Raw genomic sequence first — 55,755 nt, forward strand, 5'->3', positions numbered from 1 at the left:
TTTCCCTTTCCGGCGGTTCTGACTCTATCAGATCCTTTCGGCCCTGATTCCCCGTCAGCGGGGCTTGTCTTCCCGGCCGCTGGGCCGTTCCGACGAGTGAGACTTTAGCGGATTCCCAGCTCCCGACGCTAATCGGGGGCCGCGTCCTTTCGAACGTGGATTCCTCATTCCGTACACACACATGCCAATGAAACGACGCCAGACAAACAGACTGATCGTCGAACAGTGGTGGGTACGTACGGGATGACTGTCCGGGGACCGACCGGAGTCGGTGCTCACGTCGGACAACCCGGAGAACATTACGGATGCGGCGGGGGTATGTCAACTCTTGCCCGGACGGCATCCCCGAGGCGTACTCTAGGGCCATGACTACGCGTACGTGCACCCAACTCTGGTGGGCCGCCTGAAGGCGGCCGACCTCACGTATGCATTGCAACGGCCGCCGCCTCGGCGGCCGTTCTCGTATCTCCCTCCAGAGGGTCGGCCGGCCGGGGACGGCGGCCTCGACCAGGAGGTAGAGATGAAGCGGGTCTTCAGCGGGATCAAGCCGACCGGGCATCTGACGCTGGGCAACTACCTGGGGGCCGTCCAGCAGTGGGTCGAGGTGGACCAGCACCAGGCCGACGCGCTGTTCTGCGTCGTGGACCTGCACGCGTTGACGGTGGACCACGATCCGGCGCGGGTGCGCAGGCTCAGCCGACAGGCGGCCACCCTGCTGCTGGCGGCGGGGCTCGACCCCAAGCTGTGCACCGTGTTCGTACAGAGTCATGTGGACGAGCACGCGCGGCTGTCGTACGTGATGGAGTGCGTGGCCACCGACGGCGAGATGCGCCGCATGATCCAGTACAAGGAGAAGGCCGCGCGGGAACGCGAGCGCGGTGGCAGCGTACGGCTGTCCCTGCTGACGTATCCGGCGCTGATGGCGGCGGACATCCTGGCGTACGGAACCGATGAGGTGCCGGTCGGCGAGGACCAGACGCAGCACGTGGAGCTGGCCCGGGATCTGGCGGTGCGGTTCAACCAGCGCTACGGGCACACGTTCACCGTGCCGAAGGCGACGCCGCCCAAGGTGGCCGCGCGGGTCATGAACCTCCAGGACCCGACCTCGAAGATGGGGAAGTCCGACGACTCCGGGCCGGGCATCGTCTACCTGCTCGACGAGCCCGAGGTGATGCGGAAGAAGGTCCTGCGGGCGGTCACCGACAGCCACACGGACGTCGTGTACGACCGGGAGGCCCGGCCGGGCGTCGCCAATCTGCTGGACATCCTCGCCGCGTGCGGGGGCGGGGACCCCGAGGCGCTCAGTGGCACGTACACGTCGTACGGCGCCCTGAAGAAGGACGCCGCCGAGGCCGTGGTCGAGTTGCTGCGGCCCTTGCAGGAGCGGCACAAGGCGCTGTGCGCGGATCCCGGGTACGTCGACGAGGTGCTGCGGGCCGGTGCGGAGCAGGCCCGGGGCATGGCCCGGCCGTACGTGGACGCCGCGTACCGGGCGATCGGGCTGCTGCCCGCCGTCTGAGGCCATGGCGCCCACCGCCGGTCCCCCGGCGGTGGGCGTGACCGGTCAGCCGTGGTTGCCGGAGGCCAGCTCGCGGCTGCGGTCGCGGGCGGCCTCCAGCGCGGCGATGAGCGCGGCGCGCACCCCGTGGTTCTCCAGCTCGCGGATCGCGTTGATCGTGGTGCCCGCGGGCGAGGTGACGTTCTCGCGGAGCTTCACCGGGTGCTCGCCGCTGTCGCGGAGCATCACGGCGGCGCCGATCGCGGACTGGACGATCAGCTCGTGGGCCTTGTCGCGGGGCAGGCCGAGCAGGATGCCCGCGTCGGTCATGGCCTCGACCAGGTAGAAGAAGTACGCCGGGCCCGAGCCGGAGAGGGCGGTGCAGGCGTCCTGCTGGTACTCCGGCACGCGCAGGGTCTTGCCGACGGCACCGAAGATCTCCTCGGTGTGGGCGAGATGGGCCTCGGTGGCATGGCTGCCGGCGGAGATGACGGACATGGCCTCGTCGACGAGCGCGGGGGTGTTCGTCATGACGCGGACGACCGGGGTCCCGGCGGTGAGGCGTTCCTCGAAGAAGGAGAGGGGGACGCCCGCGGCTCCCGTGACGACCAGGCGGTCGGCGGGGATGTGCGGGGCGAGTTCGTCGAGGAGCGTGCCCATGTCCTGGGGCTTGACCGTCAGGATCAGGGTGTCGGCGGTCTTCGCGGCCTCGGTGTTGCTGACCGGGGTGACGCCGTAGCGGCTGCGGAGTTCCTCGGCGCGTTCGGGGCGGCGGGCGGTGACCAGGAGGTCACCGGGGGCCCAGCCCGCCCGGATCATTCCGCTGAGCAGGGCTTCGCCGATCTTGCCGGTGCCGAGGACTGCGACTTTCTGCGTCATGGTGCGGGTGCCCTCCACGGGTTGCTTCGTCCGCGTTCATCCTCGCACCGGGGGCGGTGGGGCCGCGCCGTTGTCCGGGGAGCGGGACGCCGCGGGCGCTCCCGGGGGCGGCGCGGCCCGGTGGGTCACGCCGCCCCGTGTCGCGGGGGCGCCCTCGTGCGTCAAGGGCGTGTCGCCACGATCAGCAGCACGTCGTACACCTCCTCGACCTGGCCGTCCGGGAAGGCGTCGAGGAGGTGGTCCCGCTCCTCGGCCAGGAAGGCGTTCGCCTTCTCCTCGCCGAGGACGAGGAGGACGGAGTGGCTGCCGATGTTGGCGAGGTGGGTGTCGACCGGGACCGTGCGGCTCCAGCGGATCAGGCGGTGGGTGGGGGCCAGGGTCTCGGCCGCTCCGGCGAAGGCGTGTTCCGGACGGATGCCCTCGGCGTCCTTTTGCCTTGACTGCTTGTCGCCGACGTATCGCCTGACGCGTTCATCCTGCTCGGCAAGCCACGGGACGTCGTGGGCGGTCATGTTCCACCACAGCGCGAGCGCGCCACCGGGGCGCAGCACCCGCAGGGCCTCCGGGACCGAGCGGGCGGGGTCGGTCCAGTGCCAGGACTGGGCGTAGGTGAGGACGTCCATGGAGGCGGTGGCGAGGGGCAGGGTGTTGCCGTCGCCGCGCAGCAGAGGGACGTCGGGCAGGGCGGTGCGGAACTGGGCCGCCATGCCGGGGCCCGGCTCCACGGCGACGACCTCGGCGCCACGGGCCCTGAGGAGTGCGGTGGCGATACCGGTACCGGCGCCGATGTCCGCGACGCGGGCGCCGCTGAGGGGCCGGGCGGCGAGGTCTTCCAGGGCGTCGAAGAGGGCGGGCGGGTAGGAGGGACGGTTCGCGGCGTACTGGGCCGCGGCCGCGTTGAAGGAGTGGGCGCGGGCGGAGTGGGTCATGGCCGTCATACGTCCATGTTGGCGGGCCGCGCTCGCCGGTGCGGGAAGTTCGGCCCAGTTCAGGAACGGCGGCGCTTGCGGGACGGGTTGCCGGTGCGGCGGGAGGTCCGCTTCTCGTACGCGGCGCGAGCCGTCTCGTACTCCTCGCGGTGGAGCTTCTCCCCGGGCGCCTCGCTGAGCGAGCGCGCGAAGTACGCGAGGAGGGAGCCGATGAACCCGATCGCCAGCAGGCCGCGGAGGGAGGCCTGGCGCTCCGGGTCGGGGCGCTTGCCGAAGGCTCCCCAGGTGTGGCCGAACGCCAGCGCACTGCACACCGCGAACATGACCACGATCAGCATGGACACCAGCGTGCCCGCGGCGGCGATCTGGAGGCCCTCGTAGGCGAGCCGCAGGACGAGGCAGGCGGCTGCGGCGGCGAGCAGGGAACCGACCGCGACGGTGGCACGACGGGCCCCGTAGCCGCCGTCGTGGTCCACCCAGGTGGTACCGAAGAAGCGGATCGGTTCGGGACGGGGGCCCCTGGGGGTGGCCGGAGTGCCGTTCTCTTCGCTCACGCGTCGATTATCGCTCCGCCCACGATCGGCCCCCATCGCCTCTGCCCGGTGCTCACGTACGCGCCGTTCCCCCGCCTCGGCGGACGGACCGCACGCTCGGCGACGCGGCGGCCTGTCGGCGGGAGGATCAGCCACACTGCGGGGCGACATAGCTGTCGGCACTGCTGTACGCGCAGGCATCGGGCGCGTGCTCGCCGTCGGCCGACGTAGCTGCCGTACGGGCCGATGGCCCAGGCGCCCGCGGCCTGGCCGCGGGTCGAAGCCTGGCACCCGCAGCCACAGTCGGCCCCCATCGCCCCACCCGGCGTGCGCGTACGCGCCGTTCCTCCGCCTCAGACTGACGGGCCGCGCCTGCTCGTGGTGCGGCCCGGCCGCAGGGTCACGCGCAGCGTGCCGCGATGTAGCCGTCGCTGCCCGTGTGCACGTACGCGTCCGAGACGTACTCCGAGCTCCCGATGCAGTCCCAGATGTTCGTCGTGCCGTAGGTGCCCGTCACCGTCGTGCCCGCCTTCTGGCAGAAGATCGGCACGCTCGCGCCCGCCGGCAGGACCCGGACGATGTCGTGGGTGGTGCCGGGGCCGCTGCGGACGTTGACCCGGACGCCCGGTGCGACCGGGTAGGTGCGGGTCGCCTGCGCGGTGCTCTCGCTCGTGATGTCCTCTGTCGCCATGTCGGCCTCCCCCGTTGATGGTTCCGATCGGTTCACGCCAGATCGTGTGGAGCGCAGAGGCTAGCAAGCCGCCGTCGTCTCGTGTGAAGCATCAACTAGGCTCGGCGCGTCGCACACGCGGACGAACTCACGGGGGGTGAGTGATGCTGCCACCGCGCAGCACCGGTACTGACCCGGAAGCGGAACTTCCGCCGCAGGTGGGGCAGTACCTGCTGGAGACGCGGCTCGGCTCCGGCGGCATGGGGGTCGTGCATCTGGCGCGGTCCGCCTCGGGGCTGCGGCTCGCGGTCAAGGTGGTGCACGCCGAGTTCGCCCAGGACCCCGAGTTCCGGGGGCGTTTCAGGCAGGAGGTCGCGGCCGCACGACGGGTCAGCGGCGCCTTCACTGCACCTGTCGTGGACGCCGATCCCGAGGCCGACCACCCCTGGATGGCGACGCTCTTCATCCCCGGCCCCACCCTCTCCGAGCATGTGAAGCGGAACGGCGGGCTGCCCCCTGAGCGACTGCGCCATCTCATGGCGGGCCTGTCCGAGGCCCTGCGGGACATCCACCGGGCCGGGGTCGTGCACCGCGACCTCAAGCCCAGCAACGTGCTGCTGGCCGAGGACGGTCCGAAAGTCATCGACTTCGGGATCTCCCGGCCGTCCGACAGCGAACTGCGCACCGAGACAGGCAAGTTGATCGGCACCCCGCCGTTCATGGCTCCGGAGCAGTTCCGCAGCCCACGGGAGGTCGGGCCGGCCGCGGACGTCTTCGCGCTCGGGTCCCTCATCGTCCACGCCGCGACCGGCAGCGGACCCTTCGCCTCCGACAGCCCGTACCTGGTCGCGTACCAAGTCGTCCATGAAGAACCGGACTTGACGGGCGTACCGCAGGACCTGGCCCCGCTCGTGGCCCGTTGCCTGGCCAAGGAGCCGGAAGACCGGCCCACCGCTGAGGAGTTGATGAACGCGCTGCGGTCGGTGTCCGCCTCGTACGACACCCAGGCGTTCATACCGCAGCAGCGCGACCGGAGCGGTTTCCGGCCAGACCAGCGTGACGACACGACCCACCTCAAGATCAAGCCACCCGAGTCCGGCCCCAAGGCGCCTGGCTCCCGGCGGACTTCGCGTCGGAAGAGCCTCGTACGGCGCCTGTGGCTCCCGGCCGTCGCGGTCCTCTCCGCCCTCGCGGGCGCCCTCGTCTACGTCGGCTCCGACGAACCCGCGGTCGGCACGCCCACCGCGGCGACCCCCACAAGTGCCTTCCACGGCTGGCGCACCGAGCTGAGCGCGGCAGGCGTCACGGCCGACGGCATGGCGCGGTGCGTCCACACCCCCCGCACGCTCTACTGCACCCGGCCGGGTGTCCTGGCCGCCGCCGTCGACGCGGCCACCGGAAGAGTCCGGTGGGTACGCGGCGGGACGGCGCAGCGGGACAGCCCGCGCCCACCCGTGCTCTCGGGCGAACTGCTGCACGTCATGGGCCGACACGGCACACGTCTGACCGCGCTCGACCCGGCGACCGGCACACCCCGCTGGACCCATGACATCTCGCCGTACGACGGCCGTGTCGCTCATGCCGCGGGGGCCGTCCTGCTCACCGGCGCCGACGGGACGGTGACGGCACTCGACGCCGCCACGGGCGAGGAGAAGTGGCACCGCGCGATCCCGGGGCAGCCGCGGCCGGTCTTCCAGTCGTACGGGGACGGGGTGGCGTACGCCGTGAGCGCGGCCGGGCCGGACACCCGGGTGACCGCCGTGGACCCGGAGACCGGCGCCACGCGCTGGCAGCGACGGCTGGACGGTCCGCAGCGCCTGGTGGGCGCGCACGACGGAGCGGTCTGGCTCACCTCGTACGACGCGCAGTCGTACACGAACGCCGTCGTGCGCTACGACGTCGCCGACCGGAAGGTCCGCCGTACCCCGCTGCGCGTCCCGTTGCAGAGCCCCCAGACGGTCGTGCACGGGGACACGGTCTATCTGCTCGGATACGGCGGTGCGCTCGTCGCCGTGGACACGCGGACCTCGGCGCAGCGGTGGCGGCTGGAGACCGCCGTCACCTTCGCCTCGGCGCCTGTGGTGACCGGCGGGCGGCTCTACTTCAGCGCGGCGGACGGGCGGCTGTTCGCCGTCGACACCGCGCGGGGCAGGCTGCTGGGGCAGACGAGGGCGCGGCCCGGCGGCAAGGGGGACTCCGTGGCGAGCTCGCTGCCGGCTCCGATCGCGGCCGACGGGAAGGTGTTCGCCACCGCGCCCGACGGTTCGCTGTTCGCCGTGGACGCGCGTCGGCCGGCGGACTGGTGACCTGCCGAAGGGGCCGCCGAAGCGGCCCCTTCGGGCGGTACGGCTCAGCCGAGCTTCGTCACGTCCCGCACCGCGCCCTTGTCCGCGCTGGTCGCCATCGCGGCGTAGGCACGCAGCGCGGCGGAGACCTTGCGGTCGCGGTCCGCCGGGGCGTAGACGCCGTTCAGGGCGGCCCGGCGGGTGGCCAACTCCTCGTCGGACACGAGGAGTTCGATGGCGCGGCCCGGGATGTCGATGCGGATGCGGTCGCCGTCCTGGACGAGCGCGATCGTGCCCCCGGACGCCGCCTCCGGGGAGGCGTGGCCGATGGACAGGCCCGAGGTGCCGCCGGAGAAGCGGCCGTCCGTGATCAGCGCGCAGGCCTTGCCGAGGCCCCGGCCCTTCAGGTACGAGGTCGGGTAGAGCATCTCCTGCATGCCCGGACCGCCCTTGGGGCCCTCGTAGCGGATGACGACGACGTCGCCCTCCTTGATCCGCTGGGTGAGGATCTTCTCGACGGCCTCGTCCTGCGACTCGCAGACGACCGCCGGGCCCTCGAACGTCCAGATCGACTCGTCGACACCCGCGGTCTTCACCACGCAGCCGTCGACCGCGAGATTGCCGCGCAGGACTGCCAGGCCGCCGTCCTTGGAGTACGCGTGCTCCGCCGAGCGGATGCAGCCGCTCTCGGCGTCCGTGTCCAGCGCCTCCCAGCGCTCGGACTGGGAGAAGGCCTCGGCCGAGCGCACACAGCCGGGCGCGGCGTGCCACAGCTCGACCGCCGCCGCGGAGGGGGAGCCGCCGCGGACGTCCCAGGTCTTGAGCCAGTCCGCGAGGGACGGGCTGTGGACCGCGTGCACGTCCTCGTTCAGCAGGCCCGCGCGGTGCAGTTCGCCGAGGAGGGCGGGGATGCCGCCCGCGCGGTGCACGTCCTCCATGTAGTACGTGCGGTTCTTGGCGACGTTCGGTGCCACCTTCGCCAGGCACGGGACCCGGCGCGAGACCTGGTCGATCTCCGCGAGCCCGAAGGGGACGCCCGCTTCCTGCGCCGCCGCCAGCAGGTGCAGGATCGTGTTGGTGGAGCCGCCCATCGCGATGTCGAGGGCCATCGCGTTCTCGAAGGCCGCGGTGGTGGCGACGCTGCGCGGCAGGACCGTCTCGTCGTCCTGCTCGTAGTAGCGGCGGGTCAGGTCCATGACCGTGCGGGCCGCGTCCTCGTACAGCGCCCGGCGGGCCGTGTGCGTGGCCAGGACCGAGCCGTTGCCGGGCAGGGAGAGGCCGATCGCCTCGGTCAGGCAGTTCATCGAGTTGGCGGTGAACATGCCGGAACAGGAGCCGCACGTCGGACAGGCGTTCTCCTCGATACGGAGGATGTCCTCGTCGGAGATCTTGTCGTTGGCGGCGTCCGCGATGGCGTCGATCAGGTCGAGCGTGCGCACCGTGCCGTCGACCAGCGTGGCGCGCCCGGCCTCCATGGGACCGCCGGAGACGAAGACGGCCGGGATGTTCAGCCGCAGGGCCGCCATCAGCATGCCCGGGGTGATCTTGTCGCAGTTGGAGATGCAGACCAGGGCGTCGGCGCGGTGGGCCTCGACCATGTACTCCACGCTGTCCGCGATCAGGTCGCGGGAGGGCAGGCTGTAGAGCATGCCGCCGTGGCCCATGGCGATGCCGTCGTCCACCGCGATGGTGTTGAACTCGCGCGGGATGCCGCCGGCCTCCTTGATCGCCTCGCTGACGATCCGGCCGACCGGCTGGAGGTGGGTGTGGCCCGGCACGAACTCCGTGAAGGAGTTGGCGACCGCGATGACCGGCTTCCGCCCGATGTCCGCACCGGGTACACCGGAGGCGCGCATCAGGGCGCGGGCGCCCGCCATGTTGCGGCCGTGGGTGACCGTGCGGGACCTCAGCTCGGGCATCGTCACTCGCTCCTTCGGAGGGTTCTGAACTCAGGTCGAGCCTACGCCGCCGCTCCAAGGGCTGGACACGAGTGTCCGGAATGCGGGACGCGTGTCTCGGCCGACAGGCACCCCGAACGCCTCGAGGAAGCGCGCCCCGGCCGCCGTCACGGCGTACGGCCCCCGCTCAGCCGCGCGGCAGTCTGACCGACGACCCCAGATGGAGCCGGGTGAAGGCGAGGGCCTCCGCGAGGTCGGCCTCGCGCTCCGCGCTGGACATGGCGCGGCGGGTGTTGACCTCGATGACGACGTACCCGTCGAACCCGGTGCGCGCCAGCCGCTCCAGGAGCTCGGCGCAGGGCTGGCTGCCGCGGCCGGGGACGAGATGCTCGTCCTTGCTGGAGCCGTTGCCGTCGGCGAGGTGGATGTGGCCGAGCCGGTCGCCCATGCGGTCGATCATGTCCAGCGCGTCCGTGCGGGCCGTCGCGGTGTGGCTGAGGTCGATCGTGAAGTGCCGGTAGTCGTCCTGGGTGACGTCCCAGTCGGGGGCGTACGCGAGCATCTCGCGGTCCCGGTAGCGCCAGGGGTACATGTTCTCGACGGCGAAGCGCACATCGGTCTCGTCGGCCATGCGCCAGATGCCGTCCACGAAGCCGCGCGCGTACTGGCGCTGCCAGCGGAAGGGCGGGTGGACGACGACGGTGCCCGCGCCCAGCTTCTCGGCGGCGGCGCGGGCGCGCTGGAGCTTGACCCAGGGGTCGGTGGACCAGACGCGCTGGGTGATCAGCAGACAGGGGGCGTGGACGGCCAGTACGGGGATCCGGTGGTAGTCGCTGAGCCTGCGCAGCGCGTCGATGTCCTGGCTGACCGGGTCGGTCCACACCATGAGCTCGACGCCGTCGTACCCGAGCCGCGCCGCCATCTCGAAGGCCGTCGCCGTCGACTCCGGATAGACGGAGGCCGTCGACAGGGCGACCTTCATCTCCGGGACGCGCACTGCTGGTTCTGCCACGAGGGACAGCGTACGGGTTGCCCTTGACGCGTGTGCCGGGAACGACGGACGGGGCGGACCGCCCCAGAGGGCCGGGAGCGGGCGGACGGGGCGGGCCGCCACAGGGGCCGGGAATGCCCGGACAGGGCGGGCCGCCACAGGGGCTGAGAACGCCCGGACAGGCGGGCCCCCACCGCCGCCACCGCCGCCACCGCCGCCACCGGCCCATCGCCGCCACCGCCCTACTGCGGGCCCATGCGCTACTGCGGACCCATGTGGTCGAGGCGCCGCAGGATCACGCCCTCCCGCAGCGCCCAGGGGCAGATCTCCAGCACCTCCACGTCGAACAGGTCCATGACGCCCTCGGCGACCAGCGCCCCGGCGAGGAGCTGACCCGCGCGGCCCGTGGAGACACCGGGCAGGTCCGAGCGCTCGACGGCCGTCATCCCGGCCAGCCGCGGCACCCACGCCTCCAGCGACTCCCGCTTCAGCTCGCGCTGCACATACAGGCCCTCGGCGGAACGCGCCGCCCCCGCGAGCCGGGCGAGCTGCCGGAACGTCTTGGAGGTGGCGACGACATGGTCGGGCGCCCCGAGGCGGCTGAACTCGCCGACCGTACGGGCGATCCGGGCCCGCACATGGCGGCGCAGCTCCTTCACGTCGGCGGGCTCCGGGGGGTCGCCGGGCAGCCAGGCCGCGGTCAGCCGCCCCGCGCCGAGGGGCAGCGACACCGCCGCGTCGGGTTCCTCGTCCATGCCGTACGCGATCTCCAGCGAGCCGCCGCCGATGTCGAGGACGAGCAGCTTGCCCGCCGACCAGCCGAACCAGCGGCGGGCCGCGAGGAAGGTCAGCCGGGCCTCCTCCTCGCCGGCCAGCACCTGGAGCCGGACCCCGGTGGCCTCCTCGACACGGGCCAGCACCTGGTCCGCGTTGCTCGCCTCGCGCACCGCGGAGGTGGCGAAGGGCAGCAGATCCTCGACGCCCTTGTCCTCGGCCGCCTGGCGGGCGTCCAGGACGACCGTGATCAGCCGGTCGACCCCCTCGGAGCCGATCGCCCCGTCGCCGTCGAGGAGTTGAGCGAGCCGCAGATCCGCCTTGTGCGAGTGCGCGGGCAGCGGACGCGCGCCGGGGTGCGCGTCCACCACCAGCAGATGCACCGTGTTCGAACCCACATCGAGGACACCGAGTCTCATGGGCGGAACGCTACTGGCTGTACGACGCTTACCCTGGACTCGTGCCAAAGACGAAGAAGGCGAAGCCTGACAAACCTTCCAAGAAGAACAAGAAGAAGGCGAAGGGTTCTTCGCAGGCGAAGGCGTCCCTGTCCGCGATGGACGCGAGGGCGAGCGACGAGAAGGGGCTCGACTTCGCGCGCGCGTGGGTGGAGTTCCCCGATCCGGCCGACGACGAGCAGGTCTTCCGGTGCGATCTGACCTGGCTGACATCGCGCTGGACCTGTGTGTTCGGCAGCGGCTGCCAGGGCATCCAGGCGGGCCGCGCCGATGACGGCTGCTGCTCGCTGGGCGCGCACTTCTCGGACGAGGACGACGAGAAGCGTGTGGCCGAGCATGTGGCACGGCTGACGCCGGAACTCTGGCAGCACCATGACGTGGGCATGGAGACGGGCTGGATCACGGAGGACGACGAGGGTTCGCGGCAGACCCGCCCGTACCAGGGCTCGTGCATCTTCCAGAACCGGCCGGGCTTCCCGGGCGGCGCCGGCTGCTCGCTGCACATCCTCGCGCTGCGCGAGGGCCGTGAACCGCTGGAGACCAAGCCGGACGTCTGCTGGCAGCTCCCGATCCGGCGCACGTACGAGTGGATCGACCGGCCCGATGACACCCGGGTCCTGCAGATCTCGATCGGCGAGTACGACCGCCGGGGCTGGGGACCGGGCGGCCACGATCTGCACTGGTGGTGCACCTCGGCGACCTCGGCGCACGGCGCGGGCGAGCCGGTCTACGTCTCCTACCGGGCCGAGCTGATTGAGCTGATGGGCAAGGCGGGGTACGCGCGCCTGGTCGAGCTGTGCGAGCAGCGGCTGGCCTCGCGGTTGCCGCTGGTGGCCCCGCATCCCGCCGACCCGGAGGTCTGAGCCGCGCCTCGGGCGTCTGCCTCGGTCCTACGCCGCCGGGCTCGGCGGGCCGCTGCCCGGCGGCGGTGACGTCGGGGGCGGCGGGTCGGAGGTGGGCGGGCTCGTGGGCGGCGGCTCCGTCGGCGTCGGGTCCACGGGCGTGGGGCGCGGGCCGGACGTCGGACCGCTCGGCGTGGGCCGGGACGGAACGGGACGCGTGGGCGTGGGACGCGGGGTGGACGGGCCCGCGGAGCCGTATCCGTCGAGCGAGACCACGGCGTCCGCAGGGGCCACGGTCAGGCGCGCGTGCCAGGCGCCGACGGGCTCGCGACGGTGATCGACACGCACCTCGACGGTGACCGACGCGCCCGGGGCGAGCGTCCCCGAGGACCGGCTCAGACGGAGCCAGGGGGCGCTCGTGGACAGGGACCAGTGGACGGGTGAGTCCCCGGAGGCCGTCAGTGTGATGAGCGTGGCCGTGCCGTCGTTGCCCGCCGTCACCGTGAGAGGCGCCTCCCCCTGGGCGCCGGTCGGTGCGCCGACGACCTCGACGGAGACGTTCGGCGCGGGGTGGTTCCGGTCGGCGCGGGGGCCCCGTTTCGTCCGGGCGTTGCCCGCGTTCTCGTAGCCCGCCGTGCCCTCGCCGCCGAGGGTGCCGGGGCCGTGCGCCTCGGGTGCGGTGGCGGTACGGCCGTCGGCGGCGTCGTCGGTGAGGGGCGCGCCGCGGTAGGCGGCCCAGACGGCGAGGACGGGGGCCGCGACCACGGCGGCGACCACGGTCGTGGTGATGGCGTACGTACGCAGGCGGTCGCGGCGGGCCGCGTGGTCCTTCGGGTCCAGGGGGAAGCCGCGCCGGTCGAAGCGGGGCGCGGCGCCGCGCGCGCGGGGCGCGTGCGCCATCGCGGTGCGCAGGGCCTCCTTCGGGGCCGGGAGGATGGGCAGCGCGGCGGGGGTGACGCTGGTGCCGGGCCAGTTGCCGGGGGTGGCGCGCTCGGCGGTGCGGCGGCAGCGCGGGCAGTCGTCGACATGGCGGACCAGCTCGCGGCGCAGCGCGGCGCCGAGGACGACCCGGGGGTCGTCGGTGAGGCCCGCGACGCTCGGGCAGCTTCCGAGTTCGAGGACGGCGAGGGCGGTGCGGGTGCGCTCGACCTCGCAGGCGGCGGAGGCGAGCAGCTCGCGCGCGGGGGCGAGTTCCATGCCGAGCACGGCGGCGACCTCATGGGCGGCGAGCTGGTGGCGTACGGCGAGTTCGAGCGCCTCGCGCTGCTCGGGGGTGGTCCCGGCGGCCTCCGGCCAGGCGAGCCGGGAGAGTTCCCGCCGTCGCAGCTCCTTGACCTCCTCGGGGAGCGCGGCGGCGCGGATCGCGTCGGCCGCGCGCCGGTCGGCCGCCTCCTTGTGCGCGCGAGCGCCGCGATCGCGCCCGGCGGCATGACCGGCCTGGCGGCGCCACCGGGCCTCGGCGAGCCTGCGCAGACAGGCCCAGCGGGCGAGGGCGTACAGCCAGGCGCGCCGGTCGTCGGGGGCCGCCGGGCCGCGCGCGCCACGGCGCTCGGCGAGCACCAGGGCCTCGCCGAGGGCGGCGGTCGCCGTGTCGTGATCACACAGCACGGACAGGCAGTAGGTGAACAGGGCGTCCACATACGGCTCGTAGGACGTGGGCGGGCTCTCGGCCGTGGTGCGGGTGTTCGCACCACGAGGCGCGCTCCCCGGCTTGCGTGCGTCCCCGCGCGCCGGGTGAGCGCCGGTGGCGTGCGTGGAGGTATCCGGCCTGCTGCTCATCACCCGTGCGACCGTAGGCGCCGCAGGGTCGCGCCTTCTGCTCCCTTGCGCACATTTACTCCGTACGGGTGAAACGATCTTCCATAAGGTGATACGAACGGCCACTTCCGTGGTCTTCCGTGCGTCCGTGGCCCGCTGCCGAGCCCGCCGCCGGGCCTCTCCCAGGCCGCTGCCGGGCCGCTGGCTGGCCGGAGAAGAACGCACAGGCCGCCGGGGTGTCAGTGGCCTCGGCTACGGTTTCGTCCATGGCTGCCCGTACGAAGACCACCAAGGACCGGCCGTCCTACCGCTGCACCGAATGCGGCTGGCAGACCGCGAAGTGGCTCGGCCGCTGCCCCGAGTGCCAGGCCTGGGGGACGGTCGAGGAGTACGGCGCGCCCGCGGTGCGGACCACGGCGCCGGGCCGGGTGACCTCGTCCGCGCTGCCCATCGGCCAGGTCGACGGCCGCCAGGCCACGGCCCGCTCCACCGGCGTGCCCGAGCTGGACCGCGTCCTCGGGGGCGGCCTCGTGCCCGGCGCGGTCGTGCTGCTCGCGGGTGAGCCCGGCGTCGGCAAGTCCACGCTCCTGCTGGACGTCGCGGCCAAGGCCGCGAGCGACGAGCACCGCACGCTGTATGTGACCGGCGAGGAGTCGGCGAGCCAGGTGCGGCTGCGCGCCGATCGCATCGGGGCCATCGACGACCATCTCTTCCTGGCGGCGGAGACCGACCTCTCCGCCGTCCTCGGCCACTTGGACGCGGTGAAGCCCTCGCTGCTCATCCTCGACTCCGTGCAGACCATCGCCTCCCCGGAGATCGACGGCGCCCCCGGCGGCATGGCCCAGGTGCGCGAGGTCGCGGGCGCGCTGATCCGCGCCTCCAAGGAGCGCGGCATGGCCACGCTGCTGGTGGGCCATGTCACCAAGGACGGCGCGATCGCGGGCCCCCGCCTGCTCGAACACCTCGTGGACGTCGTGCTGCACTTCGAGGGCGACCGGCACGCGCGCCTGCGCCTGGTGCGCGGCGTCAAGAACCGGTACGGCGCGACGGACGAGGTCGGCTGCTTCGAGCTGCACGACGAGGGCATCACGGGCCTCACGGACCCCAGCGGCCTGTTCCTGACCCGCCGCGACGAGCCGGTCCCGGGCACCTGCCTGACCGTCACCCTGGAGGGCCGCCGCCCCCTGGTGGCCGAGGTGCAGGCCCTCACGGTCGACACCCAGATCCCCTCCCCGCGGCGTACGACGTCGGGCCTGGAAACCTCCCGGGTCTCGATGATGCTCGCCGTGCTGGAGCAGCGGGGCCGGATCAAGGCGCTCGGCAAACAGGACATCTACTCGGCGACGGTGGGCGGCGTACGGCTCTCGGAGCCGGCCGCGGACCTCGCGATCGCCCTCGCGCTCGCCTCCGCCGCGAGTGACACCCCGCTGCCGAAGAACCTCGTCGCGATCGGCGAGGTGGGCCTCGCGGGCGAGGTCAGACGGGTCACGGGGGTCCAGCGGCGGCTCTCCGAGGCCCATCGCCTGGGCTTCACGCACGCGCTCGTACCGACCGACCCGGGCAAGATCCCGCCCGGGATGAAGGTGCTGGAAGTGGCGGATGTGGGGGACGCGCTGCGTGTCCTGCCGCGCTCTCGTCGTCGGGAGGCCCCACGGGAGGCGGAGGACCGCCGGTAGACTTTGCCCTGGTCTCACCCGTCCGTACGAACCGAGTGTGCGACACGGGAGCGCCCCAGAACCTGCGACCGGAGGAGTGCAGTGGCAGCCAACGACCGGGCGGCAGCTCCCGGGAAGTCCGGTGGGAGTTCCGGTGCCGATGGGCTGATGCGCGCCTCGCTGAGCGCCGTGGCGCCGGGTACGGCCCTGCGTGACGGCCTGGAGCGGGTGCTCCGCGGCAACACCGGCGGTCTGATCGTGCTCGGCTCCGACAAGACCGTCGAGGCGATGTGCACGGGCGGTTTCGTGCTGGACGTCGAGTTCACCGCGACCCGGCTGCGGGAGCTGTGCAAGCTGGACGGCGGCATCGTGCTCTCCTCGGATCTGTCGAAGATCCTGCGCGCCGGTGTGCAGCTCGTCCCGGACCCCCGGATCCCCACGGAGGAGACGGGCACGCGCCATCGCACGGCGGACCGCGTCAGCAAGCAGGTCAACTTCCCGGTGGTCTCCGTCTCCCAGTCGATGCGCCTGATCGCGCTGTACGTCGACGGCCAGCGCCGCGTCCTGGAGGACTCGGCGGCCATCCTGTCCCGCGCCAACCAGGCCCTGGCCACGCTGGAGCGCTACAAGCTCCGCCTGGACGAGGTGGCGGGCACGCTGTCCGCGCTGGAGATCGAGGACCTGGTCACCGTCCGGGACGTCTCGGCGGTGGCCCAGCGGCTGGAGATGGTCCGCCGGATCGCCACGGAGATCGCGGAGTACGTGGTCGAGCTGGGCACGGACGGCCGACTGCTCGCCCTCCAGTTGGACGAGCTGATCGCGGGCGTGGAGCCCGAGCGCGAGCTGGTGGTGCGCGACTACGTGCCCGAGCCGACCGCGAAGCGCTCCCGTACGGTCGAGGAGGCGCTGTCCGAGCTGGACGCGCTGCGCCAGGGCGAGCTTCTCGAACTGTCCACGGTGGCCCGCGCGTTGGGCTACACCGGCTCCCCCGAGGCCCTCGACATGGCGGTCTCGCCGCGCGGCTTCCGGCTGCTGGCGAAGGTCCCCCGGCTGCCCGGCGCGATCATCGACCGTCTGGTGGAGCACTTCGGCGGCCTCCAGAAGCTGCTCGCGGCGAGCGTCGACGACCTCCAGACGGTGGACGGCGTCGGCGAGGCACGGGCCCGCAGCGTCCGCGAGGGCCTGTCACGCCTGGCGGAGTCGTCGATCCTGGAGCGGTACGTCTAAGGGCTGTCCCGTAATCCCTGGTGGATCAGCGCGCGGCGTCAGATGCGGTGCATCGCAAGGCGGAGGGACGTCCGCATACTGGATGTATGCGGGCGTTCCGACAACGCGGCGAGGTGCCGTAGCTGACGCCGCGCGCCCGCCAGGGATTACGGGACAGCCCTTAGGGCCTCTCGTTCGGATCAGGCCGGACTCGGCCCCGTGTTCGGATCAGGCCGGGCTCGACGGAAACCCGGTGGAGGCGCACCGGTCCCCGCGTCTACGTTCGCAGGATGAGTATCCGTACCTTCCGCATCACCGTCCGCGGTGTCTTCGACGGCCTCGACGACGGGCAACGGGCCGAACTCCAGGAGCGGGCCGCGGAGCACGACGTGCTGCGCGCGGCCTTCACCCCGGAGGGCAACCTCACTTACGACATCGCCGCCCGCCCCGCCTTCACCTTCCGCTTCCAGGACTCGGGCGAGGCCGAGGAGGACATCCTGACCGCGACGGAACGCGCCGAAGAGGCGGCGAAGGCCTGGCTCTCCGCCCGCGGATACGGCTACAAGAACCTCCGCTCCAAGGCCGAGGATCTCTCCCAGGCCCCCCTCGGCAAGCGGCAGCGCCGAACCCTCAGGAACGCGTCCTCGTAGTCCCCTTGCGGCGTCTCAGTCCTTCGACAGCACGAACGACGTGGGCACGCTCGGGAAGCCGGGCGCCTTCGCCTCCACCAGATACGTGCCCGCCTTCGCCGAACCCGCGGGCGGTGTGGCGCAGTTCGGGGCGCTCGGCTTGCGGTCCCACTTCACCGTGAGCGCGGCACGGCCGCCCGCGGGCACGCGGTACAGCACGCTTCCCGCGCCGCTCGGGCAGTCGGCCGAGGACCAGATGGTGTTGTCACTGGACGACTGAGTGATCGTCAACACGGCCTTCTTCGGCCCGAGATCGACCTTGCAGTCCTTGTCGGACGAGTTCACGGCGCTCAGTCGGAACGCGGGGCTCTCCCCGGGCGCGTAGCTGTTGTGCACACTGCGTACGCCCAACTTCGTCATGTCCGCGGTGCAGTTGGGCAGCGAGGTGCCCGAACCCGCCTTGATCGGCTTGCCGGAGGAACCGCTGCCGTCACCGCCGTCCGACCCGGCGCCCTCGTCGTCGGAGGAGCCGTCCGACCCCGAGGACCCGGCCGTCCCCGCCCCGCCCTCGTCGTCCGACTCGTCGCGCCCGCCCGGGTGTTGGCTGATCGCGGGCCCGGTGCCGGAGGGTCCCGGCGTGATCGACGATGTGGGGTGCTTCCCGTTCTCGCCGCTCGCCTCGGGCTTGCCACCGCCGCCCGAGGAAGAGGTGACCGCCCACACGAGGAACAGCACCAACAGGGCGAGTACGGACAACATTACGGCCCTCCGTCGCCAGTAGATGGAGGAGGGAAGCGGCCCGACCGGATTGCGCAGAGATCCCACGGCCCAAACTGTACGAGAGATCGGAGCCGCGCCCTGCCCCACCCGCCGCCACAGCCCCAACTTTTCCGGATCATCATCCCGCGCCGCACGCCCCGTCCACGCCCTCCGCAAGCGCCCTCCGGCCCCGGCACCGACCCCCGCGCGGACACGCGCACCCGCTCACCGGCCGCATGACGCCATGCCCCCGCACGGCGGCTCCGGACCGACACACGCACCCTCATCCCGAGCCGCTCCCCCACCGCACCACCCTTCCCGTGGCAGGATCGAAGACGTCATGACTGCACCCACGAGCCCCCCTCCTGCCCCCGCCCCCGCTCCGGCCCCCGCCGACGACACCACCGGCCAAGCGTCCGACCGGGGCCTGCACGCCCCTGTCATCGCCTGGTTCGACGAGCACGCCCGCGACCTGCCCTGGCGGCGCCCCGAGGCCGGGCCCTGGGGCGTGATGGTCAGCGAGTTCATGCTGCAGCAGACGCCGGTCAACCGCGTTCTGCCCGTCTACGAACAGTGGCTCGCCCGCTGGCCACGCCCCGCGGACCTCGCCAAGGAACCGCCCGGCGAGGCCGTCCGCGCCTGGGGCCGCCTCGGCTATCCACGCCGCGCACTGCGCCTGCACGGCGCCGCCGTCGCCATAGCGGAGCGGCACGGCGGCGACGTCCCCACCGACCACGCCCAACTTCTCGCCCTGCCCGGCATCGGCGAGTACACGGCCGCGGCGGTCGCCTCCTTCGCCTACGGCCAGCGGCACGCGGTCCTCGACACCAATGTGCGCCGCGTCCTGGCACGCGCGGTCACCGGTGTGCAGTACCCGCCCAACGCCACGACCGCCGCCGAGCGCAAGCTCGCCCGCGCGCTGCTGCCCGAGGACGAGCGCACCGCCTCCCGCTGGGCCGCCGCGTCCATGGAGCTCGGCGCGCTGGTGTGCACCGCGAAGAACGAGACCTGCCACCAGTGCCCGATCGCCGGCCGGTGCGCCTGGCGGCTGGCCGGGAAGCCGGAGCACGAGGGCCCACCGCGCCGCGGCCAGACGTACGCGGGCACGGACCGCCAGGTGCGCGGCCGGCTCCTGGCCGTCCTGCGGGAGGCCTCGCACCCGGTTCCGCAGTCGGTCCTCGACCGCGTCTGGGACGAGCCGGTGCAGCGCGCCCGCGCGCTGGACGGCCTTGTCTCCGACGGCCTGGTGGAGCCCCTCCCCGGGGGCCTCTACCGTCTCCCGCTCACCTGACAGCGCCCTGCCCGGACACCCGCCCTCCCGCGGGCGTCCGGGCGGACCGCGCACACCGATCTCTCAGCGCGGCCACAGCCCACCCCCGGCCCTGTCACAGCTCGCCGCATCCCTCAGCAGGGCAAATCCCCTCATACCATCCCCAACTGCCGCTCTGCCTTACCCCGTTCCTACTTCCGTTACACAACCGACGGACAGCCGAGCGCTTCTCGCAGGCTGCCTCGGACAACCCCGTGACAAGCCCTCCGTAGCTTCATATGCGTACCGCGCACGGCGAGGTACGCAGGTCGGAGAACGGGGAACGGAGGCGGTTGGAATGGCCCACGGCGAGGTGCTCGAATTCGAGGAGTACGTCCGCACCCGGCAGGACGCGCTGTTGCGCAGTGCCCGCCGACTGGTCCCGGACCCCACGGACGCCCAGGACCTGCTGCAGACCGCGCTGGTGCGCACGTACGGCCGCTGGGACGGCATCGCCGACAAGCGCCTCGCGGACGCCTATCTGCGCCGCGTCATGATCAACACCCGGACGGAGTGGTGGCGGGCCCGCAAGCTGGAGGAGGTCCCCACCGAGCAGCTCCCCGACGCGAGCGTCGAGGACGCCACCGAACAGCATGCCGACCGCGCCCTGCTGATGGACATCCTGAAGGTGCTGGCTCCGAAGCAGCGCAGTGTCGTCGTCCTGCGACACTGGGAGCAGATGTCCACTGAGGAGACGGCCGCCGCCCTCGGCATGTCGGCCGGAACGGTCAAGAGCACGCTGCACCGGGCGCTCGCCCGGCTCCGTCAGGAGCTGGAGGCGCGCGACCTGGACGCACGCGCGCTGGAGCGTGAGGAGCGGGAGCGTTGCGCGGCCTAGGCACAGGAGCCATACGGTCCAACAGAGCCCGCAAGGCGGCGATCGTGGCGTTGGCCATGATCGCCGCCCTCGGTCTGTTCGCCTCCGCCTGTGCCACCGGTGGCACAGGCGCCCGCGACGAGGGCCCGGCGGGCGGCAACACGGTGGTGTCCCATCCGACCCCCTCCTCCTCGCCGACCACCAGGGAACCCACGCGCATGGACGTGGTGCGGATGGTCAAGGCGGACCCGTTGGTCTCCAGCGCGGTCAAGAACGACCTGAAGCCGTGCGTGGGCGACGAGTACCCGGTCGACGTGTCCTACGGGAACCTGACCCACGGCTCCGCGAACGACATCGTGGTCAACGTGATGACCTGCGGTGACGCCGTCGGCGTGGGCTCGTACGTGTACCGGAGGGCTCAGGACACGTACCACAATGTGTTCAAGGCCGAGGAGCCTCCGGTCTACGCGGAGATAGACCGCGGCGAGCTGGTGGTGACCCAACAGGTGTTCGACAAGAGTGACTCGGTGGACTATCCCTCCAGCGAGGAAGTGATCACCTACCGCTGGAAGGCGAAGCACTTCACCGAGCAGTCCCGCACGCACAACGAGTACAGCAACGCGGTGGGCAACGGCGACGCGGTCGCGCCCACCGGGAACTGAGGGCATTCGGATGGCAGAGCAGACCCACGTCCTGTTCGTCGAGGACGACGACGTCATCCGCGAGGCCACCCAGCTCGCGCTGGAGCGCGACGGCTTCGCGGTCACCGCGATGCCCGACGGGCTCTCGGGCCTGGAGGCGTTCCGCGCCGACCGCCCGGACATCGCCCTGCTGGACGTCATGGTCCCCGGCCTCGACGGCGTCAGCCTGTGCCGCCGTATCCGCGACGAGTCGACCGTCCCGGTGATCATGCTCTCCGCGCGCGCCGACTCCATCGACGTCGTGCTCGGCCTGGAGGCCGGCGCCGACGACTACGTCACGAAGCCGTTCGACGGCGCCGTACTGGTCGCGCGCATCCGTGCCGTGCTGCGCCGCTTCGGGCACGCGAGCGGCCCCCACCGGGCGGCCGAGGACACCACGTCCGGCGACACCGCCGTGCTCACCTTCGGTGAGCTGGAGGTCGACACCGAGGGCATGGAGGTACGCCGGTCGGGACAGCCGGTGGGGCTCACCCCCACCGAGATGCGGCTGCTGCTGGAGTTCTCCTCGGCGCCGGGCACGGTGCTCTCGCGCGACAAGCTGCTGGAGCGTGTGTGGGACTACGGCTGGGGCGGTGACACCCGTGTCGTCGACGTCCATGTCCAGCGGCTGCGCACGAAGATCGGCCAGGACCGGATCGAGACGGTCCGCGGCTTCGGCTACAAGTTGAAGGCCTGACCAGGAGCATGCGAAGGGTTCTCAAGCGCGTGCGGCGGCTTCTCAAGCGCCTGGTCCCCGAGGACGCGGGCATACGAACCGGGCTGAGCTGGAAGCTCAGCGCGGCCATCGCCCTGGTCGGCGCGCTGGTCGCGCTCGCGCTGAGCCTCGTCGTGCACAGCGCGGCGCGGGTCTCGATGCTCAACAACTCACGCGACCTCGCCGACTCGCGCGTCCAGGTGGCCCAGCGGATGTACGAGTCCGGGCGCACCCTGTCGTTCGGCGTCAAGGTCGACGACCCGGCCATCCCGCGGGATCTGCTGGAGAAGGTCAGGGAGGGCCGACGCGCCACCTATGTCTCCGAGGGCGCGCACGGGGTGCCGGACATCTGGGCCGCCGTCCCGCTCAAGGACGGCAGGGTGCTGTCCCTGCACACCCCCTTCACGGACCGCAGCACCGAGGTGATGAAGGACCTCGACCAGGCGCTGATCATCGGCTCGATCTCGGTGGTTCTCGGCGGCTCGGCCCTCGGTGTGCTGATCGGCGGGCAGCTCTCGCGGCGGCTGCGCAAGGCGGCGGCCGCGGCGAACCGGGTCGCCCAGGGCGAGACCGATGTACGGGTACGGGACGCGATCGGCGGTGTGGTGCGCGACGAGACGGACGATCTGGCGCGCGCGGTCGACGCGATGGCGGACGCGCTCCAGGAGCGGCTGGAGGCGGAACGCCGGGTGACGGCGGACATCGCGCACGAGCTGCGCACCCCGGTCACCGGTCTGCTGACGGCGGCGGAACTGCTGCCGCCGGGCCGCCCCACCGAGCTGGTGCTGGACCGCGCGAAGGCCATGCGCACGCTGGTGGAGGACGTCCTGGAGGTCGCACGGCTGGACGGCGCCTCCGAGCGGGCCGAACTCCAGGACATCCTGCTCGGCGAGTTCGTGAGCCGACGGGTGGCCGCGAAGAACTCGGACATCGAGATCCGGGTGATCCATGAGTCCGAGGTCACCACGGACCCGCGGCGGCTGGAGCGGGTGCTGTTCAATCTGCTGGCGAACGCGGCCCGGCACGGCAAGCCGCCGGTCCAGGTCTCGGTCGAGGGCCGGGTGATCCGCGTACGGGACCACGGGCCCGGCTTCCCCGAGGAGCTCCTCGCGGAGGGGCCGAGCCGCTTCCGCACGGGCAGCTCGGACCGCTCCGGTCGCGGACACGGCCTGGGCCTGACGATCGCGGCGGGCCAGGCACGGGTCCTGGGCGCCCGCCTGACCTTCCGCAACGTACGCCCGGCCGGAGCCCCGGAAGACATCCCGGCCGAGGGCGCGGTCGCAGTGCTGTGGCTACCGGAACACGCCCCGACCAACACAGGCAGCTTCCCGGCACTACCCACGTCGGGGAAGTAACCGAGGTCCCCGGGCCGCCCGCCGGAAACGCCGCGAGCACCCCTGAGCGGGACGCACACAAGCGAAGGCCCCCGGAGCGGATGGCTCCGGGGGCCTTCGGGGCTCAGACGGCCTTGGCTACCGGCGGTTGTGCCTGTGCGGTGTCCTGGGGGGCGTCCCCGTCCGCCTCCGCCTTCTTGTCCGGGCCCGCTCCCCGCAGCGGGACCTCCTTCACGAACACCGCGGCGATCAGCGCGCCCACGGCCACCACCGCGCCGAGCAGGAACGCGGAGTGCGTGCCCGCCGACACCGCGTGCTGATAGGCCTCGCGGACCAGCGTCGGCAGCTTGTCCAGGCTCTTCGCGTCCAACTGCGCGGACTGCGCGGTGACCTTGGACTGCGGGCCCACCCGCTGCTGCATCACGTCCTGCACCCGGTTGTTGAACAGGGCGCCCATGATCGCGACACCGAAGGAGGAACCGAGCGTACGGAAGAGGGTCGCGGACGACGAGGCGACGCCCATGTCCTTCATCTCCACGCTGTTCTGCGCGACCAGCATGGTGATCTGCATCAGGAAGCCCATACCGGCGCCCAGGACGGCCATGTACAGACCGGAGGTGAACCGGGTCGTGTCGGTGTCCATCCGGGAGAGCAGGAACAGACCGGCGATCATCAGCACGCTGCCGATCACCGGAAAGGCCTTGTACCGCCCGCTGTTCGTGGTGATCCGGCCCGCGATCATCGAGATGACGAGCATCGCGCCGAGCATCGGCAGGAGCAGCAGCCCGGAGTTGGTCGCGGACGCACCCTGCACCGACTGCTGGTAGAGCGGCAGGAACAGCACCGCGCCGAACATCACGAACCCGGTGATGAAGCCGATCAGCGCCATCAGCGAGAAGTTGCGGCTGCGGAAGATGTGCAGCGGCACGACCGGTTCGGTGGCCTTGGTCTCCCAGAGCACGAACCCGACGAGCGCGACGACGCCGATCCCGATCAGTTCCATGATCCGCGGGGAGGTCCACTCGTACTCGGTGCCGCCCCACGTGGTGACCAGCACGATCGAGGTGATGCCGATGGTCAGCAGCCCGGCGCCGAGGTAGTCGATACGGGCCTTGGCGCGCTTCTTCGGCAGGTGCAGCACCGCGCTGATGGCGACCAGGGAGACGATACCGAGGGGCAGGTTGATGTAGAACGCCCAGCGCCAGCCCCAGTGGTCGGTGATGGTGCCGCCGACCAGCGGTCCGCCGATCATCGCCAGCGCCATGACGCCGGCCATCATGCCCTGGTACTTACCGCGCTCCCGCGGCGGTATCAGATCGCCGATGATGGCCATGACGCCGACCATGAGGCCACCGGCACCGAGGCCCTGCAAGGCACGGAACCCGATGAGCTGACCCATGTCCTGGGCCATGCCGCTGAGCGCCGAACCGATCAGGAAGATCACGATCGAGCTCATGAAGGCGCCCTTGCGCCCGTACATGTCACCGATCTTGCCCCACAGGGGGGTGGAGGCGGCGGTCGCGAGGGTGTAGGCCGTCACCACCCAGGACAGATGCTGCAAGCCGCCCAGCTCGCCCACGATCGTGGGCATCGCCGTGCCCACGATCATGTTGTCGAGCATCGCGAGCATCATCGTGATCATGAGAGCGAGCAGGACGACCCGCACGCTCCGTGGTTGTTGGTCGCTTCCGACTGGTGCCGCGCTGTCCGCCATGGCCCCCCACTTCCCTGGTCTTGCGAGCCTGTCGGACCCTTACCTGCCGACCGGCTAGTTGACTACACTGGGACGGTAACCCCGTAACTAGCCGGGCGTCAAGTAAGTTTCCGCGGGCCTGGTACGCCGGCCGGCCGGCAGATGGTCCGCGACTGCGAGGAGTGCGACGATGAACACCATGGGCGGCACCAAGCGGCAGCGGCGTGGCGACACGCGCCAGCGCATCCAGGACGTGGCGCTCGAACTCTTCGCCGAGCAGGGCTACGAGAAGACCTCGCTGCGGGAGATCGCCGAGCATCTGGACGTCACCAAGGCCGCGCTGTACTACCACTTCAAGACCAAGGAAGAGATCCTGGTCAGCCTCTTCGAGGACCTCACCCGCCCCATGGACGAGCTGATCGAGTGGGGCAAGGCGCAGCCGCACACCCTGGAGACGAAGCAGGAGGTACTGCGCCGCTACAGCGAGGCACTGGCCGGCGCGGCCCCGCTCTTCCGCTTCATGCAGGAGAACCAGGCCACGGTGCGGGAGCTGAGCATCGGCAACCAGTTCAAGGGCCGCATGCTCGAGATGCGCGACATCCTCAGAGATCCGGACGCGTCCTTGACCGACCAGGTCCGCTGCATCACCGCGCTGTTCACGATGCACGCGGGGATGTTCATCCTCCAGGACATAGAGAGCGACCCCGAGGACAAGCGCAAGGCCAGCCTGGAGGTCGCGATCGACATGGTGACGCAGGCGCACTCGGGTGCGCCTGCGTCACAGGAGACGTCTCGGACGTCTTAGAGGGCCACGCCCTTGGCCCGGAGGAACTCGATGGGGTTGACGGCAGACCCGTAGTTGGGGGTCGTCCGGATCTCGAAGTGCAGGTGCGGACCGCTGGAGTTACCGGTGTTACCGGACTTCGCTATGTGCTGTCCGGCACCGACGCTCTGGCCGATCTGCACGTCGACCCGCGAGAGGTGGGCGTACTGGGAGTACGTGCCACCGGCGTGCTTGATCACGACGGCGTTGCCGTACGCGGGACCGTCACCGGCGCCGTTGCCGCCGGCCTTGACGACGGTACCGCTGCTCGCGGCGACGACATCCGTCCCGCTCGGAACGGCGAAGTCCTGGCCGCTGTGGGTGGACTTCCACATGCCACCGGCCTGGGCGTAGCCCGCGGAGAGCGCGTACTGCTTGACCGGGGCGACCCAGCCCGACGAATTGACCACCTGCGCACTGGCGCCGGCCGGCTTCGCATTGCCGGAGACTGCCTTCGTGTCGGTGCCCGCCGCCTTCGCGCCGGTGCTCGCGGCCTGGGGGGCCTGCGCGTGCGAACCGGTGGCGTGCGCGACCCCGACCCCGAGTGCTGCCGTGGCTCCAAGGCCGGCGGCCAGCACGGCGGCGCGGGTACGAAGACGGGGCTTGCGGGAGAAGTGGGACGTGACGCGGTTGAACATGAAGACCTCAGGGGATCGGGGACTTGATGCATCCCTTGGTAACCCGACCCGAACGGATCCCCCAAATGTGTGATCTACGATGACTTCTAGTACATCGCAGTAAAACCAAGAGATGCTTGACAGACTCCCGCAATTCAGACATTTCCCCCTAAACCGCAGGCTCTGCGCATCGAGCGCCCTGCGGAAGTCCGGGAAAGCGCCCGCGATACGTGATCCATCGGGGCACTAAAGCGTCTAGTAGTTGCTCATTCACCTGTGCCCCTTGTCACGCGCGGCCCCCTTCGGAACAACCATCCGTGACAGATCCATTACGGCTGAATCGGCGATTGAGCGGCGAGGAATCAGGGCTCCGCGGGCATGCGAAAGGGGCCGCCCCAGGACCGAAAGTCCCGGGGCAGCCCCTTTTCGTTCTTCAGGCCGAGCGTCGCGCGCTCACGCCTCCTTGCTCAGGTTCGGGCCCGCGCCACCGGCTGCCTGCTCGATCGGCGGAACGTCCGGCAGAGCCGACTTCTCCTCGCCGCGGAAGGTGAAGACCTTGGTGTCGCCCTCGCCGTCCTCCGTGTCCACGACCACGATGTGGCCCGGACGCAGCTCGCCGAAGAGGATCTTCTCGGACAGCGTGTCCTCGATCTCGCGCTGGATCGTGCGGCGCAGCGGCCGGGCGCCCAGCACGGGGTCGTAGCCCTTCTTCGCCAGCAGCTCCTTCGCGGACTGGGCCAGCTCGATGCCCATGTCCCGGTCCTTGAGCCGCTCGTCGACCTTGCCGATCATCAGGTCGACGATCGCCAGGATGTCGTCCTGCGTGAGCTGCGGGAACACGACCACGTCGTCGACGCGGTTGAGGAACTCGGGGCGGAAGTGCTGCTTCAGCTCGTCCGACACCTTGTTCTTCATGCGCTCGTAGTTGGTCTTCGTGTCGCCCGCGGCGGCGAAGCCCAGGTTGAAGCCCTTGGAGATGTCCCGGGTGCCGAGGTTGGTCGTCATGATGATGACCGTGTTCTTGAAGTCCACGACCCGGCCCTGGGAGTCGGTCAGGCGACCGTCCTCCAGGATCTGCAGCAGCGAGTTGAAGATGTCCGGGTGGGCCTTCTCGACCTCGTCGAAGAGGACGACCGAGAACGGCTTGCGGCGCACCTTCTCCGTGAGCTGGCCGCCCTCTTCGTAGCCCACGTAACCGGGGGGCGAACCGAAGAGACGCGACACCGTGTGCTTCTCGCTGAACTCCGACATGTCGAGGGAGATCAGCGCGTCCTCGTCGCCGAACAGGAACTCGGCCAGCGCCTTGGACAGCTCGGTCTTACCGACACCGGACGGGCCCGCGAAGATGAACGAGCCACCCGGACGCTTCGGGTCCTTCAGGCCCGCACGCGTACGCCGGATCGCCTTGGAGAGCGCCTTGACGGCGTCCACCTGGCCGATGACGCGCTTGTGGAGCTCGTCCTCCATGCGCAGCAGGCGGCTGGACTCCTCCTCGGTCAGCTTGAAGACCGGGATGCCCGTGGCGGTGGCGAGGACCTCGGCGATCAGGTCGCCGTCGACCTCGGCGACGACGTCCATGTCGCCGGCCTTCCACTCCTTCTCCCGCTTGGCCTTGGCCGCGAGGAGCTGCTTCTCCTTGTCGCGCAGGGAAGCGGCCTTCTCGAAGTCCTGGGAGTCGATCGCCGACTCCTTGTCGCGGCGGACGCCCGCGATCTTCTCGTCGAACTCACGGAGGTCCGGCGGCGCGGTCATCCGGCGGATGCGCATCCGGGAACCCGCCTCGTCGATCAGGTCGATCGCCTTGTCCGGCAGGAAGCGGTCGGAGATGTACCGGTCGGCCAGGGTGGCGGCCTGGACCAGGGCCTCGTCCGTGATGGAGACGCGGTGATGCGCCTCGTAGCGGTCGCGCAGGCCCTTGAGGATCTCGATGGTGTGCGGCAGGGACGGCTCCGCGACCTGGATGGGCTGGAAGCGGCGCTCGAGGGCCGCGTCCTTCTCCAGGTGCTTGCGGTACTCGTCCAGCGTGGTGGCGCCGATGGTCTGGAGCTCACCGCGGGCCAGCATCGGCTTCAGGATCGAGGCCGCGTCGATGGCGCCCTCGGCGGCACCCGCACCGACCAGCGTGTGCAGCTCGTCGATGAACAGGATGATGTCGCCGCGGGTGCGGATCTCCTTGAGGACCTTCTTCAGGCGCTCCTCGAAGTCACCGCGGTAGCGGGAGCCGGCGACCAGCGCGCCCAGGTCGAGGGTGTAGAGGTGCTTGTCCTTGAGGGTCTCGGGCACCTCGCCCTTGACGATGGCCTGCGCCAGCCCCTCGACGACCGCCGTCTTGCCGACGCCGGGCTCGCCGATGAGGACCGGGTTGTTCTTCGTACGGCGGGACAGCACCTGCATGACCCGCTCGATCTCCTTCTCGCGCCCGATGACCGGGTCGAGCTTGGACTCGCGAGCGGCCTGCGTGAGGTTCCGGCCGAACTGGTCCAGGACGAGAGAGGTCGAGGGGGTGCCCTCGGCCGGGCCGCCCGCGGTGGCGGCTTCCTTGCCCTGGTAGCCCGACAGCAGTTGGATGACCTGCTGGCGGACGCGGTTGAGGTCTGCGCCCAGCTTGACCAGGACCTGGGCGGCGACGCCCTCGCCCTCGCGGATCAGGCCGAGCAGGATGTGCTCCGTGCCGATGTAGTTGTGGCCGAGCTGAAGAGCCTCGCGGAGCGACAGCTCCAGGACCTTCTTGGCACGGGGGGTGAAGGGGATGTGGCCCGAGGGCGCCTGCTGGCCCTGGCCGATGATCTCCTCCACTTGCTGGCGGACCGCCTCGAGCGAAATCCCGAGGCTCTCCAGGGCCTTAGCGGCGACACCCTCACCCTCGTGGATCAGGCCCAGGAGGATGTGTTCGGTGCCGATGTAGTTGTGGTTGAGCATCCGGGCTTCTTCCTGAGCCAGGACGACAACCCGCCGCGCGCGGTCGGTGAACCTCTCGAACATCGTTAATCGCTCCTCAGAGCGGTCAGGCAGTAAGGGGACGCTCCCCTCCCTGTCCTTCCGCAGCTTAGTCCCGCAAGCGGGGACCGCTCATTCCAACTGCCGACACCGTCCTTGGCCTCCTGACCCCGAACGCCGACATCTGCTCCAACCCGATGGTGCGAGACGATGTTCCCGCAGGCCAGGCAGATATCCCAGTCGCCAGTACGTCGCCAGTACGCCCATGGCGAACGAGAGACCGCCCGTGCTGCGTGTCGCCCCCTCCCACTAGGGATGTCTTACCCGTATGTGCGGACACTCCATGCCGCACGTACCGGTTCCCTCCGCTACGGGCGAACATCCTTGCGCCACCGCGCACCCCCGAACGCCCCCTTGTTCGACACACTGTGCAACCGAGCTTCCACCCAGCGTAACTCGACCACGCCCCGGGCTGTTGCTCCCGGCATGGCCCTCACGTCACCCGACCGCCCCCTGCCGCGCCCCGCCGGGGTGCTCCCGCCGCCGCGCGGGGCGCTCGACCCGGGCGAGGCGGTACGACGGTGGTACGAGAGCGGACCGGGCTGGCCGACGGCGCCCGGTCTGCCGGTACGTCTGGTCACCGGGGTGCGCTTCGACGTCCTGGAGGTCCCCGCGGAGGCGGGGTTCGCCGCGCTGCGGCATCTGGGACCGGCCTCGCCGGTGGCGCTGCGCGCCGGGCGGATGCGGCTGCTGGTGGCCGCGGGCAGCGCGGAGGAGCTGCCGGGGCTGCTCGACTGGCTGGAGTGGGGCGATCTCGCGCTGGACCTCACCGCGACCGGCGCGGGCGGATGCGTCGAGGCACCCCTGCCGCCGGGCTGGGCTCCCGGCCGGATCCGTTCACAGGGGGCCGCCGTCTGGCTGCGGCCCCCTGAGCCGGGGTGCGAGGTCGAATCCCGGCTGCCGACGCTGTCGGCATTGGGGGGCGCGGGGAGCGCCCCCGATCTGGTGCGGCTGGTCGACACCATGGCGACGCACTGCCACCGGATCCGGCTGCGCCGTGCGAACGCTCAGGCGTTCGCCTTCTCGTAGGCCTCACGAATGGTCGCCGGGACGCGGCCACGGTCGTTGACCTCGTACCCGTTCTCCTTCGCCCAGGCGCGGATCTGCGCGGTGTCCTGACTGGCACCGGAAGTGGCGCGGGCCTTGCCACGGCCGCCCGCCCCACGGCCTCCGGTGCGACGACCACCCTTCACATAAGGGTCGAGAAGGCCACGGAGCTTGTCCGCGTTCGCGGTCGTGAGGTCAATCTCGTACGTCTTGCCGTCCAGCGCGAACGTCACGGTCTCGTCCGCCTCGCCGCCGTCGAGGTCGTCCACAAGAAGGACCTGAACCTTCTGTGCCACCGGATTTCCTTTCATCGATAACTTCAGGGGCCGCTGGTTCGCGGCCTGTGCCCCGCTTGTTTCGGGTCCCCTGTTATATGCAGTACTGCGTTACGTCGGAAAGCAAACCGCTTTTGCCGGAAAAACACAAACCCCTGAGAGAGACCGAGGGAGAGACGGGAGACCGGAAACATGCGCGTTTCGGACATAGGGAACGCGGGCAAGGCTGTCCGACGGAAGGCGGTCGAATAGTCAAGGGGTGATCCGTCGGCGATCACAGATGCAGAAGCATCCGAGTGTTGCCCAAGGTGTTCGGTTTCACTCGTTCGAGACCGAGGAACTCCGCCACGCCCTCGTCATAGGAACGCATCAGCTCGGTGTACACATCGGTGTCGACGGGAGTCTCACCGATCTCGACGAACCCGTGCTTCCCGAAGAAGTCCACTTCGAAGGTCAGACAGAATACGCGGCGAACCCCGAGCCAGCGGGCGGTCTGGAGCAACTTCTGCAGCAAGTGGTGACCGACGCCGTGCCCCTTGGCCTCGGACGTCACCGCGAGAGTACGGACTTCCGCGAGGTCTTCCCACATGACGTGCAGCGCACCGCAGCCCACGACCTCGCCGTTGTCGTCGCGTTCCGCGACCCAGAACTCCTGGATGTCCTCGTAAAGCGTGACCGTCGCTTTGTCGAGCAGGATGCCGCGCCGGACGTAGGCGTCGAGCAGGCGGCGCACCGCCGGGACATCGCTCGTCCTGGCCCGTCGGATGGTGAGGGCTTTTGCGGCTGCTTCAGGACTCTCTGCTGGCATGAGTGGACGCTATCGCCCGGTACGTTCCTCGGTCGCGGCGGGGTTCTTCTCCTCGCCCTTCTCCGCGACGTTCTCCTGCGGGTTCTCCGGGTTCTCCGCGGGTTCGGCGGACTCACCCGCGTCCTGCGGTCCCTGTGCGATACGTACGGCGTCGCGCAGCGTCTGCCGCTGTTCGTCGCTCATCATCTCGAAGAAGGCGACGAGTGCGGCGGCCGGGTTGTCGCTCTGCGCCCAGGCATCGTTCATCAGTGCGGCCGCGTAGGCGGCGCGGGTGGAGACCGCCTCATATCGATAGGCCCGGCCTTCCGCCTCACGGCGGACCCAGCCCTTCTGATGGAGATTGTCCAAAACGGTCATCACCGTGGTGTACGCGATGGACCTCTCCTGTTGGAGATCTTCCAGGACTTCTCGAACGGTCACCGGGCGGTTCCACTTCCACACCCGCGTCATGACCGCGTCTTCGAGTTCTCCCAGGGGGCGAGGCACCTCAGCAGAATAGTGGGAGATCCCGGTCATGGCCTGCCGAACGGTGGCTTTCCCGGTGAGGGGTAGCAAAAAGGGCGTACGACTCGGAAAGCGGTGAGTCGTACGCCGGAGGGTGCGCTGCCGGTGCGGACCGGCCCGGGGTCAGGCCGTCGCGTCCGGGGTCTTGCTCTCGGCGTGGGCGAAGGCGGCGTCGACGGCCGCGTCCTCCTTGGCCTTGTTGGCGCCGCCCTGGGTCTTCACGATCACCCTGATCAGCCCGATGAAGAAGACAGCCATGACGACCGGGGGCAGAAGCGCGGAGACGTAGTCCATGAGTCCAGAGTAGCCAGGGTCCGTCCGGGCACTCCCCCGGGGTCAGACCGCGGCCAGTCGGTGCGCGGAGCGCGGAGGGGCGGGCTTGCGCTTCGGGGGGAAGACCTCGCCCGGGGTGGGGATCGGGCGCGAGGGGCGCGGGCTCTGCGGTTCCGGCCGGGGGCTGGGCCGGTCGGGCCGCTCCCCCGGCTTCTCGCTGGGCTTGCGGGCCGGTTCGCCCGCCGGGTCCTCCGCGGTCGCACGGCCACCCGGAAGCGCCGTGAGACGGGCGCGGGAGGCGGGGATGGTGGCCGTACGGGGGGTGAGGCGGGCGCGGGCGCTGCGCCCTGCGAGGGCGGAGCAGCGGTCGAGGAGGGCCGCGGCGGCGGGGGTGCCGCGCAGGGCGCCCAGGGCCGCGAGGTCGTCCGGGACCGGGCGGTAGCCGACGCTCAGAGCCTCCTCCAGGAGGGCGCAGTAGCCGACGACGGCGCCCGGGAGGGCCGCGCGGTAGCGAGCGAGGTCGGCCAGCAGGAAGGCCCGCAGGCGGGCGCCCTCGCGTACCGCCTCGTCGACGGACTCGGCGAGGCGGAGACACTCCTGGACGTCCTCGGCGGAGGCGGTACGGGGCTGGAGGGCGAGGGCGAGGGCTCGGCGGAGCACACGCAGCTCCTCCGCGCCGAACGCCAGGCCGCCGCGGGATCCGTGTGGCGTGGGCATGCGGGGGACGCTACCGCTAATCGGACAAAACCGACCTTGTTGGGGGGTCGTGTCGCTGTGCGGTTCCCCCAGGTGGGGGCGGATGCGGTCGCCGTGCGGCGCCGCCCCGGCGGTGGTGGTGCTCCGCCGGGGCTCCACGCCTCACATGCGGGACATGTTCCGCTCGTAGACCAGGCGCAGACCGATCAGGGTCAGCCACGGCTCATGCGCGTCGATCAGCGTGGACTCGCCGAGGACCATCGGGGCCAGGCCGCCCGTCGCGATGACCGTGACGTCCTCGGGGTTGTCCGCCAGCTCGCGGGCCATCCGGCTCACCACGCCGTCGACCTGGCCCGCGAAGCCGTACACGATGCCCGCCTGCATCGCCTCGACGGTGTTCTTGCCGATCACCGAGCGCGGACGGGCCAGCTCGATCTTGCGGAGCTGGGCGCCGCGGACGCCGAGGGCGTCCACGGAGATCTCGATGCCGGGGGCGATGACGCCGCCCGTGTACTCGCCGCGCGCCGAGACCGCGTCGAACGTCGTCGCCGTGCCGAAGTCCACGACGATCGCCGGGCCGCCGTACAGCTCGACCGCCGCCACCGCGTTGATGATGCGGTCGGCGCCGACCTCCTTCGGGTTGTCCATGAGGATCGGGACGCCGGTCTTGATGCCGGGTTCGACCAGGACCGCGGGGACGTCGCCGTAGTAGCGGCGAGTGACCTCGCGCAGCTCGTGCAGGACGGAGGGGACCGTCGAGCAGATCGCGATGCCGTCGATGCCGTCGCCCAGCTCCTCGCCGAGGAGGGGGTGCATGCCCATCAGGCCCTGGAGGAGCACCGCCAGTTCGTCCGCCGTGCGGCGGGCGTCCGTGGAGATGCGCCAGTGCTCGACGATGTCCTCGCCGTCGAACAGGCCGAGGACGGTGTGGGTGTTGCCTACGTCGATGGTCAGCAGCATGGGTTTCGCCTACTCCGCCGCTCGCAGGTCGAGGCCGATGTCCAGGATCCGCGCGGAGTGCGTCAGCGCTCCGACCGCCAGGAAGTCGACGCCCGTGTCCGCGTAGGCCTTGGCGTTCTCCAGGGTCAGCCGGCCCGAGGCCTCCAACTGGGCGCGGCCGGCGACGAGGGCCACCGCTTCCTCGCACTCGCCCGGCGTGAAGTTGTCCAGCAGGATCAGGTCCGCGCCCGCGTCCACGACCTCGCGCAACTGGTGGAGGGTGTCGACCTCGACCTCGACCGGCAGGCCCGGGAACGTCGTACGGACCGCCTCGAAGGCCGCCGCCACCCCGCCTGCCGCCACGACGTGGTTGTCCTTCACCAGGGCCGCGTCCGACAGGGACATGCGGTGGTTGACGCCGCCGCCGCAGCGGACCGCGAACTTCTCCAGGGAGCGCAGGCCCGGCGTCGTCTTGCGGGTGTCGCGTACGCGCGCCTCGGTGCCCTCCAGCACGTCCGCCCACGCGCGCGTGGCCGTCGCGATGCCCGACAGGCGGCACAGCAGGTTCAGCGCGCTGCGCTCGGCGGTGAGCAGATCGCGGGTGCGGGTGGTCACGGTCAGGAGCTTCTGTCCGGCCTCGACCCGCTCGCCGTCCTCCGCGTGGCGTTCGACCTCGAACTCGTCCGTGCAGACCACCGAGATGACCGCCTCGGCGACCCGGAGGCCCGCCACCACGCCCGCCTCGCGCGCGGTGAAGTCGGCCGTGGCGACGGCGTCCTCGGGGATCGTCGCGACCGTCGTCACGTCGACGCCGTTGTCCAGGTCCTCCTCGATGGCCAGGTTGGCGATGTCCTCGACCTCCACGGGGTCGAGTCCGGCGTCCGTCAGCAACTGGGCGAGGGCGGGGTCGAGTCCGCACTCCAGGTAGGCGTCCATGTCGTCGTCCGCACCGCAGGCGCAGCCGTCGCCGCAGCCGCCGCTCGGAACGAGGGGAAGGTCGGGGGTGCTCATGTCACTGCTCCTGGGGACGCGTGCCGGGGGTGCCCGTCGGGGGGACGGTCGGGGGGAAGTCTGCGGTGTCGGTGGCGCGTGTGGCCAGCGATCGGTCGGGATTCAGCCGTACGACGACGTGGCGGCGCCAGGCGGTGTCGTCGCGCCCGGCGTGGTCCTCGCGCCAGTGGCAGCCGCGGGTCTCCTCGCGCAGCAGGGCGGCTGCGACCAGGACCCGGGCCACCAGGAGGAGGTTGGTGGTCTCCCAGGTGTCGACGCCGGGCTCGGGGGTCTTGCCGTGCTGCTCAAGGCGCTCGCGCGCGTCGGCGGCCAGCCGCTCCAGGCGTTCCGCGGCCTTGCGCAACGACTCCTCGGACCTGAGCACACCGGCGCCGTCCGTCATGATCCGCTGGATCGCGAACCGGTCCTGCGGGGCGAACAGCGGGTGCGCGGGCTTCTCGGGGTACGGGACGGTCGCGGGCACGCGCGCGGTGAGGCCGTGTGCCGCGTGGACCGCCGCGATGTCGGCGGCGATGCGCTCGGCGTAGACCAGGCCTTCCAGAAGGGAGTTGGAGGCGAGCCGGTTGGCGCCGTGGACGCCGGTGCAGGCGACCTCTCCGCACGCGTACAGGCCGGGCACGGTGGTCCGGCCGTGGGAGTCGGTGCGGACGCCGCCGGAGGCGTAGTGGGCGGCCGGGGCGACCGGGACGGGCTCGGTGACCGGGTCGATGCCGTGGGCGCGGCAGGCGGCGAGGATCGTCGGGAAGCGGTGCTCCCACATCTGCGCGCCGAAGTGGCGGGCGTCGAGGTACATGTGCTCGGCGCCCTGCTCCTGCATACGGCGTGTGATGCCCTTGGCGACGATGTCTCTGGGCGCCAGTTCGGCCAGTTCGTGCTGCCCGACCATGAAGCGCACGCCGTCCGCGTCCACCAGGTGGGCGCCCTCACCGCGTACCGCCTCGGAGACCAGCGGCTGCTGGCCCTCCGCGTCCGGGCCGAGGAACAGCACGGTCGGGTGGAACTGCACGAACTCGAGATCGCTGACCTCGGCTCCGGCGCGCAGGGCGAGCGCGACGCCGTCGCCCGTGGACACCGACGGGTTGGTGGTCGCGGAGAAGACCTGGCCCATGCCGCCGGTCGCGAGGACCACGGCGGGCGCGTGCACGGCGCCCACGCCGTCGTGCTGGCCCTCGCCCATGACGTGCAGGGTCACGCCCGCGGCGTGGCCTTCGGCGTCCGTGAGCAGATCCAGCACCAGCGCGTTCTCGACCGTACGCAGCCCGCGCGCGCGGACCGCGTCGACGAGGGCGCGGGAGATCTCCGCGCCGGTCGCGTCGCCGCCCGCGTGCGCGATACGGCGGCGGTGGTGGCCGCCCTCGCGCGTGAGCTCGATGCCGCCCTCGTCGTCGGTGTCGAACCGGGCGCCGGTGGAGATGAGCCGCCGTACGGCGTCCGGGCCCTCGGTGACCAGGAGGCGTACGGCCTCCTCGTCGCACAGGCCCGCGCCCGCCACCAGCGTGTCGTCCAGGTGCTGCTCGGGTGTGTCGCCCTCGCCCAGGGCCGCCGCGATGCCGCCCTGGGCCCAGCGGGTGGAACCGGCGTCGAGGCGGGCCTTCGTGACGACGACCGTCTTCAGACCGGCGGCCTCGCAGCGCAGGGCCGCGGTGAGGCCGGCGACGCCGGAGCCGATGACCACGACGTCCGCGGCGACAGACCAGCCGGGGGCCGGAGCGTGCAGGCGCAGGCCCGTGCCGGTGTGCCGGGGCCGGTTCACGAGGAGGCTCCGTCCGGGTCCGCGAGTTCGGGTTCGGGTTCGGGGGCGCCGAAGGAGAGCGGGATGTTGTCGATGAGCCGCGTCGTGCCGATGCGGGCGGCGACAGCGAGGACGGCCTCGCCGGTGTAGCCGTCGGGAACCTCGGTGAAGTCCGACGGGTCGACCAGGGCGAGGTAGTCGAGGTCCAGGGGCGGTTCCTGGCGGGCGGCCTCGTCCAGGACGAGCCGGGCGGCGGCTCGGACGGCGGCGGGACCGCCGGGGGCGGCCTTCGCGACCGCGTGCGCGTCGGCTGCGGCGCGCGACTCACCTATCGCGCTGAGCGCCTCGGCACGCGCGTGTGTGGCAGGCACCTCGAGCGCCCGCGCGCGCAGGGCCTCCTGGGCGGCGAGCCGGTCGCGGCCCGCGAACAGGGCCCGGGACAGGGCGAGCGCGGTGCGCCGTTCCTCGATCGAGAGGTAGCGGTTGCGGCTGGAGAGGGCCAGGCCGTCGTCCTCGCGCACGGTGGGCACGCCGACGATCTCCACGCCGAAGTTCAGATCACGCACCATCCGGCGGATCACGGCGAGTTGCTGGGCGTCCTTCTGCCCGAACAGGGCCGCGTCGGGACGCGTGAGGTGCAGCAGCTTGGCGACGACGGTGAGGACGCCGTCGAAGTGGCCGGGGCGGCAGGCCCCTTCGAAGCGCTCGCCCATGGGCCCCGCGGTGATCCGCACCTGAGGCTCGCCGCCGGGGTAGACCTCGTCCGGGGTGGGGGCGAACACGGCGTCCGCACCCGCCTGCTCGGCGACCTTGAGGTCGGCGTCCAGGGTGCGCGGGTAACGGTCGAGGTCCTCGCCCTCGCCGAACTGGAGGGGGTTCACGAAGACAGTGACGACGACCTCGCCGTCGCGTCCGGCGATCCTGCGGGCGGCGCGGATCAAGGTGGCGTGGCCTTCGTGCAGGGCGCCCATGGTCATCACGACGGCGCGGCGGCCGTGCTTCACGCGCGCGTGCAGCTCATCGGCGGTGCGCAGCAGAACGGTGGTCATCGGGGCTCCCCTTCGGTCCCGTCGGCGAGTACCCCGAGGAGGTCCTCGGCGAGCTCCGGCTTGAGCAGTCCATGGGCCAGGGCCCGGTCGGCGGTCGCGCGGGCCATCGCCAGATAGCCGGCGACGGTCTGCGGCGCGTGTCGGCGCAACTCGGCCACGTGGGCCGAGACCGTGCCCGCGTCCCCGCGCGCGACGGGGCCGGTGAGGGCCGCGTCACCGGAGCGCAGGGCGTTGTCCAGGGCGGCGCCGAGCAGCGGGCCGAGCATGCGGTCGGGGGCTTCGACGCCCGCCGCGCGCAGCAGTTCCATGGACTGGGCGACCAGGGTGACGAGGTGGTTGGCGCCGAGGGCGAGGGCCGCGTGGTAGAGCGGACGCATCTCCTCGGCGATCCACTCGGGCTCGCCGCCCATCTCGATCACGAGGGCCTCGGCGGCCAGGCGCAGCTCCTCGGGCGCGGTGATCCCGAAGGAGCAGCCGGCCAGGCGCTGGATGTCCACAGGGGTGCCGGTGAAGGTCATCGCGGGGTGCAGGGCGAGCGGCAGCGCGCCCGCGCGCAGGGCGGGGTCGAGCACCTTCGTGCCGTACCGCCCGGAGGTGTGCACCAGCAGTTGTCCCGGCCGTACGGCGCCGGTCTCGGCGAGGCCCTCGACCAGGCCCGGCAGCACGTCGTCGGGGACGGTCAGCAGGACCAGGTCCGCCCGTTGCAGCACCTCGGCGGGCTGGAGGAGGGGGACGTCCGGCAGCATCGACGCCGCCCGCCGTCTGGACGCCTCGGAGACCCCGGAGGCGGCGACCGGACGGTGCCCGGCCAGTCGCAGGGACGCGGCGAGCACGGGGCCGACGCGCCCGGCTCCGATCACGCCCACGCGGAGCCGCGCGGGGCGGTCTCCAGGGTCAGGTTGCTGGAATGTACTCACTCGACGGTGGCCTTCCCGTTCCAGTCCGCTCTGGGTACCGGACGATTTCTCGTCATGTTAACGCGATCGACTCAGGCGCCGACCGGCTGTCCACAGGCTGTGGGTTCCCACAGGGTGCGGGGTAGGGAGAGGGACATGCTCGATGCCCTGTCACGCGGCATGATCCGGGCATGAGGACGAGGGCGGAGGGGGACATGACACAGACGGTGGGACGACGCGAGGGTTCTACGGCGGGGCGGGACGAGGAGCGATCGGCGGGAGCACCGGAAGAGCCGGCGGGCGGACCGCAGGAATCGGCCGGAAGGCCGCAGGAGCCTGGTGCGGAGTTGTCGGATCCTGCGGTGGAGGAGCCGTGGCGGATGCGGCGTAAGCGGCGTATCGCTGCCTACCGGCGGGCGGAGCGGGTCCTGGCGCGGCCGGGCTTTCTGGGGACGCTCCGGGAGCGGCTGGCGCTGCTGGCGGACGCGCAGGACGTGTACGACCTGGACGAGAGCGGTGACATCTACGGCAACGGGGTCGTGGAGGCCCTGGAGGAGAAGGTCGCCGGGCTGCTCGGGACGGAGGCCGCCGCCTTCTTCCCGACGGGCACCATGGCCCAGCAGGTGGCGCTGCGCTGCTGGGCGGGCCGTACGGGCGACACCACGGTGGCCCTGCACCCGCTCGCCCACCCCGAAGTCCATGAACGCAAGGCGTTCAGCCAGGTCAGCGGCTTGCGGCCGGTGCATGTGACGAGCGAGCCCCGGTTGCCCACCGCCGACGAAGTACGCGGATTCGAGGAGCCGTTCGGCGCGCTGATGCTCGAACTGCCCCTGCGCGACGCCGGTTTCGTCCTGCCCTCCTTCGAGGAGCTGGCCGAGGTCGTCGAGGCCGCGCGCGAGCGCGACGCGGTGGTGCACTTCGACGGGGCGCGCCTGTGGGAGACCACCGCCCACTTCGGCCGCCCCCTGGAGGAGATCGCGGGCCTCGCGGACAGCGTCTACGTGTCGTTCTACAAGTCCCTCGACGCGTACGGCGGTGCCGCGCTCGCGGGTCCTGCCTCCCTCGTGGAGGAGGCCAAGACCTGGCGGCACCGCTACGGCGGCCTGGTCTTCCAGCAGTTCCCGATTGCCCTGTCGGCCCTCATCGGCCTGGAGCGGGAGCTGCCCCGGCTGCCGGAGTACGTGCGCCACGCGCGCGTGGTCGCCGCCGCGCTGCGCGCGGGGTTCGCGGCGGCCGGGGTGCCGTGGGCGCATGTGCACCCCGACGTACCGGCCACCCACGAGTTCCAGGTCTGGCTGCCGTACGACGCCGACGTCCTCGCGGAGGCCGCGGTCCGGCAGGCCGAGGAGACCGGGACGCTGCTGTTCGCGGGCCCCTGGAACCGGGGCGGCCCCGGCCTGGCCTTCACCGAGGTCTCCGTACGGGCCCAGGGGCTGGAGTGGACGGCGGACGACGTGACGTCGGCCGTGACGGAGTTCGTGAAGCGGCTTCCGGGGGCGTAGCGCCCGTCCGCTCAGCCGAGGGAGCCCGAGCGGCGGCCCGGCAGCAACTGCGAAAGCGCCGTGCGCAACCGGCCGCGCGCCGGGCGGCCCGCCAGGACGGCGTGGAACCGCCGGCGGTCGTCCAGTTCGCGGACGAGCTGCCAGTCGTGGGTGCCGGGCGCGGGCGGTACGGGCTCGCCGAGGCGCTGGGCACGGTAGGTGTCGAGGAGGTACTGCTGGGTGAGGGTCATGGCGGATCGCCTCTTCGGGAAACGGGAACGGGAACGGGATCCGGAAGGCTCCGCGGCGGCCCCGGTGCCGCATCAGCCTGCATCCGCCCCGGCCACCGCGTCGTCCCGTTTGACGGCCGTCGTCAATCGGCGGCGGCGTTGTCAGCGGTGAGGTGCACTATGAATCCATGAGCGTGGAGGTGAGGCCATGAGCGTGGAGATCGACATCACGGGGCTGCGGCGGGAGAGCATCGCCGTAGTGCCGTCCCCGCTGGCCGAGCTGGGGATGGCCCTGCACGCGCTGGCCGAGCCCGGCCACCATCCCGGGCTCCGGGGCTGGGCGACCGCGGTGACCGCGGGCCTCGACTGCCATCTCGCCGACCGGATGTGCGAGGCCGACTTCCTGTGGCGTACGACGTTCTCGGACCTCTTCCTGCCGTACGCGGGACTGCCGGGCCGGGACACGCTCCCCGGTGCCACGCTCGCCGAGGACCTGGACCTCCTCGACAAGCTCGACGACGAGCAGTTCGTGAACGCGGCGCTGGAGTTCACGTGCGGGCCGCCGTACATCACGCCCGACTGGGACGCGCTCGGCGACGAGAGCGACCGTCACCGCGTCCTGGAGCTGGCCGCGGCGCGCGGCCCGCAGCAACTGCGGTTCAGCGAGCGGCTGCTGGCCGACCCGCCGCGCATCCGGGCCTGGCTGCGGCAGTTCCTCCAGGACTGTGACGAGGCGTTCTTCGCCGACATCTGGTCCCGGCTGCGCCACCAGCTCGTGGCGGACTCCCGGCACAAGACGGACCTCCTGCGGCACAAGGGCCTCGCGGAGGCGCTGACGTCGGTGTCGTCCGCGGTCACGCTCGGCGAGGCCGGGGACCGGATCGTCGTCGACAAGCTCGGCAACGGCCGCACCACCACGGGGGACGGCGGCCTGCTGCTCGTACCGACGAGCCTCGGCTGGCCGCATCTGATGGTGCTGCACCGCTACGGCTGGCAGCCGGTGCTGCACTACCCCGTCGGTTCTCCGGAGCTGACCGCCCCGACGTCGGTGGAGCAGTTGACCCTGCGGATGGCTGCCCTGGCCCATCCGGTGCGGATGCGCATGTGCCGCAACCTGGCCCGCAGCGCGTTCACCACGGGCGAGTTGGCCCAGACGCACGGCATGACGGCTCCCGAGATATCCCGCCACTTGAGCGCCCTGAAGAAGGCGGGCCTGCTCACCACGCGCCGCCGCGGCCGGTATGTGCTGCACCAACTGGACGTCACCGCGGTGGCCCGGCTGGGGAGCGACTTCCTGGAGGGGATCCTCCGGTAGCGCGGCAGGAAGCGACGGCGACCGTCGGTCGCAGCGGATGCGCGCCCTCGGTCGAACCGGATGCGCGTCGGCTCAGTCGAAGCGGATGTGCTTCAGCCCGACCTTCGCCTGCCGCAGCCGGGTCCGCAGGGCGCCGTCGTCATTGGGTACGAGCGTCAGCCCGGCCAGCGTCGCGATCCGGTCCGCCGTCCCGGGCACCGTCAAGCGGTCCGTCCACAGGTGCTCGGCGAACTCCGGCTCGCGCAGCCGCTCCAGGCAGTGGTCGAGCCGCTGGACGGCCCAGCTCTCGCCGCGCGGCTCGTAGCCCTTGCCGACGACGTACTTCAGCACCTGCCCGACCCCGCGCTCGCGCAGCCTGCGCAGCACGGTCTCCCGCTCGGCGAGCAGCGCGAAGTGCCGTACGTCGTGGCCCAGTTCGCGCAGCCGCCCGACGGTCTCCGCGTAGGCGACCGGGTCGGTCACCGTCATCGGCGCGATGATCACGCCGTCGTACCGGCGGAGCGCCAGGTCGAGGACCTCGACCACGCCCTGCCGCCAGGACGCCAAGTCCTGGAAGTCGCCGCGCAGTTCGGGCGGCAGCATGCGGCGCAGCCCGAAGCCGACGTGTTCCGGGTCGCAGACGACGCTGCCGGGCAGGCGTCGCTGGATCTCATGCGCGGTCTGTGTCTTGCCGCCCCCGAAGGGGCCGTTGAGCCACAGGAGCATGACTCAGCCGTGCCCTCCCGCCCGGACCAGACCGCTCTCGTAGGCGAGCACGACCACCTGCACCCGGTCCCTGAGCGCCAGCTTGGTCAGGATGCGGCCCACATGGGTCTTCACGGTCGCCTCGGACAGCACGAGCCGCGCCGCGATCTCCCCGTTGGACAGCCCCTGGGCGACCAGGATCATGACCTCGCGCTCGCGCTCGGTGAGCCGGGCCAGCTCCTTGTGCCGGGGCTCCTTGGCGCCGCTCGGCAGCATCGGCGCGAACCGGTCGAGGAGGCGGCGGGTGGTGGAAGGCGCGACCACGGCGTCACCACTGTGCACGGAGCGGATGGCGGTGAGCAGTTCACCGGGCGGCACGTCCTTGAGCATGAAGCCGGAGGCGCCCGCCTTCAGCCCGGAGAACGCGTACTCGTCCAGGTCGAAGGTGGTCAGGATCAGCACCTTCGGCGGGTTGGGGTCGGCGCAGATGCGGCGGGTGGTCTCCACGCCGTCGAGCTTCGGCATCCGGACGTCCATGAGGACCACGTCGACCTGGGTGGCGCGCAGCGCCTGGAGGGCCTCGACGCCGTCGCCCGCCTCCGCGACGACCTCCATGTCCGGCTGTGCGGCCAGCACCATCCGGAAGCCGGTGCGCAGCAGCACCTGGTCGTCGACGAGCATCACACGGATCGGCATGGCGGGGGTCCTCACGGTCGGCTTCGGGCGGGTGGCTGAGGCGTGTCAGGGGCGGGGGTCATGAGACTCATGAGGCTCATGAGGCGGGCTTCAGGGGCAGCAGGGCGCTGATGCGGAAGCCGCCGCCGGGGCGGGGGCCCGCGTCCAGCGTGCCTCCGACCATGCCGACGCGCTCCCGCATACCGATCAGGCCATGGCCCTGGCCGTCGGCGCCGCCCTCCTCGTACAGCTCGTGCGGGGCGCCCTTGCCGTCGTCCTCGACCAGCAGTCCGAGCCCGTCGTCGAAGTACACCAGCCGCACGCTCGCGCCGGTGTTGGGGCCCCCGTGCTTGCGCGTGTTGGTGAGCGCCTCCTGGACGATGCGGTACGCCGTCAGCTCGACGCCGCTGGGCAGCGGGCGCGGGGTGCCCTCCACCCGGAAGTCGACGGGCAGGCCCGCGCTGCGGCACTGCTCGACCAGGTCGTCGATCTGCTCGACGTCGGGCTGCGGGACGTACTCCCCGGCCTCCTTGTGCTCGCCGGTGCGCAGCACGCCGAGCAGGCGACGCATCTCGGCGAGGGCCTGGCGGCCGGTCCCCGAGATCGTCTCCAGGGCCTTCTTCGCCTGGTCGGGGGCGGCGTCGAGGACGTAGGCGGCGCCGTCGGCCTGCACCACCATCACCGAGACGTTGTGCGCGACGACGTCGTGCAGCTCGCGGGCGATACGGGCGCGCTCGGCGGCGACCGCGACCTTGGCCTGCGCCTCGCGCTCCTTCTCCAGCCGGGAGGCGCGCTCCTCGAGCTGGGCCAGGTAGGCGCGGCGGGTGCGCAGCGAGTCGCCGAGGACCCAGGCGAGGGCGAACGGGACGGTCTGGAACAGCGCTATCGCGACGTTGCCCGCCACGCTCGCGTCCTGCGGCCAGCGCACCTGCGAGATCGTTCCGGCGGCCAGGCCGCCGATCAGGCCGACGCGGGAGGCCCAGCGGGAGCCGGTGGCGGCGACCGTGTAGATGATCACCAGCATCGCGAAGTCCGCGATCATCGACTGCTCGTCCAGGACCACCTGTGCCACGCCCGTCGCGACGGCCACGAGGAGCATCTTCTCCGGCATACGGCGGCGCAGCGCGACCACCACGGACAGCACGGCGGAGATCGCGAGCCCGCCGACCCGCGTCCCGTGGTGGTCCGACGCCCCGTTGACGTTCGTCACACCCACGCAGGACAGCCCGAACAGGACGACGGCCCAGAAACTGTCGACCCATGTCGGGTGCCTGCGGATGAAGTCATAGAGGCGCTGCACGTAACCCAGGGTAGGAAGTGCTGTGTGTGCAGGGGTCAACCGGAGGGTCGATCCGGAGCGGTCGCGCGTACTCCGCAAGGTGGATGCCCGCCTGATCCCGGCCGGTCCAGGTGCGCCGGGCGCGCACGCCGGAGCGTGCGGCCGACCGGTGGAGGGCACCGCCACGCCTAGCCTGGCCTCGTGGCACACAAGGCGAACAAGGCGAACGGTGAGTGGCGCGGCTGGCGGGCGGCGGCCGAGGAGGCGCTGTACGGGGCGGACGGGTTCTACCGGCGGCCCGAGGGACCCGCGGGGCACTTCCGTACGTCCGTGCACGCCTCGCCGCTGTTCGCCGCCGCCGTGGCCCGGCTGCTGTGCCGGCTGGACGAGGCGCTGGGACGGCCTCCTGGGCTCGACTTCGTCGACCTGGGGGCCGGACGGGGCGAGCTGGCCGCCGGGGTCCTCGGCGCGCTGCCCCCGGACGTCGGCGCCCGGGTACGGGTGCACGCCGTCGAGATCGCCGACCGGCCCGAGGGCCTCGACCCCCGGATCGCCTGGCGCGACGCGCCGCCCGAGCGGATCACAGGGCTGCTGTTCGCCAACGAGTGGCTGGACAACGTACCGGTCGAGGTCGCGGAGGCGGACTCCGACGGCGTACGGCGTCGGGTCCTCGTACGGGAGGACGGGACCGAGCGCCTCGGCGACCCGGTCGCGGGCGCGGCGGCGGAGTGGCTGGCGCGCTGGTGGCCGCTGCCCGGCGAGGGACTGCCGACCGAGGGGCTGCGTGCCGAGATCGGGCTGCCCAGGGACGCCGCCTGGGCCGACGCCGTCGCCACCGTGGACCGGGGGCTCGCCGTCGCCGTCGACTACGCGCACCACGCCGCGGCCCGGCCGCCCTTCGGGACGCTCACCGGGTTCCGCGCGGGCCGGGAGACCGCGCCCGTGCCGGACGGCTCGTGCGACATCACGGCGCATGTGGCGCTGGACGCGTGCGCCCTGCCGGGTGCCCGGCTGCTGACCCAGCGCGCCGCACTGCACGCCCTGGGCATCACCGGCGCACGCCCCGCGCTCGCACTCGCGTCCACCGACCCGGCGGCCTACGTACGCGCCCTCGCCCGAGCCGGAGCCGCCGCGGAACTCACCGCGCCGGGCGGCCTCGGCGACTTCGGCTGGCTGCTCCAGCCCGTCGGGCTCGCGGACGCCTCGCTCGCGGGACTACTTGTCGATGTCCCCGACCACGAAGAAGAGTGACCCGAGGATCGCCACCATGTCCGCCACCAGCGTCCCCGGCAGCAGCTCGGTCAGGGCCTGGATGTTGTTGTACGAGGCCGAGCGCAGCTTCAGCCGGTACGGCGTCTTCTCGCCCTTGCTGACCAGGTAGTAGCCGTTGATGCCGAGCGGGTTCTCGGTCCAGGCGTAGGTGTGGCCCTCGGGCGCCTTGAGCACCTTCGGCAGCCGCTGGTTGACCGGCCCGGCCGGCAGCTCCGCCAGTCGGTCCAAGCAGGCGTCGGCCAGGTCGAGCGCGTTGTGCGTCTGCTCCAGCAGGCACTCGAAGCGCGCCAGACAGTCGCCCTCCTGCCGGGTGACGACCCGCAGCGTGTCCTGAAGCTCCCCGTACGCCAGATACGGCTCGTCCCGGCGCAGGTCGAAGTCCACACCGCTGGCACGCGCGATGGGCCCGCTCACGCCGTACGCGTGCACGGCCTCGGGCGCCAGGACGCCCACGCCGCGCGTGCGCCCCCGGAAGATCTCGTTGCCGAGCACCAGGTCGTCGAACCGGTCCATGCGGGAGCGCACATCGGCGACCGCCGCACGCGCGCGTGTGGTCCACCCGGCGGGCAGGTCCTCCTTGAGGCCGCCGACACGGTTGAACATGTAGTGCATCCGCCCGCCGGAGATCTCCTCCATGACGTTCTGGAGTTCCTCGCGCTCGTGGAAGGCGTAGAACACCGGGGTGATGCCGCCCAGCTCCAGCGGGTACGAGCCGAGGAACATCAGGTGGTTCAGCACGCGGTTCAGCTCGGCGAGGAGCGTACGCAGCCACACCGCGCGCCCGGGGACCTCCATGCCGAGCATCCGCTCGACGGCCAGGACCACGCCCAGTTCGTTCGAGAACGCGGAGAGCCAGTCGTGGCGGTTGGCGAGCATGATGATCTGGCGGTAGTCCCGCGCCTCGAAGAGCTTCTCCGCGCCGCGGTGCATATAGCCGATGACGGGCTCCGCGTGCGTGATCCGCTCTCCGTCCAGCACGAGCCGCAGCCGCAGCACACCGTGGGTGGAGGGGTGCTGGGGGCCGATGTTGAGCACCATGTCGGTGCTCTCCGCGGCGCCGCCGATCCCGACCGTGGTCTCCGTCGTAGGAGTCATGGCTCCAGTCTCTCGTACGGACGCCCGGGGTACGGAAACGGGGACCGGGGGCGGACGGCCCCCGGTCCCCGTTTCCGCGGCTCAGGAAGCGGCGGTGGTGCGCAGCTTCTGGATGTCCTGGATGTCGATCCGCTCCGTCTCGTCATGCGCCGTCAGGTCGATGACCTGAGGGACGGCGTGCCCCTTCGGCTCGGCGGGCTCGGCGCCGGACGCGGACTCCGCCTGGTGCGCGGCGAGCGCCTCCTGGCCGACGACGTCCGCGAGGTCCTCGTGCTGCACGGCGTCCAGGGACTCCGGGGTCTCCTGGTGCTCCGAGGCCTCCCGAGGCTCCGGGGAGTCCTGCTCCTTCTGCCTGCCGAAGAAGTCGAAGCCGCCCTCGACGGCCTGACGCCGTCGCGGCGTCGACGGGACGACGGCCACGGCGGTCGACACGGGGAGGTTCCCCGCGCGCTGGGTCGGCCGCGCGAGAGCCGGCAGGTGCCGCGCGGCCGGGGCGGGCGCGTGCTCCGGCCCGGCGGCCGGGGCGTCCCCTTCCGCCGCGTCGTCCTCCTGCGCGGACGCGCTCGCCGATGCGACGTCCTGCTCGCTCGCCGACGTGGCGTCCTGCTCCGGTGCGCCGGTGTTCCGTCCGGCGAGCCGCTCCAGGGCCGCGTCGGCCCGCGCGAAGAGCGAGGAGCCCGCCGCGGAGAACGCCCGCACGGTTGACGGCTCCGCCGAGGGCGCGGCCTCCGCGCCGGACGTGCTCTGTGCCGACGGCAGCGCGTGCGTCGGAGCGGTCGTCTCGATCGCCAGCAGGCGGCGGCCCTCCAGGGCGCTGGCCCGCTCCGTCTCGGCCGTGGCGTACCGCCGCAGGAGCGCCGCGTGTTCGTTGCGCAGCTTCGCCAGCTCCGCGCGCTTGGCCCGCAGCTTGTGCTCCAGCTTGGTGCGCAGTTCGCGCGACTCCTCCAGGTCGGTCTCCAGCTCGGCGACCCGCTCCTCATGGCGCCACTCGTCGTTCGCCTGCGCGCGCGTGAGATCGGCGACGTGTTTGGTCGCGGCGACATCCCAGCGACGCATGATGAAGGAGCCGACGACCGTCGTCATCGCGGCACCCGCGGCCAGCCCGCGGAGCAGCATCGGCTCCGTGAACAGCCAGGGCGCCACGGCGCAGACGATCGAGACGCCGGCGATCACCGAGGGGGGCAGCGTCCTGTGCAAGGGCGGGGAATGACGGTGACGTCCACGTGGCATGGCCAGAAACTTACCGCGCGTAGAGGGATGATGGGGCGCCACCTGGTAAAAACGCGGCGACCGGGGGGCTTTCGGCACCGTCGGCACGTACCGGAAACGGAACATCCGCGTCCGGAATCCGGTGCAATTCCCTTGCCGCGGGCCCGTCGTGTACGCCTGAGGACCGCATCGGCGCCCCCGCACAGGCCTTCTGACGCACCGCAAGGCACGGTCGAGAACCGGCGCGACAACTTACAAGATCATTTCTCGCCAGTCCATCGCCCGGTCCGTCGGCCCTCCTGCGGATCACGCGGATCACGCGGAATTCCCCGCACCACCCGCGCATTCACTCACTCAGCGATCGCTGAGCCGTCCGCTCAGCCACTGCAGCGCTCCCGGGATCTCGCGCCGCCAGGTGTTGAAGTTGTGGCCGCCGCTGTCGAGGATGATCGACGAGATCCGGGTCACCCCTTTGGCCTGCACCTGCCCTATGAACTTGAGCGTGGACCGATAGTTGGCCTCGCCGACCCGGCTGCTGCTGACGAGCAGTGAGGTGTCCGGCGGCGGCAGGTACTTGAGACACCACCACAGGTCCGCGTGGTTCCGCAGCGCCGTGTCGCCGTGGAAGAGATCGCCGGTGGTCGGGTCGATCGGCGCCGTGTAGTACGGCGACAGGCCCGCCGCGGCGGCGTACACCTTCGGGTGGTGCATCGCCAGCTTCAGCGCGCAGTACCCGCCCGTGGAGTCGCCGATGACGCCCCAGCTCCCGGGCTTCTTGCCCACCCGGTAGTGGGCCATGACCGCGTCGGGCAGGTCCCTCTCGAAGAACGTCTCGGTCTGCGGCCCGCCCGGCACGTTCACGCACTCCGTGTCGCGCGGCGGCGCCACCGTCGGCCGCAGCATCACGAGGATCATCGGCTGCATCTTCCCGGTCTTGGCCAGCTCGTGCGCCGTCTGGGGGTAGTGCAGCCCCTTGATGAGCGCCTGCGCCGTCCCCGGGTAGCCGGTGAGGACCACGGTCGCGGGGAAGGTCCGCGTGCGGTACTGGGGCTGGAAGTACTCCGGCGGCAGATACACGAACGCGGGCGACGCGATACGGGTCTTGCGGCCCACGATGTCGACCTTCTGGATCTGGCCCCCGATCTGTGGCCGCGCGCCCCCCGTCACGTTCACCTCCTGGGTGTCCGTCACCTGGAGCGGGCCGGCTCGCGACCCGGCGGCGTTGTGGTCGACCACCACGCCCTGGCCGCTCTCCTGCCCGAACAGGTCCGCCCAGCTCGCGTAGAACCCGAACGCCTGGTTGGCGGCGAGCCCGATGGAGGAGAAGATCATCAGCTGGGTGGCGAACAGCAGACCGACACGTCCGGTGACGGCCCGCCAGCTCCGCCGTGCGAGCCGCGGCCAGTACCAGACCGTGCCGACGAACAGCAGTACGGCGCACACGACCGAGAGTGCCAGCACCTTGTTGCTCGTGAGACCCATGGGCTCCCCTGCCTGCGCTTTCCGTCCGTGGGAGTCTCCCTCACACCTTCGCGAGGGCTTGCCCCGGCCTTTCCTTCGGCTTTGAAACGGCTTTGACATGGGGAGTGAACCTCGCTCCCCGAGACAGCGTCCTAGAGGGCGCAATGTCGCCGGATGTCTTGATCGGCACCGGGCTCAAGGTCTCTCGAAGAACTACGGAACGCGATGTCTGTCAGGATAGATGGGGAATTGTCGGGCGAGGTTCCGGGGCGGTCGCAGGTGATCCGGCGCATACTCCGTGGCCCACGCCCCGAAGTGGTCCCTGCTCTGATCGCCAGGGCGTGCACGCTCGTGGGCGTCCTGGACGTCGCGGCAGGGGTGTTCCCTCGCTTCCGCAACAGCCGTATGCACCGCCTGGCCGAGGTCCTGCCCGGTGCGCTCGGCCCGTTCGCGGCGGCCCTGTCGCTGAGTGTCGGCATCCTGTTGCTGCTCCTCGCGCACGGGCTGCGGCGACGCAAGCGCCGGGCCTGGCGGGCAGCCGTGCTGCTGCTGCCGGCGGGCGCGGTGGCGCAGTTCGCCTACCGTCACTCGATCATCGGCGTGCTCATCTCGGTGGCGCTGCTGCTGCCCCTGCTGCTGCACCGCGGCGAGTTCGTGGCCCTGCCCGATCCCCGCAGCCGCTGGCGCGCGCTCGCCAACTTCGTCCTGATGAGCGCCGGTTCGCTGGGGCTCGGCCTGGTCATCGTCAGCGTCCACCCGCACCGCACGGTCGGCGACCCGAGCCTGTCCGAGCGCATCGCCCACGTCCTGTACGGCCTCCTCGGCTTCGAGGGCCCGGTCGACTACACCGGCAACACCTCCTGGACGGTGGGCTTCTCGCTCGGCGCGCTCGGCCTGCTGACCGCGGTCACCACGATCTACCTCGCCTTCCGCCCTGAGCACCCGGCCGCCCGGCTCACCGAGGAGGACGAGGCGCGGCTGCGCGCCCTGCTGGCCAAGCACGGCGGCCGGGACTCCCTCGGCCACTTCGCGCTCCGCCGGGACAAGGCGGTCGTCTTCTCACCGAGCGGCAAGGCGGCGGTGACGTACCGCGTGGTCTCGGGCGTGATGCTGGCCAGCGGCGACCCCATCGGCGACGTGGAGGCCTGGCCCGGCGCCATCGAGCGCTTCATGGACGAGGCGAAGGCCCACTCCTGGACCCCCGCGGTCCTCGGCTGCTCCGAGACGGGCGGCGAGGTGTGGACCCGCGAGACCGGCCTGGACGCCCTCGAACTGGGCGACGAGGCGGTGGTGGACGTCGCGGGTTTCTCCCTCGCCGGCCGTGCGATGCGCAACGTGCGCCAGATGGTGAAGCGCATCGAGCGCGCCGGCTACGAAACCCGGGTACGGCGCATCCGTGACCTCGGCGAGGGAGAACTGGAGCGCATACGGCACGCCGCCGAGGACTGGCGCGGTACGGACACCGAGCGCGGCTTCTCCATGGCGCTCGGCCGCATCGGCGACCCGGCCGACGGTGACTGCCTGATCGCCACGGCCCACCGGGTCGACGGGCAGGGCGAGGCGGGGTCGAGCCCCTACGGCGATCTGAAGGCGATCCTGCACTTCGTTCCCTGGGGTACCAAGGGGGCCTCACTGGACCTGATGCGCCGCGACCGCTCGGCGGACCCGGGCATGAACGAACTGCTGATCGTGGCCGCGCTCCAGGCCGCCCCCAAGTTCGGTATCGAGCACGTCTCGCTGAACTTCGCGAACTTCCGCTCGGCGCTGGCGCGCGGCGAGAAGATCGGCGCGGGCCCGGTGCTGCGGATGTGGCGGAGCCTGCTGCTCTTCCTCTCCCGCTGGTTCCAGATCGAGTCGCTGTACAAGTTCAACGCGAAGTTCCAGCCCCGCTGGGAGCCGCGCTTCGTGATCTACGCGTCCTCCCGCGACCTTCCGCGCATCGGTCTGGCGGCCATGCGCGCCGAGGGCTTCGTGAACGTGGCGCTCCCGCATCTGCTGCGCCGCAGGCCCCGTTCCACGCCTCCGTGCGCGCACGCGCGAGCGGACCGGGGCGCGGAGGCCACGGGCAGGGTCTGATCCACGCCCCGGCCTCCCCGCCGGTCCCCGGCCCCCAGTGGCCCGCCCCCGCGAGCGGAGCGCGGGGATGCCGGGGGCCTACGCTGAACGTATGAGCACGAAGACCGGGCGGGGCCACGTGGCAGGCCTTCCGACATGGGACCGCTGCGCGGTCATGGGTGTCGTCAACGTCACCCCCGACTCCTTCTCCGACGGTGGCCGCTGGTTCGACACCGCCACCGCCGTCAAGCACGGCCTCGACCTGGTCGCCGAGGGCGCCGACCTCGTCGACGTCGGCGGCGAGTCCACCCGGCCCGGCGCCCCCCGCGTCGACGAGGCCGAGGAGCTGCGACGTGTCATACCCGTCGTGCGCGGCCTCGCCGCCGAGGGCGTCACGGTCTCCGTGGACACCATGCGCGCCTCCGTCGCCGAACAGGCCCTCGCCGCCGGTGCCGCGCTCGTCAACGACGTCAGCGGCGGCCTCGCCGACCCCGCGATGATCCCGGTCGTCGCGGCGGCGGACGCCCCCTTCGTGGTCATGCACTGGCGCGGCATCCTCCAGGGCGACGGCATCAAGGGCGCCTACGCGGACGTCGTCGGCGAGGTCGTCGACGAGCTGCACGCGCGCGTGGCGGCGGTGCTGGAGGGCGGCGTCGCCCCCGACCGGATCGTCATCGACCCCGGCCTCGGCTTCTCCAAGGAGGCCGAGCACGACCTGGTCCTCCTCGCCCATCTCGACCGCCTGCTCGCGCTCGGCCACCCGCTGCTGGTCGCCGCCTCCCGCAAGCGGTTCCTGGGGCACGTCCTGGCCGGTCCGGACGGCGCCCCGCCGCCCGCGCGGGAGCGCGACGCCGCCACGGCCGCCGTCTCCGCGCTCGCCGCCCAGGCCGGAGCGTGGGCCGTACGCGTGCACGAGGTGCGCGCGACAGCGGACGCGGTCCGCGTGGCACACGCCATCGAGGTGGCCCGCGCGTCGGACCGCGCACCCGGCACCGGCACCTCCGAAGGAGCCCGGTGAGCCAGGCCCACACCGACGTCGAACAGGTCGAGCAGGCCAACACCGCCTTCTACGAGGCCCTGGAGCAGGGCGACTTCGAGACGCTGTCCACGCTCTGGCTGACGCCCGCCGACCTGGGCGTCGACGAGGAGTACCACGACCCGGCCGACACCGGGGTGATCTCCTGCGTCCATCCCGGCTGGCCGGTGCTGACCGGCCGCGGCGAGGTCCTCCGGTCGTACGCGCTGATCATGGCGAACACCGACTACATCCAGTTCTTCCTCACCGATGTGCATGTCTCCGTGACCGGTGACACCGCCCTGGTGACCTGCACCGAGAACATCCTCAGCGGAGGCCCGGCCCCGGACGACGGCGCCGAGCTGGGCCCGCTCGTCGGCCAGCTCGTGGTCGCCACGAACGTGTTCCGCCGCACCGCGGAAGGCTGGAAGCTCTGGTCGCACCACGCCTCCCCGGTCCTGGCCGAGTCGAACGACGACGAGGAGGACTCCGCCCCGTGAGCGGGTTCCCGGTGGCGGCGGGCGCTGCGAGTGGCCGGAATCACCTGGCCCCGGCTTGGGCGGCCGCCGCCGCGTGCGCCATCGTGTTTCCCAGGGAAACGCCCGGTGAACCCTCGCGGCCGTCTTGCGAGCGGACGCCTTCGCGGGCCACCGCTGTCAGTGCCCGCCGGTAGATTCGTTCGAGACCGGTGAGCCGACCGCACGCGGTGACCACCGCCGCTTACCGACGATTGCAGGAGTGATTCGCGTGGATCGTGTCGCGCTGCGCGGCCTGAGGGCCCGAGGCCACCACGGGGTGTTCCCCGAGGAGCGCGCGAAGGGCCAGACCTTCGTCGTGGACCTCGTCCTGGGCCTGGACACCCGGCCGGCCGCCGCCGCCGACGATCTGACGAAGACCGTGCACTACGGCGTCGTGGCGGAGGAGGTCGTGGCCCTCGTCGAAGGAGAACCCGTCGATCTCCTCGAGACGCTCGCCGAGCGCATCGCCCGCTCCTGCCTCGCGCACTCCCCGGTCCAGGAGGTCGAGGTGTGTGTACACAAACCGGAGGCACCGATCACGGTCCCCTTCGACGACGTGACCGTCACGATCACCCGGAGCCGAGTATGACCGCCTTCTTCCCCCAGGGTCAGAGCGACCCGACCGTACAACCGGTGCCCGCCTCCGTGGTGGAACGCGTCGACGCCGCCGACACGACCCTCCAGAACCCCCGCCGCGCGGTGATCTCCCTGGGGTCGAACCTGGGCAATCGCCTGGAGACGCTCCAGGGCGCCATCGACGCCCTGGAGGACACCCCGGGCGTCCGCGTCAAGGCCGTCTCTCCCGTGTACGAGACGGAGCCCTGGGGCGTGGACCCCGGCAGCCAGCCCTCGTACTTCAACGCCGTCGTCGTCGTGAAGACGACCCTGCCCCCGTCCTCGCTGCTGGAGCGGGCGCATGCCGTGGAGGAGGCCTTCCGCCGGGTGCGGGACGAACGGTGGGGCCCGCGCACGCTCGACATGGACATCATCACGTACGCGGATGTCGTCTCCGACGACCCCGTGCTGACGCTCCCCCACCCGCGCGCCCATGAGCGGGCGTTCGTCCTCGCGCCGTGGCACGACCTGGACCCCGAGGCCCAGCTCCCCGGCCGCGGCCCGGTGGCCGACCTGCTCGCCCTGGTCACCCGCGCCGGTGTCACGCCCCGCCCCGACCTGGAACTCCGGCTGCCCGAGTAGTCGTTAAGGTCTACCGGGCCAGGATCCCCGGATCCACGATCATGGACGGCCCACGGCCGGGCTGACGAAGGGACATCGTGAAAGAGCTGCGCATCCGGACGCTGGCGGCGGTGTTCGTGGTGGCCGGAGTGCTGTCCTGGGCGGGCGCCCGGCTGTGGTCCGCGGTGGACACGCTGCCCAGCGTCCCCCTGGCCGCGCCCATCGTCCTCGCCCTGATCGCCGTGGTCCTGCTGGCCACCGCGCTCTCCCTCCGCGCCCGGCTCAAGGCCCAGCGGGAGCGCCGAGCCGACGCGAAGGGGGTCGACCCGCTGATGGCGGCCCGCGCCGTCGTCTTCGGCCAGGCCAGCGCCCTCGTCGCGGCCCTGGTCGCCGGCATGTACGGCGGCACGGGCGTCGTCCTCCTGGAGTCCCTGGACCAGCCCGCCCGCCGCGACCAGGCCATCTACGCCGGTCTGTCGCTCGTGGCCGGTATCGCCGTGATAGCGGCGGCCCTGTTCCTGGAACGGGTCTGCAAGCTCCCCGAGGACGACGACCACAACGGCGGTACGGCCCCGACGACCTGACGGGCGACCGCGGTCACGGCAGCCGCCCGTCAGCGCTTCCGGGTCAGCGCGCCAGTATCAGACTCATCGCCTCGGACCGGGTCGTGGCGTCCCGGAGCTGCCCGCGCACGGCCGACGTCGTCGTCTTGGCGCCCGGCTTGCGGATGCCCCGGACGGACATGCACATGTGCTCCGCCTCGACCACCACGATGGCGCCACGCGCTTCGAGGATGCGCATCAGCGAGTCGGCTATCTGCGTGGTGAGCCGTTCCTGCACCTGCGGACGGCGCGCGAAGACATCGACCAGCCGCGCCAGCTTCGACAGGCCGGTGATCTTCCCGCTCTCGGCCGGGATGTACCCGACATGGGCCACCCCGTGGAACGGCAGCAGATGGTGCTCGCACAGGCTGACGATCTCGATGTCCTTGACCAGCACCATCTCGTCGTGCCCGAGATCGAACGTCGTCGTCAGGACGTCCTCGGGCTCCTGCCGAAGCCCCGCCAGAAGCTCCCGATACGCGCGCGCCACCCTGCCGGGCGTATCGCGCAGCCCCTCGCGGTCCGGGTCCTCCCCGACCGCGATGAGCAGCTCCCGTACGGCGTTCTCCGCGCGCTTCTCGTCGAACTCGCCGATCGTGCCCTCGCCGTCCAGTGTCACCGGGTCGATCATCTGTTGCCTCGTTCCTGCGCCTTACGGATCACGCGTTCCTGTGCGGTCGTTCCTGCGCGGTCTTATGGAAATGCCGCGTCCCCCAGGCTAAGCCCAGGGGACGCGGCGGGAATTCCGGGCCTGGTGAGGCCCGTCGGGACGGCTGAGGTCAGCTCTCCCGGCGGTCCTCCACAGCCGACTCGGCGGTGGCATCCGTGGCCTTGGCGAGCGTGGCGCCGTTCGCGCCGTTCGTCAGTGCCAGCTCCTTCGGGGAGAGCACCGGCGGACGCGTGGACGGCGCGCGACGCGAGGAACCGGTCCACGCGGGCCGCGCCGGACGCTTGATGATGGGGGCGAAGATCTCGGCGATCTCCTCCTTGCCCAGCGTCTCCTTCTCCAGCAACTGGAGCACCAGGTTGTCGAGGACGTCGCGGTTCTCGACCAGGATCTCCCAGGCTTCGTTATGCGCGTTCTCGATCAGCTTCTTCACTTCTTCGTCGACGAGCGCGGCGACCTCTTCCGAGTAGTCGCGCTGGTGAGCCATCTCACGTCCGAGGAACGGCTCGGTGTTGTCGCCGCCGAACTTGATCGCGCCGAGACGCTCGGTCATGCCGTACTGCGTGACCATCGCGCGGGCCGTGGTCGTGGCCTTCTCGATGTCGTTCGCGGCACCCGTCGTCGGGTCGTGGAAGACCAGTTCCTCGGCCGCGCGACCGCCCAGCATGTAGGCGAGCTGGTCGAGCATCTCGTTGCGCGTGGTCGAGTACTTGTCCTCGTCCGGGAGCACCATCGTGTAGCCCAGCGCGCGACCGCGGGACAGGATCGTGATCTTGTGGACCGGGTCGGAGTTCGGCGAGGCCGCCGCGACCAGGGCGTGACCGCCCTCGTGGTACGCGGTGATCTTCTTCTCCTTGTCCGACATGATCCGGGTCCGCTTCTGCGGGCCTGCGACCACACGGTCGATCGCCTCGTCCAGCATCTTGTTGTCGATCAGCTTCTGGTCGCTGCGGGCCGTGAGAAGCGCGGCCTCGTTCAGGACGTTGGAGAGATCGGCACCGGTGAAGCCGGGGGTACGGCGGGCGACCGCCGACAGGTCGAC

At 71.6% G+C, this 55,755-nt stretch carries 53 protein-coding genes (1 of these 53 only partly in view); 22 read left to right on the forward strand and 31 right to left on the reverse strand.

The features are described 5' to 3' along the window. Positions 1-520 precede the first annotated feature (520 nt). A complete protein-coding gene (trpS, locus tag ACZ60T_RS31730; protein WP_469669096.1) occupies positions 521-1,519 on the forward strand; it encodes a tryptophan--tRNA ligase in 999 nt (332 codons plus the stop codon). A gap of 45 nt (positions 1,520-1,564) precedes the next feature. Here the strand turns inward: trpS and proC are convergent, their stop codons facing one another. The 4 genes from proC to ACZ60T_RS31750 all read right to left on the reverse strand — a co-directional run bounded on the left by proC (position 1,565) and on the right by ACZ60T_RS31750 (position 4,530). Beyond that, positions 1,565-2,377, reverse strand: coding sequence for a pyrroline-5-carboxylate reductase (gene proC / locus ACZ60T_RS31735; RefSeq protein ID WP_469669097.1), 813 nt, complete (start codon positions 2,375-2,377; stop codon positions 1,565-1,567). Between the two features lie 161 nt (positions 2,378-2,538). Then, complete coding sequence (locus ACZ60T_RS31740; protein ID WP_469669098.1) at positions 2,539-3,315, reverse strand: methyltransferase domain-containing protein; 777 nt, start codon at positions 3,313-3,315, stop codon at positions 2,539-2,541. Positions 3,316-3,365: 50 nt separating this feature from the next. After that, positions 3,366-3,896, reverse strand: coding sequence for an EamA/RhaT family transporter (locus tag ACZ60T_RS31745; RefSeq protein WP_469669099.1), 531 nt, complete (start codon positions 3,894-3,896; stop codon positions 3,366-3,368). 343 nt (positions 3,897-4,239) lie between these two features. Beyond that, positions 4,240-4,530, reverse strand: coding sequence for an SH3 domain-containing protein (locus ACZ60T_RS31750; protein WP_365635119.1), 291 nt, complete (start codon positions 4,528-4,530; stop codon positions 4,240-4,242). A gap of 143 nt (positions 4,531-4,673) precedes the next feature. Between ACZ60T_RS31750 and ACZ60T_RS31755 the strand changes: the two genes are divergently transcribed. Next, positions 4,674-6,815, forward strand: coding sequence for a protein kinase domain-containing protein (locus tag ACZ60T_RS31755; RefSeq protein ID WP_469669101.1), 2,142 nt, complete (start codon positions 4,674-4,676; stop codon positions 6,813-6,815). Between the two features lie 44 nt (positions 6,816-6,859). On the opposite strand, the gene ilvD is transcribed toward ACZ60T_RS31755, so the two are convergent. The 3 genes from ilvD to ACZ60T_RS31770 form a co-directional block, all read right to left on the reverse strand. Continuing rightward, a complete protein-coding gene (ilvD, locus tag ACZ60T_RS31760) occupies positions 6,860-8,713 on the reverse strand; it encodes a dihydroxy-acid dehydratase (protein WP_365635113.1) in 1,854 nt (617 codons plus the stop codon). Positions 8,714-8,879: 166 nt separating this feature from the next. After that, complete coding sequence (locus ACZ60T_RS31765; RefSeq protein ID WP_469669102.1) at positions 8,880-9,704, reverse strand: sugar phosphate isomerase/epimerase family protein; 825 nt, start codon at positions 9,702-9,704, stop codon at positions 8,880-8,882. 239 nt (positions 9,705-9,943) lie between these two features. Further along, a complete protein-coding gene (locus ACZ60T_RS31770; protein ID WP_469669104.1) occupies positions 9,944-10,876 on the reverse strand; it encodes a Ppx/GppA family phosphatase in 933 nt (310 codons plus the stop codon). A 41-nt stretch (positions 10,877-10,917) separates the two neighbouring features. On the opposite strand from ACZ60T_RS31770, the gene ACZ60T_RS31775 reads away from it, so the two are divergent. Then, complete coding sequence (locus tag ACZ60T_RS31775; protein ID WP_365635105.1) at positions 10,918-11,778, forward strand: DUF3109 family protein; 861 nt, start codon at positions 10,918-10,920, stop codon at positions 11,776-11,778. A 27-nt stretch (positions 11,779-11,805) separates the two neighbouring features. Here ACZ60T_RS31775 and ACZ60T_RS31780 read toward each other — a convergent pair whose 3' ends face one another. Then, positions 11,806-13,536, reverse strand: coding sequence for a BACON domain-containing protein (locus tag ACZ60T_RS31780; protein WP_469669105.1), 1,731 nt, complete (start codon positions 13,534-13,536; stop codon positions 11,806-11,808). A gap of 245 nt (positions 13,537-13,781) precedes the next feature. On the opposite strand from ACZ60T_RS31780, the gene radA reads away from it, so the two are divergent. The 3 genes from radA to ACZ60T_RS31795 all read left to right on the forward strand — a co-directional run bounded on the left by radA (position 13,782) and on the right by ACZ60T_RS31795 (position 17,026). Continuing rightward, on the forward strand, positions 13,782-15,191 hold the full coding sequence (radA, locus tag ACZ60T_RS31785; protein ID WP_365635099.1) for a DNA repair protein RadA: 1,410 nt from the start codon (positions 13,782-13,784) through the stop codon (positions 15,189-15,191). A gap of 81 nt (positions 15,192-15,272) precedes the next feature. Next, entirely contained in the window at positions 15,273-16,397 is a 1,125-nt protein-coding gene (disA, locus tag ACZ60T_RS31790) for a DNA integrity scanning diadenylate cyclase DisA (RefSeq protein ID WP_365635096.1), read from the forward strand. A 269-nt stretch (positions 16,398-16,666) separates the two neighbouring features. Then, a complete protein-coding gene (locus tag ACZ60T_RS31795; protein ID WP_469669107.1) occupies positions 16,667-17,026 on the forward strand; it encodes a DUF6204 family protein in 360 nt (119 codons plus the stop codon). 15 nt (positions 17,027-17,041) lie between these two features. Here the strand turns inward: ACZ60T_RS31795 and ACZ60T_RS31800 are convergent, their stop codons facing one another. Continuing rightward, complete coding sequence (locus tag ACZ60T_RS31800) at positions 17,042-17,830, reverse strand: hypothetical protein (protein WP_469669109.1); 789 nt, start codon at positions 17,828-17,830, stop codon at positions 17,042-17,044. A 274-nt stretch (positions 17,831-18,104) separates the two neighbouring features. Between ACZ60T_RS31800 and ACZ60T_RS31805 the strand changes: the two genes are divergently transcribed. The 5 genes from ACZ60T_RS31805 to cseC all read left to right on the forward strand — a co-directional run bounded on the left by ACZ60T_RS31805 (position 18,105) and on the right by cseC (position 22,640). Beyond that, positions 18,105-19,055, forward strand: coding sequence for an HhH-GPD family protein (locus ACZ60T_RS31805; RefSeq protein WP_469669111.1), 951 nt, complete (start codon positions 18,105-18,107; stop codon positions 19,053-19,055). 316 nt (positions 19,056-19,371) lie between these two features. Next, on the forward strand, positions 19,372-19,911 hold the full coding sequence (locus ACZ60T_RS31810; protein WP_252425011.1) for a SigE family RNA polymerase sigma factor: 540 nt from the start codon (positions 19,372-19,374) through the stop codon (positions 19,909-19,911). Beyond that, the gene (locus tag ACZ60T_RS31815) at positions 19,899-20,552 is read left to right on the forward strand and encodes a hypothetical protein (RefSeq protein WP_365631683.1); all 654 of its coding nucleotides are present in this window, start codon (positions 19,899-19,901) and stop codon (positions 20,550-20,552) included. Before ACZ60T_RS31810 ends, ACZ60T_RS31815 begins: the two co-directional genes overlap by 13 nt. A gap of 10 nt (positions 20,553-20,562) precedes the next feature. Next, positions 20,563-21,267: a two-component system response regulator CseB gene (cseB, locus tag ACZ60T_RS31820; RefSeq protein ID WP_365631681.1), complete on the forward strand. Its 705-nt coding sequence runs from the start codon at positions 20,563-20,565 to the stop codon at positions 21,265-21,267. Positions 21,268-21,275: 8 nt separating this feature from the next. Beyond that, a complete protein-coding gene (gene cseC, locus ACZ60T_RS31825; RefSeq protein WP_365631679.1) occupies positions 21,276-22,640 on the forward strand; it encodes a two-component system sensor histidine kinase CseC in 1,365 nt (454 codons plus the stop codon). A gap of 103 nt (positions 22,641-22,743) precedes the next feature. On the opposite strand, the gene ACZ60T_RS31830 is transcribed toward cseC, so the two are convergent. Further along, complete coding sequence (locus ACZ60T_RS31830; protein ID WP_365631677.1) at positions 22,744-24,333, reverse strand: MDR family MFS transporter; 1,590 nt, start codon at positions 24,331-24,333, stop codon at positions 22,744-22,746. A gap of 178 nt (positions 24,334-24,511) precedes the next feature. On the opposite strand from ACZ60T_RS31830, the gene ACZ60T_RS31835 reads away from it, so the two are divergent. Further along, positions 24,512-25,117 carry a TetR/AcrR family transcriptional regulator gene (locus ACZ60T_RS31835; RefSeq protein WP_469669163.1) on the forward strand — a complete coding sequence of 202 codons (606 nt, stop codon included), beginning with the start codon at positions 24,512-24,514 and terminating at the stop codon, positions 25,115-25,117. On the opposite strand, the gene ACZ60T_RS31840 is transcribed toward ACZ60T_RS31835, so the two are convergent. Both ACZ60T_RS31840 and ACZ60T_RS31845 read right to left on the reverse strand, forming a co-directional pair. After that, complete coding sequence (locus tag ACZ60T_RS31840; protein ID WP_365631675.1) at positions 25,114-25,773, reverse strand: M23 family metallopeptidase; 660 nt, start codon at positions 25,771-25,773, stop codon at positions 25,114-25,116. The genes ACZ60T_RS31835 and ACZ60T_RS31840 overlap by 4 nt on opposite strands. A 432-nt stretch (positions 25,774-26,205) precedes the next feature. Beyond that, a complete protein-coding gene (locus tag ACZ60T_RS31845) occupies positions 26,206-28,734 on the reverse strand; it encodes an ATP-dependent Clp protease ATP-binding subunit (protein WP_365631673.1) in 2,529 nt (842 codons plus the stop codon). A 441-nt stretch (positions 28,735-29,175) separates the two neighbouring features. On the opposite strand from ACZ60T_RS31845, the gene ACZ60T_RS31850 reads away from it, so the two are divergent. Then, positions 29,176-29,778, forward strand: coding sequence for an SCO3374 family protein (locus tag ACZ60T_RS31850; protein ID WP_469669112.1), 603 nt, complete (start codon positions 29,176-29,178; stop codon positions 29,776-29,778). On the opposite strand, the gene ACZ60T_RS31855 is transcribed toward ACZ60T_RS31850, so the two are convergent. The 10 genes from ACZ60T_RS31855 to ACZ60T_RS31900 all read right to left on the reverse strand — a co-directional run bounded on the left by ACZ60T_RS31855 (position 29,757) and on the right by ACZ60T_RS31900 (position 38,000). Beyond that, positions 29,757-30,092, reverse strand: coding sequence for a histone-like nucleoid-structuring protein Lsr2 (locus ACZ60T_RS31855; RefSeq protein ID WP_365631669.1), 336 nt, complete (start codon positions 30,090-30,092; stop codon positions 29,757-29,759). The genes ACZ60T_RS31850 and ACZ60T_RS31855 overlap by 22 nt on opposite strands. A 253-nt stretch (positions 30,093-30,345) precedes the next feature. After that, a complete protein-coding gene (locus ACZ60T_RS31860) occupies positions 30,346-30,879 on the reverse strand; it encodes an amino-acid N-acetyltransferase (RefSeq protein ID WP_365631667.1) in 534 nt (177 codons plus the stop codon). A gap of 9 nt (positions 30,880-30,888) precedes the next feature. Then, positions 30,889-31,365 (reverse strand): BlaI/MecI/CopY family transcriptional regulator, encoded by a 477-nt coding sequence (locus tag ACZ60T_RS31865; RefSeq protein ID WP_469669113.1) that lies wholly within the window; start codon positions 31,363-31,365, stop codon positions 30,889-30,891. 141 nt (positions 31,366-31,506) lie between these two features. Next, entirely contained in the window at positions 31,507-31,677 is a 171-nt protein-coding gene (locus ACZ60T_RS31870) for a hypothetical protein (protein ID WP_365631663.1), read from the reverse strand. A gap of 42 nt (positions 31,678-31,719) precedes the next feature. Continuing rightward, a complete protein-coding gene (locus ACZ60T_RS31875; protein ID WP_469669114.1) occupies positions 31,720-32,373 on the reverse strand; it encodes a hypothetical protein in 654 nt (217 codons plus the stop codon). A 141-nt stretch (positions 32,374-32,514) separates the two neighbouring features. Continuing rightward, positions 32,515-33,312 carry a type III pantothenate kinase gene (locus tag ACZ60T_RS31880; protein WP_365631659.1) on the reverse strand — a complete coding sequence of 266 codons (798 nt, stop codon included), beginning with the start codon at positions 33,310-33,312 and terminating at the stop codon, positions 32,515-32,517. A 9-nt stretch (positions 33,313-33,321) separates the two neighbouring features. Continuing rightward, the gene (gene nadC / locus ACZ60T_RS31885; protein ID WP_365631657.1) at positions 33,322-34,302 is read right to left on the reverse strand and encodes a carboxylating nicotinate-nucleotide diphosphorylase; all 981 of its coding nucleotides are present in this window, start codon (positions 34,300-34,302) and stop codon (positions 33,322-33,324) included. Position 34,303: 1 nt separating this feature from the next. Continuing rightward, positions 34,304-36,055: an L-aspartate oxidase gene (locus ACZ60T_RS31890; RefSeq protein WP_469669116.1), complete on the reverse strand. Its 1,752-nt coding sequence runs from the start codon at positions 36,053-36,055 to the stop codon at positions 34,304-34,306. After that, positions 36,052-37,083, reverse strand: coding sequence for a pantoate--beta-alanine ligase (panC, locus tag ACZ60T_RS31895; RefSeq protein WP_469669118.1), 1,032 nt, complete (start codon positions 37,081-37,083; stop codon positions 36,052-36,054). Before panC ends, ACZ60T_RS31890 begins: the two co-directional genes overlap by 4 nt. Further along, complete coding sequence (locus tag ACZ60T_RS31900) at positions 37,080-38,000, reverse strand: Rossmann-like and DUF2520 domain-containing protein (RefSeq protein WP_365631651.1); 921 nt, start codon at positions 37,998-38,000, stop codon at positions 37,080-37,082. The genes panC and ACZ60T_RS31900 overlap by 4 nt, the downstream gene beginning before the upstream one ends. 194 nt (positions 38,001-38,194) lie before the next feature. On the opposite strand from ACZ60T_RS31900, the gene ACZ60T_RS31905 reads away from it, so the two are divergent. After that, entirely contained in the window at positions 38,195-39,481 is a 1,287-nt protein-coding gene (locus tag ACZ60T_RS31905) for a threonine aldolase family protein (protein ID WP_469669121.1), read from the forward strand. An 11-nt stretch (positions 39,482-39,492) separates the two neighbouring features. On the opposite strand, the gene ACZ60T_RS31910 is transcribed toward ACZ60T_RS31905, so the two are convergent. After that, on the reverse strand, positions 39,493-39,711 hold the full coding sequence (locus ACZ60T_RS31910) for a hypothetical protein (RefSeq protein WP_469669123.1): 219 nt from the start codon (positions 39,709-39,711) through the stop codon (positions 39,493-39,495). Between the two features lie 187 nt (positions 39,712-39,898). Here ACZ60T_RS31910 and ACZ60T_RS31915 point away from each other — a divergent pair, with 187 nt between their 5' ends. Then, the gene (locus ACZ60T_RS31915) at positions 39,899-41,005 is read left to right on the forward strand and encodes a DUF5937 family protein (protein ID WP_365631645.1); all 1,107 of its coding nucleotides are present in this window, start codon (positions 39,899-39,901) and stop codon (positions 41,003-41,005) included. 72 nt (positions 41,006-41,077) lie between these two features. On the opposite strand, the gene ACZ60T_RS31920 is transcribed toward ACZ60T_RS31915, so the two are convergent. The 3 genes from ACZ60T_RS31920 to ACZ60T_RS31930 form a co-directional block, all read right to left on the reverse strand. Continuing rightward, positions 41,078-41,710, reverse strand: a complete 633-nt coding sequence (locus tag ACZ60T_RS31920; RefSeq protein ID WP_365631643.1) for an AAA family ATPase — start codon at positions 41,708-41,710, stop codon at positions 41,078-41,080. Between the two features lie 3 nt (positions 41,711-41,713). Next, the gene (locus ACZ60T_RS31925; RefSeq protein WP_365631641.1) at positions 41,714-42,385 is read right to left on the reverse strand and encodes a response regulator transcription factor; all 672 of its coding nucleotides are present in this window, start codon (positions 42,383-42,385) and stop codon (positions 41,714-41,716) included. Positions 42,386-42,461: 76 nt separating this feature from the next. Beyond that, positions 42,462-43,664, reverse strand: a complete 1,203-nt coding sequence (locus ACZ60T_RS31930; RefSeq protein ID WP_365631639.1) for a sensor histidine kinase — start codon at positions 43,662-43,664, stop codon at positions 42,462-42,464. Positions 43,665-43,844: 180 nt separating this feature from the next. Here ACZ60T_RS31930 and ACZ60T_RS31935 point away from each other — a divergent pair, with 180 nt between their 5' ends. Continuing rightward, positions 43,845-44,894: an SAM-dependent methyltransferase gene (locus ACZ60T_RS31935; protein ID WP_469669126.1), complete on the forward strand. Its 1,050-nt coding sequence runs from the start codon at positions 43,845-43,847 to the stop codon at positions 44,892-44,894. Here the strand turns inward: ACZ60T_RS31935 and ACZ60T_RS31940 are convergent. The 3 genes from ACZ60T_RS31940 to ACZ60T_RS31950 all read right to left on the reverse strand — a co-directional run bounded on the left by ACZ60T_RS31940 (position 44,859) and on the right by ACZ60T_RS31950 (position 48,701). Continuing rightward, positions 44,859-46,010, reverse strand: coding sequence for an NADH-quinone oxidoreductase subunit D (locus ACZ60T_RS31940; RefSeq protein WP_469669128.1), 1,152 nt, complete (start codon positions 46,008-46,010; stop codon positions 44,859-44,861). The two genes, ACZ60T_RS31935 and ACZ60T_RS31940, sit on opposite strands and share 36 nt — an antisense overlap. Positions 46,011-46,091: 81 nt before the next feature. Beyond that, complete coding sequence (locus ACZ60T_RS31945; protein WP_469669130.1) at positions 46,092-47,240, reverse strand: hypothetical protein; 1,149 nt, start codon at positions 47,238-47,240, stop codon at positions 46,092-46,094. A 333-nt stretch (positions 47,241-47,573) separates the two neighbouring features. After that, positions 47,574-48,701, reverse strand: a complete 1,128-nt coding sequence (locus ACZ60T_RS31950; RefSeq protein ID WP_469669132.1) for an alpha/beta hydrolase — start codon at positions 48,699-48,701, stop codon at positions 47,574-47,576. A 228-nt stretch (positions 48,702-48,929) separates the two neighbouring features. Between ACZ60T_RS31950 and ACZ60T_RS31955 the strand changes: the two genes are divergently transcribed. The 6 genes from ACZ60T_RS31955 (at position 48,930) to ACZ60T_RS31980 (ending at position 54,028) form a co-directional block, all read left to right on the forward strand. Next, the gene (locus tag ACZ60T_RS31955; protein ID WP_469669134.1) at positions 48,930-50,756 is read left to right on the forward strand and encodes a phosphatidylglycerol lysyltransferase domain-containing protein; all 1,827 of its coding nucleotides are present in this window, start codon (positions 48,930-48,932) and stop codon (positions 50,754-50,756) included. A 91-nt stretch (positions 50,757-50,847) separates the two neighbouring features. Further along, positions 50,848-51,753 (forward strand): dihydropteroate synthase, encoded by a 906-nt coding sequence (folP, locus tag ACZ60T_RS31960; RefSeq protein WP_469669136.1) that lies wholly within the window; start codon positions 50,848-50,850, stop codon positions 51,751-51,753. After that, positions 51,750-52,250 (forward strand): nuclear transport factor 2 family protein, encoded by a 501-nt coding sequence (locus ACZ60T_RS31965; RefSeq protein ID WP_469669138.1) that lies wholly within the window; start codon positions 51,750-51,752, stop codon positions 52,248-52,250. The genes folP and ACZ60T_RS31965 overlap by 4 nt, the downstream gene beginning before the upstream one ends. Before the next feature lie 247 nt (positions 52,251-52,497). Next, positions 52,498-52,857: a dihydroneopterin aldolase gene (gene folB / locus ACZ60T_RS31970; protein WP_365631624.1), complete on the forward strand. Its 360-nt coding sequence runs from the start codon at positions 52,498-52,500 to the stop codon at positions 52,855-52,857. Beyond that, a complete protein-coding gene (gene folK / locus ACZ60T_RS31975) occupies positions 52,854-53,465 on the forward strand; it encodes a 2-amino-4-hydroxy-6-hydroxymethyldihydropteridine diphosphokinase (protein ID WP_365631622.1) in 612 nt (203 codons plus the stop codon). Before folB ends, folK begins: the two co-directional genes overlap by 4 nt. Positions 53,466-53,542: 77 nt before the next feature. Then, on the forward strand, positions 53,543-54,028 hold the full coding sequence (locus ACZ60T_RS31980) for a DUF3180 domain-containing protein (RefSeq protein ID WP_365631620.1): 486 nt from the start codon (positions 53,543-53,545) through the stop codon (positions 54,026-54,028). Positions 54,029-54,071: 43 nt separating this feature from the next. Here the strand turns inward: ACZ60T_RS31980 and folE are convergent, their stop codons facing one another. After that, positions 54,072-54,677 carry a GTP cyclohydrolase I FolE gene (gene folE, locus ACZ60T_RS31985; protein WP_252425043.1) on the reverse strand — a complete coding sequence of 202 codons (606 nt, stop codon included), beginning with the start codon at positions 54,675-54,677 and terminating at the stop codon, positions 54,072-54,074. A 148-nt stretch (positions 54,678-54,825) separates the two neighbouring features. Continuing rightward, a protein-coding gene (gene ftsH, locus ACZ60T_RS31990; protein ID WP_365631617.1) for an ATP-dependent zinc metalloprotease FtsH crosses the window boundary here: on the reverse strand, positions 54,826-55,755 show its 3' end. 1,086 nt of this gene lie beyond the right edge of the window; 930 of the gene's 2,016 nt are visible here — the last part of the coding sequence; its start codon lies beyond the right edge, outside the window; it ends in the stop codon at positions 54,826-54,828.

The sequence above is a fragment of the Streptomyces sp. NPDC104371 genome, from assembly GCF_055583785.1.

What these genes read in the sequence shown, in the direction of transcription:
- trpS (WP_469669096.1), top strand. Translation starts at nt 521, where the DNA reads ATGAAGCGGGTCTTCAGCGGGATCAAGCCGACCGGGCATCTGACGCTG.
- proC (WP_469669097.1), bottom strand. Translation starts at nt 2,377, where the DNA reads ATGACGCAGAAAGTCGCAGTCCTCGGCACCGGCAAGATCGGCGAAGCC.
- ACZ60T_RS31740 (WP_469669098.1), bottom strand. Translation starts at nt 3,315, where the DNA reads ATGACGGCCATGACCCACTCCGCCCGCGCCCACTCCTTCAACGCGGCC.
- ACZ60T_RS31745 (WP_469669099.1), bottom strand. Translation starts at nt 3,896, where the DNA reads ATGGGGGCCGATCGTGGGCGGAGCGATAATCGACGCGTGAGCGAAGAG.
- ACZ60T_RS31750 (WP_365635119.1), bottom strand. Translation starts at nt 4,530, where the DNA reads ATGGCGACAGAGGACATCACGAGCGAGAGCACCGCGCAGGCGACCCGC.
- ACZ60T_RS31755 (WP_469669101.1), top strand. Translation starts at nt 4,674, where the DNA reads ATGCTGCCACCGCGCAGCACCGGTACTGACCCGGAAGCGGAACTTCCG.
- ilvD (WP_365635113.1), bottom strand. Translation starts at nt 8,713, where the DNA reads ATGCCCGAGCTGAGGTCCCGCACGGTCACCCACGGCCGCAACATGGCG.
- ACZ60T_RS31770 (WP_469669104.1), bottom strand. Translation starts at nt 10,876, where the DNA reads ATGAGACTCGGTGTCCTCGATGTGGGTTCGAACACGGTGCATCTGCTG.
- ACZ60T_RS31780 (WP_469669105.1), bottom strand. Translation starts at nt 13,536, where the DNA reads ATGAGCAGCAGGCCGGATACCTCCACGCACGCCACCGGCGCTCACCCG.
- radA (WP_365635099.1), top strand. Translation starts at nt 13,782, where the DNA reads ATGGCTGCCCGTACGAAGACCACCAAGGACCGGCCGTCCTACCGCTGC.
- ACZ60T_RS31795 (WP_469669107.1), top strand. Translation starts at nt 16,667, where the DNA reads ATGAGTATCCGTACCTTCCGCATCACCGTCCGCGGTGTCTTCGACGGC.
- ACZ60T_RS31805 (WP_469669111.1), top strand. Translation starts at nt 18,105, where the DNA reads ATGACTGCACCCACGAGCCCCCCTCCTGCCCCCGCCCCCGCTCCGGCC.
- ACZ60T_RS31810 (WP_252425011.1), top strand. Translation starts at nt 19,372, where the DNA reads ATGGCCCACGGCGAGGTGCTCGAATTCGAGGAGTACGTCCGCACCCGG.
- cseB (WP_365631681.1), top strand. Translation starts at nt 20,563, where the DNA reads ATGGCAGAGCAGACCCACGTCCTGTTCGTCGAGGACGACGACGTCATC.
- cseC (WP_365631679.1), top strand. Translation starts at nt 21,276, where the DNA reads ATGCGAAGGGTTCTCAAGCGCGTGCGGCGGCTTCTCAAGCGCCTGGTC.
- ACZ60T_RS31830 (WP_365631677.1), bottom strand. Translation starts at nt 24,333, where the DNA reads ATGGCGGACAGCGCGGCACCAGTCGGAAGCGACCAACAACCACGGAGC.
- ACZ60T_RS31835 (WP_469669163.1), top strand. Translation starts at nt 24,512, where the DNA reads ATGGGCGGCACCAAGCGGCAGCGGCGTGGCGACACGCGCCAGCGCATC.
- ACZ60T_RS31840 (WP_365631675.1), bottom strand. Translation starts at nt 25,773, where the DNA reads ATGTTCAACCGCGTCACGTCCCACTTCTCCCGCAAGCCCCGTCTTCGT.
- ACZ60T_RS31845 (WP_365631673.1), bottom strand. Translation starts at nt 28,734, where the DNA reads ATGTTCGAGAGGTTCACCGACCGCGCGCGGCGGGTTGTCGTCCTGGCT.
- ACZ60T_RS31850 (WP_469669112.1), top strand. Translation starts at nt 29,176, where the DNA reads ATGGCCCTCACGTCACCCGACCGCCCCCTGCCGCGCCCCGCCGGGGTG.
- ACZ60T_RS31860 (WP_365631667.1), bottom strand. Translation starts at nt 30,879, where the DNA reads ATGCCAGCAGAGAGTCCTGAAGCAGCCGCAAAAGCCCTCACCATCCGA.
- ACZ60T_RS31870 (WP_365631663.1), bottom strand. Translation starts at nt 31,677, where the DNA reads ATGGACTACGTCTCCGCGCTTCTGCCCCCGGTCGTCATGGCTGTCTTC.
- ACZ60T_RS31875 (WP_469669114.1), bottom strand. Translation starts at nt 32,373, where the DNA reads ATGCCCACGCCACACGGATCCCGCGGCGGCCTGGCGTTCGGCGCGGAG.
- ACZ60T_RS31880 (WP_365631659.1), bottom strand. Translation starts at nt 33,312, where the DNA reads ATGCTGCTGACCATCGACGTAGGCAACACCCACACCGTCCTCGGCCTG.
- nadC (WP_365631657.1), bottom strand. Translation starts at nt 34,302, where the DNA reads ATGAGCACCCCCGACCTTCCCCTCGTTCCGAGCGGCGGCTGCGGCGAC.
- panC (WP_469669118.1), bottom strand. Translation starts at nt 37,083, where the DNA reads ATGACCACCGTTCTGCTGCGCACCGCCGATGAGCTGCACGCGCGCGTG.
- ACZ60T_RS31905 (WP_469669121.1), top strand. Translation starts at nt 38,195, where the DNA reads ATGACACAGACGGTGGGACGACGCGAGGGTTCTACGGCGGGGCGGGAC.
- ACZ60T_RS31910 (WP_469669123.1), bottom strand. Translation starts at nt 39,711, where the DNA reads ATGACCCTCACCCAGCAGTACCTCCTCGACACCTACCGTGCCCAGCGC.
- ACZ60T_RS31915 (WP_365631645.1), top strand. Translation starts at nt 39,899, where the DNA reads ATGAGCGTGGAGATCGACATCACGGGGCTGCGGCGGGAGAGCATCGCC.
- ACZ60T_RS31920 (WP_365631643.1), bottom strand. Translation starts at nt 41,710, where the DNA reads ATGCTCCTGTGGCTCAACGGCCCCTTCGGGGGCGGCAAGACACAGACC.
- ACZ60T_RS31925 (WP_365631641.1), bottom strand. Translation starts at nt 42,385, where the DNA reads ATGCCGATCCGTGTGATGCTCGTCGACGACCAGGTGCTGCTGCGCACC.
- ACZ60T_RS31940 (WP_469669128.1), bottom strand. Translation starts at nt 46,010, where the DNA reads ATGACTCCTACGACGGAGACCACGGTCGGGATCGGCGGCGCCGCGGAG.
- ACZ60T_RS31945 (WP_469669130.1), bottom strand. Translation starts at nt 47,240, where the DNA reads ATGCCACGTGGACGTCACCGTCATTCCCCGCCCTTGCACAGGACGCTG.
- ACZ60T_RS31950 (WP_469669132.1), bottom strand. Translation starts at nt 48,701, where the DNA reads ATGGGTCTCACGAGCAACAAGGTGCTGGCACTCTCGGTCGTGTGCGCC.
- folP (WP_469669136.1), top strand. Translation starts at nt 50,848, where the DNA reads ATGAGCACGAAGACCGGGCGGGGCCACGTGGCAGGCCTTCCGACATGG.
- folK (WP_365631622.1), top strand. Translation starts at nt 52,854, where the DNA reads ATGACCGCCTTCTTCCCCCAGGGTCAGAGCGACCCGACCGTACAACCG.
- folE (WP_252425043.1), bottom strand. Translation starts at nt 54,677, where the DNA reads ATGATCGACCCGGTGACACTGGACGGCGAGGGCACGATCGGCGAGTTC.